54 protein-coding genes (1 of these 54 running past the window's edge) are annotated in these 57,671 nt (G+C 70.7%); 30 read left to right on the forward strand and 24 right to left on the reverse strand.

Translation table 11 applies throughout. The features are described 5' to 3' along the window. A partial coding sequence (locus tag DC432_RS07750; protein ID WP_207770780.1) for a UvrB/UvrC motif-containing protein occupies window positions 1–279 on the forward strand: 279 nt, incomplete at its 5' end. Window positions 280–389: 110 nt separating this feature from the next. On the opposite strand, the gene DC432_RS07755 is transcribed toward DC432_RS07750, so the two are convergent. Next, a complete protein-coding gene (locus DC432_RS07755) occupies window positions 390–632 on the reverse strand; it encodes a hypothetical protein (RefSeq protein ID WP_108317713.1) in 243 nt (80 codons plus the stop codon). Window positions 633–662: 30 nt separating this feature from the next. Between DC432_RS07755 and DC432_RS07760 the strand changes: the two genes are divergently transcribed. The 11 genes from DC432_RS07760 (at window position 663) to DC432_RS07810 (ending at window position 12,807) form a co-directional block, all read left to right on the forward strand. Beyond that, the gene (locus tag DC432_RS07760) at window positions 663–1,091 is read left to right on the forward strand and encodes a MarR family winged helix-turn-helix transcriptional regulator (protein WP_116537378.1); all 429 of its coding nucleotides are present in this window, start codon (window positions 663–665) and stop codon (window positions 1,089–1,091) included. 129 nt (window positions 1,092–1,220) lie between these two features. After that, window positions 1,221–4,187, forward strand: coding sequence for an excinuclease ABC subunit UvrA (uvrA, locus tag DC432_RS07765; RefSeq protein ID WP_207770781.1), 2,967 nt, complete (start codon window positions 1,221–1,223; stop codon window positions 4,185–4,187). A gap of 21 nt (window positions 4,188–4,208) precedes the next feature. Then, a complete protein-coding gene (gene uvrC, locus DC432_RS07770) occupies window positions 4,209–6,134 on the forward strand; it encodes an excinuclease ABC subunit UvrC (RefSeq protein WP_116537379.1) in 1,926 nt (641 codons plus the stop codon). A 29-nt stretch (window positions 6,135–6,163) separates the two neighbouring features. Further along, window positions 6,164–7,042 carry an RNase adapter RapZ gene (rapZ, locus tag DC432_RS07775; RefSeq protein WP_108317716.1) on the forward strand — a complete coding sequence of 293 codons (879 nt, stop codon included), beginning with the start codon at window positions 6,164–6,166 and terminating at the stop codon, window positions 7,040–7,042. Window positions 7,043–7,082: 40 nt separating this feature from the next. Next, window positions 7,083–8,060, forward strand: coding sequence for a DNA-binding protein WhiA (gene whiA, locus DC432_RS07780; RefSeq protein ID WP_108317717.1), 978 nt, complete (start codon window positions 7,083–7,085; stop codon window positions 8,058–8,060). Between the two features lie 290 nt (window positions 8,061–8,350). Next, window positions 8,351–8,977, forward strand: a complete 627-nt coding sequence (locus DC432_RS07785; protein ID WP_116537380.1) for a superoxide dismutase — start codon at window positions 8,351–8,353, stop codon at window positions 8,975–8,977. 103 nt (window positions 8,978–9,080) lie between these two features. After that, a complete protein-coding gene (gene gap, locus DC432_RS07790; RefSeq protein WP_108317719.1) occupies window positions 9,081–10,091 on the forward strand; it encodes a type I glyceraldehyde-3-phosphate dehydrogenase in 1,011 nt (336 codons plus the stop codon). A gap of 6 nt (window positions 10,092–10,097) precedes the next feature. Further along, complete coding sequence (locus DC432_RS07795; protein ID WP_116537381.1) at window positions 10,098–11,312, forward strand: phosphoglycerate kinase; 1,215 nt, start codon at window positions 10,098–10,100, stop codon at window positions 11,310–11,312. Next, on the forward strand, window positions 11,303–12,091 hold the full coding sequence (tpiA, locus tag DC432_RS07800) for a triose-phosphate isomerase (RefSeq protein WP_116537382.1): 789 nt from the start codon (window positions 11,303–11,305) through the stop codon (window positions 12,089–12,091). The genes DC432_RS07795 and tpiA overlap by 10 nt, the downstream gene beginning before the upstream one ends. Before the next feature lie 112 nt (window positions 12,092–12,203). Continuing rightward, entirely contained in the window at window positions 12,204–12,452 is a 249-nt protein-coding gene (gene secG, locus DC432_RS07805) for a preprotein translocase subunit SecG (protein WP_056232190.1), read from the forward strand. Between the two features lies 1 nt (window position 12,453). Beyond that, complete coding sequence (locus tag DC432_RS07810; RefSeq protein ID WP_108317722.1) at window positions 12,454–12,807, forward strand: RNA polymerase-binding protein RbpA; 354 nt, start codon at window positions 12,454–12,456, stop codon at window positions 12,805–12,807. Between the two features lie 213 nt (window positions 12,808–13,020). On the opposite strand, the gene pgl is transcribed toward DC432_RS07810, so the two are convergent. The 6 genes from pgl to tkt are packed head-to-tail and all read right to left on the reverse strand — an operon-like array spanning window position 13,021 to window position 21,168. Continuing rightward, complete coding sequence (pgl, locus tag DC432_RS07815; protein WP_116537383.1) at window positions 13,021–13,812, reverse strand: 6-phosphogluconolactonase; 792 nt, start codon at window positions 13,810–13,812, stop codon at window positions 13,021–13,023. Further along, window positions 13,809–14,756 carry a glucose-6-phosphate dehydrogenase assembly protein OpcA gene (locus tag DC432_RS07820; RefSeq protein ID WP_116537384.1) on the reverse strand — a complete coding sequence of 316 codons (948 nt, stop codon included), beginning with the start codon at window positions 14,754–14,756 and terminating at the stop codon, window positions 13,809–13,811. Before DC432_RS07820 ends, pgl begins: the two co-directional genes overlap by 4 nt. Further along, a complete protein-coding gene (gene zwf, locus DC432_RS07825; RefSeq protein WP_108317731.1) occupies window positions 14,753–16,303 on the reverse strand; it encodes a glucose-6-phosphate dehydrogenase in 1,551 nt (516 codons plus the stop codon). The genes DC432_RS07820 and zwf overlap by 4 nt, the downstream gene beginning before the upstream one ends. Before the next feature lie 2 nt (window positions 16,304–16,305). Further along, window positions 16,306–17,931, reverse strand: coding sequence for a glucose-6-phosphate isomerase (locus DC432_RS07830; RefSeq protein WP_116537385.1), 1,626 nt, complete (start codon window positions 17,929–17,931; stop codon window positions 16,306–16,308). Continuing rightward, window positions 17,928–19,049, reverse strand: a complete 1,122-nt coding sequence (gene tal / locus DC432_RS07835; RefSeq protein ID WP_116537386.1) for a transaldolase — start codon at window positions 19,047–19,049, stop codon at window positions 17,928–17,930. The genes DC432_RS07830 and tal overlap by 4 nt, the downstream gene beginning before the upstream one ends. 19 nt (window positions 19,050–19,068) lie before the next feature. Continuing rightward, on the reverse strand, window positions 19,069–21,168 hold the full coding sequence (tkt, locus tag DC432_RS07840) for a transketolase (RefSeq protein ID WP_116537416.1): 2,100 nt from the start codon (window positions 21,166–21,168) through the stop codon (window positions 19,069–19,071). Window positions 21,169–21,395: 227 nt separating this feature from the next. On the opposite strand from tkt, the gene DC432_RS07845 reads away from it, so the two are divergent. Then, on the forward strand, window positions 21,396–22,322 hold the full coding sequence (locus tag DC432_RS07845; RefSeq protein WP_108318081.1) for a heme o synthase: 927 nt from the start codon (window positions 21,396–21,398) through the stop codon (window positions 22,320–22,322). Between the two features lie 749 nt (window positions 22,323–23,071). On the opposite strand, the gene DC432_RS07850 is transcribed toward DC432_RS07845, so the two are convergent. Beyond that, a complete protein-coding gene (locus tag DC432_RS07850; protein WP_116537387.1) occupies window positions 23,072–23,572 on the reverse strand; it encodes a dinucleotide-utilizing enzyme in 501 nt (166 codons plus the stop codon). A 191-nt stretch (window positions 23,573–23,763) separates the two neighbouring features. Next, on the reverse strand, window positions 23,764–24,750 hold the full coding sequence (locus tag DC432_RS07855; RefSeq protein WP_116537388.1) for a COX15/CtaA family protein: 987 nt from the start codon (window positions 24,748–24,750) through the stop codon (window positions 23,764–23,766). 249 nt (window positions 24,751–24,999) lie between these two features. Between DC432_RS07855 and sufB the strand changes: the two genes are divergently transcribed. From sufB to DC432_RS07895, 8 genes are all read left to right on the forward strand, one after another. Continuing rightward, complete coding sequence (gene sufB, locus DC432_RS07860; protein ID WP_108319073.1) at window positions 25,000–26,418, forward strand: Fe-S cluster assembly protein SufB; 1,419 nt, start codon at window positions 25,000–25,002, stop codon at window positions 26,416–26,418. Continuing rightward, the gene (sufD, locus tag DC432_RS07865) at window positions 26,419–27,609 is read left to right on the forward strand and encodes a Fe-S cluster assembly protein SufD (protein ID WP_116537389.1); all 1,191 of its coding nucleotides are present in this window, start codon (window positions 26,419–26,421) and stop codon (window positions 27,607–27,609) included. Further along, complete coding sequence (locus DC432_RS07870) at window positions 27,606–27,935, forward strand: non-heme iron oxygenase ferredoxin subunit (protein WP_108319069.1); 330 nt, start codon at window positions 27,606–27,608, stop codon at window positions 27,933–27,935. Before sufD ends, DC432_RS07870 begins: the two co-directional genes overlap by 4 nt. A 44-nt stretch (window positions 27,936–27,979) precedes the next feature. Further along, window positions 27,980–28,750 carry a Fe-S cluster assembly ATPase SufC gene (gene sufC / locus DC432_RS07875; protein WP_058625386.1) on the forward strand — a complete coding sequence of 257 codons (771 nt, stop codon included), beginning with the start codon at window positions 27,980–27,982 and terminating at the stop codon, window positions 28,748–28,750. Between the two features lie 9 nt (window positions 28,751–28,759). Next, the gene (locus DC432_RS07880; RefSeq protein WP_013586729.1) at window positions 28,760–29,089 is read left to right on the forward strand and encodes a metal-sulfur cluster assembly factor; all 330 of its coding nucleotides are present in this window, start codon (window positions 28,760–28,762) and stop codon (window positions 29,087–29,089) included. Between the two features lie 139 nt (window positions 29,090–29,228). Continuing rightward, entirely contained in the window at window positions 29,229–30,827 is a 1,599-nt protein-coding gene (locus DC432_RS07885) for a serine hydrolase (RefSeq protein ID WP_116537390.1), read from the forward strand. A gap of 64 nt (window positions 30,828–30,891) precedes the next feature. After that, on the forward strand, window positions 30,892–32,061 hold the full coding sequence (locus DC432_RS07890; protein WP_116537391.1) for a MalY/PatB family protein: 1,170 nt from the start codon (window positions 30,892–30,894) through the stop codon (window positions 32,059–32,061). Window positions 32,062–32,127: 66 nt separating this feature from the next. Next, window positions 32,128–33,057 (forward strand): siderophore-interacting protein, encoded by a 930-nt coding sequence (locus tag DC432_RS07895; protein WP_116537392.1) that lies wholly within the window; start codon window positions 32,128–32,130, stop codon window positions 33,055–33,057. Window positions 33,058–33,278: 221 nt separating this feature from the next. On the opposite strand, the gene DC432_RS07900 is transcribed toward DC432_RS07895, so the two are convergent. From DC432_RS07900 to DC432_RS07915, 4 genes are read right to left on the reverse strand one after another with little or no spacing between them, the layout of a single operon-like run. Further along, window positions 33,279–34,103 carry an ABC transporter ATP-binding protein gene (locus DC432_RS07900; RefSeq protein ID WP_116537393.1) on the reverse strand — a complete coding sequence of 275 codons (825 nt, stop codon included), beginning with the start codon at window positions 34,101–34,103 and terminating at the stop codon, window positions 33,279–33,281. A 52-nt stretch (window positions 34,104–34,155) separates the two neighbouring features. After that, entirely contained in the window at window positions 34,156–35,232 is a 1,077-nt protein-coding gene (locus DC432_RS07905; RefSeq protein WP_165801219.1) for a FecCD family ABC transporter permease, read from the reverse strand. Next, on the reverse strand, window positions 35,229–36,275 hold the full coding sequence (locus DC432_RS07910; protein WP_116537394.1) for a FecCD family ABC transporter permease: 1,047 nt from the start codon (window positions 36,273–36,275) through the stop codon (window positions 35,229–35,231). Before DC432_RS07910 ends, DC432_RS07905 begins: the two co-directional genes overlap by 4 nt. A 25-nt stretch (window positions 36,276–36,300) precedes the next feature. Further along, entirely contained in the window at window positions 36,301–37,332 is a 1,032-nt protein-coding gene (locus DC432_RS07915; protein ID WP_116537395.1) for an iron-siderophore ABC transporter substrate-binding protein, read from the reverse strand. A 291-nt stretch (window positions 37,333–37,623) separates the two neighbouring features. On the opposite strand from DC432_RS07915, the gene DC432_RS07920 reads away from it, so the two are divergent. Further along, window positions 37,624–39,222 carry an ABC-F family ATP-binding cassette domain-containing protein gene (locus tag DC432_RS07920; RefSeq protein ID WP_116537396.1) on the forward strand — a complete coding sequence of 533 codons (1,599 nt, stop codon included), beginning with the start codon at window positions 37,624–37,626 and terminating at the stop codon, window positions 39,220–39,222. Between the two features lie 237 nt (window positions 39,223–39,459). After that, the gene (locus tag DC432_RS07925; RefSeq protein ID WP_133177903.1) at window positions 39,460–40,299 is read left to right on the forward strand and encodes a hypothetical protein; all 840 of its coding nucleotides are present in this window, start codon (window positions 39,460–39,462) and stop codon (window positions 40,297–40,299) included. 8 nt (window positions 40,300–40,307) lie between these two features. Here DC432_RS07925 and DC432_RS07930 read toward each other — a convergent pair whose 3' ends face one another. The 4 genes from DC432_RS07930 to DC432_RS07945 all read right to left on the reverse strand — a co-directional run bounded on the left by DC432_RS07930 (window position 40,308) and on the right by DC432_RS07945 (window position 42,993). After that, window positions 40,308–41,192 carry an SURF1 family cytochrome oxidase biogenesis protein gene (locus tag DC432_RS07930; protein WP_116537418.1) on the reverse strand — a complete coding sequence of 295 codons (885 nt, stop codon included), beginning with the start codon at window positions 41,190–41,192 and terminating at the stop codon, window positions 40,308–40,310. Between the two features lie 229 nt (window positions 41,193–41,421). After that, complete coding sequence (locus DC432_RS07935; RefSeq protein ID WP_116537398.1) at window positions 41,422–41,631, reverse strand: hypothetical protein; 210 nt, start codon at window positions 41,629–41,631, stop codon at window positions 41,422–41,424. Continuing rightward, entirely contained in the window at window positions 41,628–41,996 is a 369-nt protein-coding gene (locus tag DC432_RS07940) for a DUF3099 domain-containing protein (protein ID WP_116537399.1), read from the reverse strand. The genes DC432_RS07935 and DC432_RS07940 overlap by 4 nt, the downstream gene beginning before the upstream one ends. A 268-nt stretch (window positions 41,997–42,264) precedes the next feature. Further along, the gene (locus DC432_RS07945; RefSeq protein WP_243393069.1) at window positions 42,265–42,993 is read right to left on the reverse strand and encodes a DUF4190 domain-containing protein; all 729 of its coding nucleotides are present in this window, start codon (window positions 42,991–42,993) and stop codon (window positions 42,265–42,267) included. A gap of 145 nt (window positions 42,994–43,138) precedes the next feature. On the opposite strand from DC432_RS07945, the gene fabG reads away from it, so the two are divergent. Then, complete coding sequence (gene fabG / locus DC432_RS07950; protein ID WP_116537401.1) at window positions 43,139–43,849, forward strand: 3-oxoacyl-ACP reductase FabG; 711 nt, start codon at window positions 43,139–43,141, stop codon at window positions 43,847–43,849. Between the two features lie 220 nt (window positions 43,850–44,069). On the opposite strand, the gene DC432_RS07955 is transcribed toward fabG, so the two are convergent. Both DC432_RS07955 and serB read right to left on the reverse strand, forming a co-directional pair. Further along, window positions 44,070–44,759, reverse strand: coding sequence for an alpha/beta fold hydrolase (locus DC432_RS07955; RefSeq protein ID WP_116537419.1), 690 nt, complete (start codon window positions 44,757–44,759; stop codon window positions 44,070–44,072). Window positions 44,760–44,946: 187 nt separating this feature from the next. Further along, entirely contained in the window at window positions 44,947–45,582 is a 636-nt protein-coding gene (gene serB / locus DC432_RS07960; protein ID WP_116537402.1) for a phosphoserine phosphatase SerB, read from the reverse strand. A 297-nt stretch (window positions 45,583–45,879) separates the two neighbouring features. Here serB and DC432_RS07965 point away from each other — a divergent pair, with 297 nt between their 5' ends. After that, on the forward strand, window positions 45,880–46,353 hold the full coding sequence (locus DC432_RS07965) for an S-ribosylhomocysteine lyase (protein WP_108317431.1): 474 nt from the start codon (window positions 45,880–45,882) through the stop codon (window positions 46,351–46,353). A 92-nt stretch (window positions 46,354–46,445) separates the two neighbouring features. Here the strand turns inward: DC432_RS07965 and glgC are convergent, their stop codons facing one another. Further along, window positions 46,446–47,690, reverse strand: coding sequence for a glucose-1-phosphate adenylyltransferase (gene glgC, locus DC432_RS07970; protein WP_108317430.1), 1,245 nt, complete (start codon window positions 47,688–47,690; stop codon window positions 46,446–46,448). Between the two features lie 76 nt (window positions 47,691–47,766). Between glgC and glgA the strand changes: the two genes are divergently transcribed. From glgA to DC432_RS07985, 3 genes are all read left to right on the forward strand, one after another. Beyond that, a complete protein-coding gene (gene glgA / locus DC432_RS07975) occupies window positions 47,767–48,957 on the forward strand; it encodes a glycogen synthase (protein WP_116537403.1) in 1,191 nt (396 codons plus the stop codon). 201 nt (window positions 48,958–49,158) lie between these two features. Next, window positions 49,159–49,941: an ABC transporter ATP-binding protein gene (locus tag DC432_RS07980; RefSeq protein WP_108317428.1), complete on the forward strand. Its 783-nt coding sequence runs from the start codon at window positions 49,159–49,161 to the stop codon at window positions 49,939–49,941. A 212-nt stretch (window positions 49,942–50,153) separates the two neighbouring features. Beyond that, window positions 50,154–50,405 (forward strand): type B 50S ribosomal protein L31, encoded by a 252-nt coding sequence (locus DC432_RS07985; RefSeq protein WP_055837630.1) that lies wholly within the window; start codon window positions 50,154–50,156, stop codon window positions 50,403–50,405. A gap of 93 nt (window positions 50,406–50,498) precedes the next feature. Here the strand turns inward: DC432_RS07985 and DC432_RS07990 are convergent, their stop codons facing one another. After that, complete coding sequence (locus tag DC432_RS07990; RefSeq protein ID WP_116537404.1) at window positions 50,499–51,305, reverse strand: carbon-nitrogen hydrolase family protein; 807 nt, start codon at window positions 51,303–51,305, stop codon at window positions 50,499–50,501. Between the two features lie 182 nt (window positions 51,306–51,487). On the opposite strand from DC432_RS07990, the gene DC432_RS07995 reads away from it, so the two are divergent. Further along, window positions 51,488–51,952 carry a GNAT family N-acetyltransferase gene (locus DC432_RS07995; protein ID WP_116537405.1) on the forward strand — a complete coding sequence of 155 codons (465 nt, stop codon included), beginning with the start codon at window positions 51,488–51,490 and terminating at the stop codon, window positions 51,950–51,952. A 398-nt stretch (window positions 51,953–52,350) separates the two neighbouring features. Here the strand turns inward: DC432_RS07995 and DC432_RS16770 are convergent, their stop codons facing one another. Both DC432_RS16770 and DC432_RS08010 read right to left on the reverse strand, forming a co-directional pair. After that, on the reverse strand, window positions 52,351–54,726 hold the full coding sequence (locus DC432_RS16770) for a DUF222 domain-containing protein (protein WP_243393070.1): 2,376 nt from the start codon (window positions 54,724–54,726) through the stop codon (window positions 52,351–52,353). A gap of 560 nt (window positions 54,727–55,286) precedes the next feature. After that, window positions 55,287–56,021, reverse strand: coding sequence for an exonuclease domain-containing protein (locus tag DC432_RS08010; protein WP_116537406.1), 735 nt, complete (start codon window positions 56,019–56,021; stop codon window positions 55,287–55,289). A 332-nt stretch (window positions 56,022–56,353) separates the two neighbouring features. Between DC432_RS08010 and DC432_RS08015 the strand changes: the two genes are divergently transcribed. Continuing rightward, window positions 56,354–57,232 (forward strand): alpha/beta fold hydrolase, encoded by an 879-nt coding sequence (locus tag DC432_RS08015; protein WP_116537407.1) that lies wholly within the window; start codon window positions 56,354–56,356, stop codon window positions 57,230–57,232. A gap of 22 nt (window positions 57,233–57,254) precedes the next feature. On the opposite strand, the gene DC432_RS08020 is transcribed toward DC432_RS08015, so the two are convergent. Further along, on the reverse strand, window positions 57,255–57,671 hold the 3' portion of the coding sequence (locus DC432_RS08020; protein ID WP_116537408.1) for a CGNR zinc finger domain-containing protein. Its footprint extends 144 nt past the window's final position; the window shows 417 of its 561 coding nt (coding positions 145–561); its start codon lies off the right edge, out of view; the stop codon is at window positions 57,255–57,257.

The raw sequence follows: 57,671 nt of genomic DNA on the forward strand, positions 1-57,671 counted from the left end.
GATATCACCGAGGTCCTGGCGCGAGAGGCGACCGACACGAAGAAGCTCCTGGCACGCAACGACAAGGCGGGCAAGGGCAAGTCGCCGACACCGCAGCTGCGCCGCACGGGCATCGCGGCCGAGGGTGCCGATCAGCTCGAGTCGACGATCGCCGACCTGACGCAGCAGATGCTGGCCGCGGCCGGCGAGTTGAAGTTCGAGCTCGCGGGGCGACTTCGCGACGAGGTCCAGGACCTCAAGAAGGAGCTGCGCGCGATGGAACGCGCCGGGCACGCCTGAGCCGGGCATCGGGGCGGCCGCGCCCGCCTCGGATGCGGCGCCGACCTCGTCGCCGGCGTCAAGTGCCGGCGTCAGGTGCCGGCGTCAGGTGCCGGCGTCAGGTGCCGGCGTCAGGGGCAGTGCAGGAGCGGTTTCGGGCCCGAGCGGTCGACGCCGTGAGCCGACATCGGGTGGCCGCACAGGGGGCACGGTCGCTCGGTGCGCACCGGCTCGGGCGTCGTCTCGTAGGGGCCCACCGACGCGGGGCCGGCGACGCGGATCAGACGGGTGTTCAGGTACTGGTACCACCCACCGGCCTCGCGGACGCGCTCGCGCAGAGGCGGGCGGTCGGCATCCTTTCGTGTCATGATCATTAGTGTACTAACTAATTGCGGAGGGATGCCGTGGACGACCCGTTGAAGCTGGAGAACCAGGTGTGCTTCGCCCTGGTCACGGCCGCACGCAATGTGGTGTCGATCTACCGGCCGGTGCTCGAACCGCTCGGATTGACCCACCCGCAGTACCTGGTGATGCTGGCGCTGTGGGAGAGCGCGCCGCGCTCACTCGGGGCGCTGGCGGCCGAACTCGCCATGGAGCCCGCCACGCTGTCGCCGCTCGTCAAGCGACTGGAGGCGCAGGGGCGGGTCGTGCGCGCGCGCCGCGCCCAGGATGAGCGCGTCCTCGACATCGACCTGACCGACGAGGGCCGCGCCCTGCGCGTGGAGGCACTGCGGGTGCCGGGCGCGATCATGGAGCGCGTCGGCGTCGACGAGGCGGACCTGGCCGCGCTACGGGACGGCCTGGCGCCGTTCGCCGGAACCCCGCGGGACTGAGCGCGGCTCCGGCCCCCGATCGCTCCGCAGCGTCGCGGTTGGACCCGTCGGTCGCCGCGCACCCTCGCACACACGTGCGCTCCCGGCGAACCCGGGGCCGATGTCGGAGGGTCGACCTAGACTTAACACGTGCCCATCGTTCCCATCGCCCAGCCCTCGTCGACCGCGAATTCCGCCAACAGCGGCAAGCTGAGCGTCCGGGGCGCCCGAGTCCACAACCTCAAGGACGTCGACCTCGACATCCCCCGCGATTCCCTCGTGGTGTTCACCGGTCTGTCCGGTTCGGGCAAGTCCAGCCTCGCCTTCGACACGATCTTCGCCGAGGGGCAGCGCCGATACGTCGAGTCGCTCAGCGCCTACGCGCGGCAGTTCCTCGGCCAGGTCGACCGCCCCGACGTCGACTTCATCGAGGGCCTCAGTCCGGCCGTGTCGATCGACCAGAAGTCGACCAACCGCAACCCGCGCTCCACGGTCGGAACGATCACCGAGATCCACGACTACATGCGTCTGCTCTGGGCGCGCATCGGCGTGCCGCACTGCCCCGACTGCGGAGCACGCATCCAGCGTCAGACGATCCAGCAGATCGCCGACCAGCTCATGGAGCTGCCCGAGCGCACGCGCTACCAGATCGTCGCCCCCGTCGTGACGCAGAAGAAGGGCGAGTTCGTCGACCTCTTCAAAGAGCTCAGCGCCAAGGGCTACGCCCGCGCGGTCGTCGACGGAGAACTGATTCAGCTGTCCGAGCCGCCGACCCTCAAGAAGAGCTACAAGCACGACATCGCCGTGGTGGTCGACCGGCTCGTGGCATCCGGAGACATCCTCAGCCGCGTGACGGACTCGGTCGAGACGGCGATGGGGCTGGCCGGCGGCATCATGCAGGTCAACTACGTCGACGAAGAGGGCGACGACGCCTGGCAGTCGTTCTCCGAGAAGCTCGCGTGCCCCAACGGTCACCCGCTGCAGCTCACCGAGATCGAGCCCCGCACGTTCTCGTTCAACGCCCCCTTCGGCGCGTGCCCCGTCTGCTCGGGGCTCGGCACCCGCATGTCGGTCGATGTCGACCTCATGCTGGGCGACGAGGAGCTGTCGATCCGCGACGGTGCGATCCTGCCGTGGACGACCCAGGGCAAGGGACTGTTCCAGTACTACGAGCGCCTGCTCGAGGGCCTGGCCCGCGACCTCGACTTCTCGCTCGACACCCCCTGGAAGAAGCTGTCGAAAGACGTCCAGCAGGCGGTGCTGCGCGGCGAGAACTACAAGGTCACCGTCAAGTGGAAGAACCGCTACGGCCGTGAGATGCGGTACTCGTCGGGCTTCGAGGGCGTCGTGCCCTACATCGAGCGCCAGTACCTGCAGGCCGAGTCCGACGCCCAGCGCCAGCGCTGGTCGGAGTACCTGCGCGAGGTCCCCTGCGCCGTGTGCGACGGCGACCGTCTCAAGCCCGAGGTGCTCTCTGTCCTCGTCGACGACACCTCGATCGCGGCGGCCTCGCGCATGAGTCTCGCCGACGCCCGCGAGTTCTTCTCGCAGCTCACCCTCACCGACCGCGAGGCCACGATCGCCGCCGCCGTCCTGCGCGAGATCCGCGCGCGCCTGGACTTCCTGCTGCAGGTCGGTCTCAACTACCTGAGTCTCGGACGCGCCGCGGGCACGCTCTCGGGTGGTGAGGCGCAGCGCATCCGCCTGGCGACCCAGATCGGTTCCGGGCTCACGGGCGTGCTGTACGTGCTCGACGAGCCCTCGATCGGTCTGCACCAGCGCGACAACCGTCGCCTCATCCAGACCCTTGAGACGCTGCGCGACCTCGGCAACACGCTGATCGTCGTCGAGCACGACGAAGAGACCATCCACGCGGCCGACTGGGTCGTCGACATCGGACCCCGCGCGGGCGTCGACGGTGGCAACGTCGTGCACTCGGGGCCCCTGGCCCAGCTGCTCGACGACGAGGCCTCGCTCACGGGCGCGTACCTCTCGGGACGGCGCGCGATCGAGGCCCCCAAGAAGCGCCGCAAGATCGACAAGAAGCGACAGGTCACGGTCGTCGGCGCGCGCGAGAACAACCTGCAGAACGTCACCGTCGACTTCCCGCTCGGCGTGCTCACCTCGGTGACCGGCGTCAGCGGCTCGGGCAAGTCGACCCTGGTGAACGGCATCCTGTACGAAGTCCTCGCCTCGAAGCTCAACGGCGCGCGCCGCGTGCCGGGAAAGCACACGCGGGTCACCGGCCTCGACAACCTCGACAAGGTCGTGCACGTCGACCAGGCGCCGATCGGGCGTACGCCGCGCTCCAACCCGGCGACCTACACGGGTGTGTTCGACCGCATCCGCAGCCTCTTCGCCGAGACGCCCGAGGCGAAGGTGCGCGGCTATCAGGCCGGCCGCTTCAGCTTCAACGTCAAGGGCGGCCGCTGCGAGGCGTGCTCGGGCGACGGCACGCTGAAGATCGAGATGAACTTCCTCCCCGACGTGTACGTGGACTGCGAGGTCTGCCACGGCAAGCGCTACAACCGCGACACGCTGTCGGTGCACTACAAGGGCAAGAACATCGCCGAGGTGCTCGAGATGCCGATCTCGGAGGCCGCGGACTTCTTCGAACCCATCCAGGCGATCCACCGCTACCTGCGCACGCTCGTCGACGTGGGCCTGGGTTACGTGCGTCTGGGGCAGTCGGCCACGACGCTTTCGGGCGGAGAAGCGCAGCGCGTGAAGCTCGCCACCGAACTGCAGCGCCGCAGCAACGGCCGCTCGATCTACGTCCTCGACGAGCCGACCACGGGTCTGCACTTCGAAGACGTGTCGCTGCTGCTCAAGGTGCTCAACGGCCTGGTCGACAAGGGCAACACGGTCATCGTCATCGAGCACAACCTCGACGTCATCAAGAGCTCGGACTGGGTCATCGACCTGGGCCCCGAGGGCGGCGCGGGCGGCGGCACGATCGTGGCCACCGGCACCCCGGAACAGGTCGCCAAGGTGACCGAGAGCCACACGGGCGCCTTCCTCGCCGAGCTCCTCGAGACCGGTCGCACCGGTGCGCAGCGCAATACCGCCTCGGACGCCGGCAGCGCCGAGCGGGAGCTCGTGGGCGCGGCGGGCTGAGCCGTGGCATCCCGAGAACGGATGTCCCAGCTGCCCTACCGCCCCAAGGCCGGCGAGATCCCCACCAACCCGGGGGTCTACCGGTTCCGGGACGCCGAGGGACGGGTGCTGTACGTCGGCAAGGCGAAAAATCTGCGCGCGCGCCTGTCGAACTACTTCGCCCCGCTGCACTCGCTGCACGAGCGCACGCGTCGCATGGTGACGACGGCCTCCAGCGTGGAGTGGACCGTCGTCCCCAGCGACGTCGACTCCCTGCAGCTGGAGTACATGTGGATCAAGGAGTTCGATCCGCCCTTCAACGTGCGCTACCGCGACGACAAGTCGTACCCGTTCATGGCGATCACCCTGGCTGACGAGGCGCCGCGCGTCATCGTGACCCGCAACCCCAAGATCCGGGGCGCGAAGTACTTCGGTCCGTACCCCAAGGTGTGGGCCGTGCACGACACGATCGACCTGATGATCAAGGTCTTCCCGATCCGCACGTGCAGCGACTCGTCGTACAAGAAGGCGATGGCCTCGGGGCGACCGTGCTTCCCCGGACAGATCGGCCGGTGCGGGGGACCGTGCTCGATGAAGGTCTCGATCGAGGAGCACCGCGCCGTCGTCAACGACTTCGTCGCGTTCATGTCGGGCGGCGACCAGCGCTTCACGCGAGAACTGACCGCGCGCATGAAAGAGGCCTCGGCGGCGATGGACTACGAGTCCGCCGCGCACTACCGCGACCGGCTGCAGGCGATCGATGCGGTGCTCGGCAAGAGCGCGCTCGTGCTGGCCTCGGACACGGATGCCGACCTCTTCGGCATCGCCGAGGACGAACTCGCCGCGACCGTCCAGCACTTCGTCGTGCGCGGCGGTCGCGTGCGCGGCGTGCGGGCGACGACGATCGAGAAAGAGATCGACATCTCGGGAGCGGAGCTCGTCGATCAGGTGCTGCAGCGAACCTACGGAGAAGCGGATGCCACCGACATCCCCCGGCAGGTTCTGGTGCCCGAGCTGCCCGACGACGCCGAACAGCTCGAGGACTGGCTGCGCGAGCGGCGGGGCCGCCCGGTGACCCTGCAGGTGGCCCAGCGGGGACGCAAGGCCGACCTGCTCAAGACGGCGACCCTGAACGCGCAGCAGGCGCTGATGCTCCACAAGACGCGGCGCACGAGCGACTACGTCGCCCGATCGCAGGCGCTCACCGACCTGCAGGAGGCTCTCGGCATGACCGAGGCGCCCCTGCGCATCGAGTGCTACGACGTCTCGCACCTGTCGGGCACCAACGTCGTGGCATCCATGGTCGTGTTCGAGGACGGGCTGCCGCGCAAGGATCAGTACCGCTCGTTCGGCGTGGCCGAGACCACCGACGACACCGACTCGATGTACCAGGTGCTCACCCGGCGCCTGGCGTACCTCGACCGTCCGGACGAGATCGAGCCTGAGACGGTGAACGGCGCGATCGTCGCCGACCCCGACTCCGACGAGGCCACCGCCGACGGCGACGTCGTCACGGCGCGCAAGCGGCCGCGCTTCGCGTACCGTCCGCAGCTGCTCGTCGTCGACGGCGGTCAGCCGCAGGTCGCCGCGGCCGCGCGAGCGCTCGCGGATGCGGGGCACGAAGAGATCGCGCTGTGCGGTATCGCCAAGCGCCTCGAAGAGGTGTGGCTGCCGGGCGAGGAGTACCCCGTCATCCTGCCGCGCACCTCGGAGGCCCTGTACCTGCTGCAGCGCCTGCGCGACGAGGCCCACCGCTTCGCCATCGTGCACCAGCGCAAGCGCCGGAAGCGCGACATCACCAGCGTCCTGGCAGAGGTGCCCGGCCTGGGGGACGCGCGCATCAAGGCGCTGCTGCGGCACTTCGGGTCGGTGTCCGCCCTGAAGAACGCGACAGCGGACGAGATCACGGTGCTCCCCGGCATCGGACCGACCCTCGCCGAGGCCATCCACACCCACCTGGCTCGGTAGGCTGGGGCGGACGACGGGAGCTGATCACCATGGAACCGGCACGAGACGAGCCAGGTGAGGTGCTGATCGTCACGGGCATGTCGGGGGCCGGGCGATCCACGGTCGCCAACGCCCTCGAAGACCTCGACTGGTACGTCGTCGACAACCTGCCCCCGCAGATGCTGCGGCCTCTGCTCGAGCTCACCGAGCTCGCCGGGGGAGCGGTGCCCCGGGTCGCGGTGGTGGTCGACGTGCGCGGACGAACGCTCTTCGCCGATCTGCCCGAGGCGATGCGCTCGTTGCAGGCGGGCCGCCAGGTGCGCACGGTGTTCCTCGACGCCTCGGACGCGGTGCTCGTCCGCCGTTTCGAGGCGGTGCGCCGCCCGCACCCGCTGCAGGGCGAGGGGACCATCCTGGACGGCATCCGACGGGAACGCGACCGCCTCGCACCGATGCGCGAGGCGGCGGACGTCGTCATCGACACCTCGACGCTCAACGTCCATCAGCTGTCGCTGCGCACGGTCGCCCTCTTCGGCGAAGAGGGGGCGGCGCGGCACACGGTGACGCTGATGAGCTTCGGCTTCAAATACGGGCTGCCGCCCGACGTCGACCTCGTCGCCGACATGCGATTCCTGCCCAACCCGTTCTGGAGCGAGGACCTGCGCGCGTTGACCGGCGAGGACCCCCGAGTCCGGGAATACGTGCTGGAACAGCAGGGCGCGGCTGAGTTCCTCGACGCGTATTCGGCCGCGCTCCGGCCCGTCCTCGAGGGCTACCAGCGCGAGAACAAGCGGCATTCCGTGGTGGCCGTGGGGTGCACGGGGGGTAAGCACAGGTCGGTCGTGATGACGCGCGAGCTCGCTGCACGTCTGGCCGATGTTCCGGGTGTGGCCGTACGCGTGGCTCACCGCGACCTCGGTCGCGAGTAGGCTGTAACGTCGTCCCCGCCGCCCCCACCCGAGGAGAACCGTGCCCCTGACCGCCGATGTGAAGGCCGAGCTCATCACCGTTCGGGACCCGCGCCCCACCGCGCGCGTGGCCGAACTCACGGCCCTCCTGCGCTTCTCCGGCGGTCTGCACTCCATCGCCAATCGCGTCGCCGTCGAGGCCGAGCTGGACTCCGACATCCTCGCCCGTCGCGTCGCGCGCGACCTCATGGAGCTGTACGGCGTGCGCCCCGAGCTGCACCACGTGCAGGGCTCCGGGGGACGCACCGGCGGGCACTTCGCGGTCCGCGTCATCGAGGCGGGCGAGACCCTGGCACGACAGACCGGCCTGCTCGACCAGCGCCGTCGCCCCGTGCGCGGCCTGCCCAACAAGCTCACGACCGGTTCGCGCCCCGACCTCAGCGCCATCTGGCGCGGTGCGTTCCTCGCCAGCGGCACGCTCAGCGACCCCGGTCGTTCGGCGGCTCTCGAGATCTCGTGCCCCTCGTCCGAAGCCGCGATGGCCCTCGTGGGCGCCGGTCACCGCATCGGCATCCCCGCCAAGGCCCGCGAGGTGCGCGGCGTCCCCCGCGTCGTCGTGCGCGACGGCGAGGCGATCCGCGGCGCGCTCTACGAGATGGGTGCGCGTCGCACCGCCGGCGAGTGGGACCAGATGCGCCAGCGCCGCGAGGTGCGCGCGGGCGTGAACCGCCTGGTCAACTTCGACGACGCCAACCTGCGGCGCTCGGCGCAGGCCGCGGTCGCCGCCTGCGCGCGCGTCGAGCGTGCGCTCGAGATCCTCGGCGACGAGGTGCCCGACCACCTGCAGCAGGCCGGCGAGCTGCGCCTCTCGCACCGCGACGCGAGCCTCGACGAGCTCGGCCACCACGCCGACCCGCCCCTCACCAAGGACGCCGTGGCCGGACGCATCCGCCGCCTGCTCGCCATGGCCGACAAGAAGGCCGAGGCCGACGGCATCCCGGGCACCGAGGCGGCGGTCCCCGTGGGCGCCGACGACTGAGTCCCGGATCGCGGATGCCGCGTCCCGGCGTCCCGCCCCGGGGGCGTGCGACCGCCCGGGCCGCGTGCGACCGCCCGGGCCGCGTGCGACGATCCCGGACCGCGTGCGACCACCCTGGACCGGGCAGCGCGCGACGCGCCCGGGTCGCTACCTTCCGTCATCCGGGGAAGCAACCCCGTGGGTGCCGCGTTGGTCCTCAATAGGATGAAGACGTCACCCTCGCTGCTCGATCCTCGGCATGTCATTCCGGCGCAGAGGTCCGGGCAGCGCCCGATTCGGAAGTAGAGAACATGGCGAAGTACACGCTGCCCGAACTGCCCTACGACTACTCCGCGCTGGAGCCGCACATCAGCGCGACCATCATGGAGCTGCACCACAGCAAGCACCACCAGACGTACGTCAACGGGGCGAACACGACCCTCGACCTGCTCGCCGAAGCCCGCGAGAAGGGCGATTTCGCCAACATCAACCGCCTGCAGAAGGACCTCGCGTTCAACCTCGGCGGTCACACCAACCACTCGATCTTCTGGACGAACCTCTCGCCCAACGGCGGCGACAAGCCCACCGGCGACCTCGAGTCCGCCATCGACGACCAGTTCGGCTCGTTCGACGCCTTCCGCGCGCAGTTCACGGCCGCCGCCCTCGGCGTGCAGGGCTCGGGCTGGGCCGGGCTGTTCTGGGACTCGATCGGCGAGAACCTCGTCATCCAGCAGTTCTTCGACCAGCAGGGCCAGATCGTCGCGGGCACCGTTCCGCTGCTGCTGCTCGACGTCTGGGAGCACGCCTACTACCTCGACTACAAGAACGTCCGCGCCGACTACGTCAAGGCGTTCTGGAACATCGCCAACTGGGCCGACGCCCAGGACCGCTTCGCGGCCGCCCGCGAGAAGACCGCGGGTCTGCTGGTACTGTCGTAAACGGTGCGGCGTCCCGGTGGGACACCCCGCCGGGACGCCGTTGTCCGCCAGCGAATACCGCAATCACGCGCTTCTCGCGCACAACTGATTCAGGAGATATTCCGTGACCGTCAAGATCGGAATCAACGGCTTCGGCCGTATCGGACGCAACTACCTCCGCGCGGCTCTCGCGCAGGGTGCCGACCTCGAAATCGTGGCGGTGAACGACCTCACCGACAACAAGACCCTCGCGCACCTGCTGAAGTACGACTCCGTGGGCGGCGTGCTGTCCGAGGACGTCTCGTACACCGAAGACTCCATCACCGTCGGCGACAAGACCATCAAGGTCTTCGAAGAGCGCGACCCCGCCAACCTCCCCTGGGGCGAGCTGGGTGTCGACATCGTCATCGAGTCGACCGGCCGCTTCACCAAGGCCGAAGACGCCAAGAAGCACGTCGCGGGCGGCGCCAAGAAGGTCCTCATCTCCGCTCCCGCCACCGGCGACGACGCCACCATCGTCATGGGCGTGAACGAAGAGACCTACAACCCCGAGACCGACGTCATCATCTCGAACGCGTCGTGCACCACGAACTGCCTCGCCCCGCTGGCGAAGGTCTTCGAAGACGCCTTCGGCATCGAGCGCGGCTTCATGATGACCGCCCACGCCTACACCGCCGACCAGAATCTGCAGGACGGCCCCCACGGCGACCTGCGTCGTGCCCGTGGCGCGGCGATCAACATCGTCCCCGCCTCGACCGGTGCCGCCAAGGCCATCGGCCTGGTGCTGCCCGAGCTCAACGGCAAGCTGAGCGGCTCCTCGTACCGCGTGCCGGTCCCCACCGGCTCGATCGTCGACCTCACGATCGTCACCCCCACCGAGGGCCTGACCGTCGACCAGGTCAACGAGGTCTACAAGAAGGCCGCCGCCGAGGGTCGCCTCAACGGCATCCTGCAGTACACCGAGGACCCGATCGTCTCGAGCGACATCCAGGGCAACCCGCACTCGTCGATCTTCGACGCCGAGCTGACCAACGTCAGCGGCAACCTGGTCAAGGTGTCGTCCTGGTACGACAACGAGTGGGGCTACTCGAACCGTCTCGTCGACCTGACCGAGTACGTCGCCGAGCGTCTCTGACACTCCATGGCTCTGCGCACCCTCGATTCGCTGGGGTCGCTCGCCGGCACGCGCGTCATCGTCCGTTGTGATCTGAACGTCCCCCTCAAGGACGGCGTCATCACGGACGATGGCCGCGTGCGCGCGTCGCTGCCGACCCTCAACGCACTGATCAACGCCGGCGCGCGTGTGGTCGTGTGCTCGCACCTGGGCCGCCCCGACGGGGCGCCCGACCCGAAGTACTCCCTCGAGCCGGTCGCGCAGCGCCTGTCCGAGCTGCTCGGCCAGCCGGTCGCGTTCGCGCGCGACACGGTGGGCGAGTCGGCTCGGGATGCCGTGTCGTCACTCGAGAACGGCGAGATCGCCGTGATCGAGAACCTGCGTTTCAACGCGGGTGAGACCTCGAAGGACGAGTCCGAGCGCCAGGCCTTCGCGCGGGAGCTCGCCGAACTCGGCGACGCCCTCGTCTCGGACGGCTTCGGCGTCGTGCACCGCAAGCAGGCGAGCGTCTACGACCTCGCCCAGCTCGTGCCGTCGGCCGCCGGTCTGCTCATCCAGAAGGAGCTCGAGGTCCTCGACCGTCTGACCGAGAACCCCGAGCGCCCGTACACGGTCGTCCTCGGCGGCTCCAAGGTCAGCGACAAGCTGGGCGTCATCGAGCACCTCCTCCCGCGCGTGGACAAGCTCCTCGTCGGCGGCGGCATGATGTTCACCTTCCTCGTCGCCGAGGGCCACCGGGTCGGCTCGAGCCTGCTCGAGAAGGACCAGATCGACACCGTGAAGAGCTACCTCGCCACGGCGAAGGAGCGCGGCGTCGAGATCGTCCTGCCGGTGGATGCCGTCGTCGCGGCCTCGTTCTCGGCCGACGCCGAGCACGTCGTGGCCGACGCGGACGCGCTCGAGGCCACCGACTTCGGCGCCTCGGGACTCGGCCTGGACATCGGTCCGCGGACGGCCGAGATCTTCGCCGACGCGATCCGCGGCTCGCGCACCGTCTTCTGGAACGGGCCCATGGGCGTGTTCGAGATGGACGCGTTCGCCGCCGGCACCAAGACCGTCGCCCAGGCGCTCACCGAGGTCGACGGCCTCAGCGTCGTGGGCGGTGGCGACTCCGCCGCGGCCGTGCGTCAGCTCGGTTTCGCGGACGACGCGTTCGGCCACATCTCCACCGGTGGAGGCGCGAGCCTGGAGTTCCTCGAAGGCAAGAAGCTCCCCGGACTGGAGGTCCTCGGATGGGTGTGACCAGAACCCCTCTCATCGCCGGCAACTGGAAGATGAACCTCGACCACCTGCAGGCGGTCGCGTTCGTCCAGAAGCTGCACTGGACGTTGAAAGAGGCCAAGCACGAGAACGGCAGTGTCGAGGTGGCGGTCTTCCCGCCGTACACCGACCTGCGTACGGTGCAGACGCTCCTCGACGCCGACAAGATCGACTTCGCCCTGGGCGGTCAGGATCTGTCGGCGCACGACTCGGGCGCCTACACCGGTGAGATCTCGGGCCAGTTCCTGGCGAAGCTCGACGCGCGCTACGTGATCATCGGTCACTCGGAGCGTCGGCAGTTCCACCACGAGACCGACGAGGTCATCGCGGCCAAGACGCAGGCGGCCCTGCGCCACGGCCTGGTTCCCGTCATCTGCGTCGGCGAGACCTCGGAGGACCTCGAGAAGTTCGGTGCCAGCGCCGTTCCCGTGGGTCAGCTCGACGTCGCCCTTGAGGGCGTGTCGGCGGACGCCGACATCGTCGTGGCCTACGAGCCGGTCTGGGCCATCGGCTCTGGACAGGCGGCGACGCCCGACCAGGCCCAGGAGGTCTGCGCGAAGCTCCGCGCGGTCGTCGCCGACAAGCTCGGTGCCGACGCAGCGGCGCGTACCCGCGTGCTCTACGGCGGTTCGGTGAAGTCGGGCAACATCGCCGGCTTCATGCGCGAGCCCGACGTCGACGGTGCGCTGGTGGGCGGTGCGAGCCTCGTCGTGGACGAGTTCGCGGCGATCATCCGCTTCCAGAAGCACGTCGGCGTCTGACGCCCCCACGGATGCCCGCGGCACGACGCCGCGGGCTTCCGTGCGTCCGAGACGCCTCCCCGTATACTTGATGCTTGTGCGGTCGACCCGATCGCTGTGAAAGGCTTCGACAGTGCAGATTCTCGAGTTCGTCCTGCAGGTGCTGCTGGGCATCACCAGCCTCCTGCTGACCCTGCTCATCCTGCTTCACAAGGGTCGCGGCGGCGGTCTGTCCGACATGTTCGGCGGCGGCATGAGCTCCGCCCTCGGCTCGTCGGGTCTGGCCGAGCGCAACCTCAACCGATTCACGATCGTGCTGGCTCTGGTGTGGTTCGTCACCATCGTCGGTCTCGGTCTGCTGACCAAATTCGCGGAGATCTGACATGGCCACTGGCGGCAATGCCATCCGTGGCTCGCGCGTCGGCGCGGGCCCCATGGGCGAGCAGGATCACGGCTTCCACGCGGACCGCGTGGCCGTGTCGTACTGGGACGCCCTCGGCAACGAGACGGTGCGCTACTTCGCCGCCGGCATCCCCGACGACGAGATCCCCGAGACGATCGACTCCCCGCACTCCGGTCTTCCGGCCGGTCGCGACAAGGCAAACCCGCCGGCCCTCGCCAAGGCCGAGCCCTACAAGACGCACCTCGCCTACGTGAAGGAGCGCCGTACCGACGACGAGGCCGCTTCGCTCCTCGACGACGCCCTGCAGCAGCTGCGCGAGCGTCGCGGACAGTGACCCTCTTCCGCCGTCCCCGCGGGCGATGAAGACGAGAAGGGCCGGATGCCATGGCATCCGGCCCTTTCGTGTTCCCGGTCGCGGTGGACGGGATAGGGCGGTGGCCCCTCGGGTCGTCGGAAGGACACCGCTCGCCCCGCCGGGCTGTGCTGGGCGGAGAGACGGAAGGACCGGATGCCGATGGCATCCGGTCCTTCGTTCGCTCCGCCGCGCTCAGTACTCGCGGTCGATGAGCTGGGGCGGCACCTGGTCGGCGGCGACCTCGTCGACGAAGAACGCCGTCCGCCGACGTCCCTTCGCGCCCGCCGCGGGGACGCTCTGATAGCTCGCCCCCGCGAGGGCGAGGCCGAGGGCGGCCGCCTTGTCGGCGCCGGCGATCACCATCCACACGCGCTTGGAGGAGTTGATCACCGGACGCGTCAGCGAGACGCGCTCGCTCGGCGGCTTCGGCGACTCGCGCACGGCCACGACCGCGCGATCGGTCACCGAGATCTCGGGGCGGTCCGGGAAGAGCGAGGCGATGTGCGCGTCGGGTCCGACGCCCAGGAAGCAGATGTCGAACGACGGCCAGGGGCCCGCATCGCCCCGGTCCGACGGGGCGAACTGCGCGAGCTCGTCGGCGTAGGCGGTGGCGGCGGCATCCAGGTCGATCCCGTCCTCGCTCGAGGCGACCGTGTGGATGTTCTCGGCGGGGATGTCGAGGTGGTCCAGGAAGGCTTCGCGCGCCTGCTTCTCGTTACGGTCGTCGCTGTCGCGCGGCACGAAGCGCTCATCGCCGAACCAGAAGTGCACCAGCGACCAGTCGATGTCGGACACCCGCTCGTCACGCGCTGCCGTCCGCAGCACCGCGCCGCCCATCGTTCCGCCCGTGAGGCAGACGTGCATGCGCTTGCCCTCGGCCACGCGCTTGACGACGCGGTTCATGAAGCGCGTCGCCACGTACGAGGCGAGGGCGTCGGCATCCGGCTTGATGATGACCTGCTTGACGGCGCCGTTCTCGGTCACGAGGCGCCCTTCTCGCTCGCCGCGAGCAACAGGTCGTGGCCCTCGGTGATGACGCGCCCGTAGAGCAGATCGGGGTCGAGCCGCCGCAGTTCCTCGGCGAGGCACTCGCGCAGCGTCCGACGCGGGAAGGCGAGATCGTGCGTGGGCTGGCCCGGCTGCGTCAGCACGGCCACCCCGGCCTCGGGACGCTCCAGCAGCGTGTCGCCGCTCGGACGGGTCAGTCGCACCGATTTGATGCCGCTGGCCCACTCGTCGGTCGGCAGGTAGGCGTAGTCGACGGGGGCGTCGAGCTTCATGCCCAGCCAGGCGGCCAGCAGCGCCGTCGAGGGGGAGTCGGACGCGCCGCGCACCTCGATCGCCGTGACGGGCTCGAACGGAGGCTGATCCAGCACCGCGGCGAGCTGCTCGCGCCAGCGGGTCACGCGGGTCCACGCGAAGTCGGTGTCACCGGGGGAGTAGTGCTCGCCCAGCTGCGCCACCCACGCGGCGGGATCCGGCTGCGACGACGCGTCGGTGATGCGACGCTGCGCGATGCGGCCGATCTCGGAACGCGAGGGGTCGGCGGGGGCCTCGGCGGGCCACCAGGCGACGACGGGCGCGTCGGGCAGCAGCAGGCCGGTGACCAGGCTCTCGGCGTTCGATCCTGCGGCGCCGTGGGCGCGAAGGACGACGACCTCGCTCGCCCCCGCGTCGCCGCCCACGCGGATCTGCGCGTCGAGCCGGGGCTCCTCGTCGCTGTCGCCCAGGAGCACGGCGATCACACGCATCGGGTGCTCGCGCGAAGCGTCGTTGGCGGCCTCGATGACCTCTTCTTCGGCACCGTGGTGGGTGACGATGATGAGCGTCAGCACACGGCCGAGGGCGACGGCGCCGCCCTCTTCGCGGACGCTGACGAGCTTCTTCGAGATCGCGCTGACGGTGGTGTCGGGCAGATCGATGATCACGGGCGCCTCCAGGTGCGGCCGTCGCGGGCGAGGAGCTCATCGGCGGATGCCGGCCCCCACGACCCGGGCGAATACTGTTCGAGCGGACCGCCCTGCGCGGCCCAGTACTCCTCGATCGGGTCGAGGATCTTCCAGCTGAGCTCGACCTCTTCGTGCCGGGGGAACAGCGGCGGATCGCCCAGCAGCACGTCGAGGATCAGACGCTCGTAGGCCTCGGGGCTGGCCTCGGTGAACGCGTGCCCGTAGCCGAAGTCCATCGTGACGTCGCGCACCTGCGTGCCGTCGCCGGGCACCTTGGAGCCGAAGCGGATGGTCACGCCCTCGTCGGGCTGCACGCGGATGACGAGCGCGTTCTGACCCAGCTCCTGGGTCTGGCTGCGCGAGAACAGCTGCTGCGGGGCGCGCTTGAACACCACGGCGACCTCGGTCACGCGACGGCCGAGGCGCTTGCCGCTGCGGACGTAGAACGGCACGCCCGACCAGCGTCGCGTGTTGATCTCGAGCTTGATCGCCGCGAACGTCTCGGTGACCGACTCGGGGTTCATGCCGTCCTCTTCGAGGAAGCCGAGCACCTTCTCGCCGCCCTGCCACCCGCCGGCGTACTGTCCGCGCGCCGTCGCCTCGGCGAGGTTCTCGGGCACCCGCACGGCGGCGAGCACCTTCTCCTTCTCGGCGCGCAGGTCGGCGGCGTTGAAGCTGATGGGCTCTTCCATCGCGGTGAGGGCGAGCAGCTGCAACAGGTGGTTCTGGATGACGTCGCGCGCCGCGCCGATGCCGTCGTAGTACCCCGCGCGACCGCCGACGCCGATGTCCTCGGCCATGGTGATCTGCACGTGATCGACGTAGTTGCGGTTCCAGATCGGCTCGTAGAGCTCGTTGGCGAAGCGCAGCGCGAGGATGTTCTGCACCGTCTCCTTGCCGAGGTAGTGGTCGATGCGGAAGATCGAGTCCGCCGGGAACGCGCTCTCGACCGACTCGTTCAGCTCGCGAGCCGAGGCGAGGTCGTGCCCGAAGGGCTTCTCGATGACCACGCGCCGCCACCCGTTGACGCCGTCGGCCTGGTCGCCGACCAGACCCGACTCCTTGAGTTGGGCCGTGACCACAGGGAACGCCTTGGGCGGGATCGAGAGGTAGTAGGCGTGATTGCCCATGGTGCCGCGCTCGGTGTCGAGCTTGTCGACGGTGTCGCGCAGGCGGCGGAACGCCTCGGGGTCGTCGAACTCGCCCTGCACGAAGCGGATGCCCTCGAGCAGTTCCTTCCACGTCTCTTCGCGGAACTCGGTGCGGGCGTACTTCTTCACCGATTCGTAGACGACCTCGGCGAAGTCCTGGTCCTCCCAGTCGCGACGGGCGAAGCCGACCAGGGCGAAACCGGGGGGCAGCAGACCGCGGTTGGCGAGGTCGTAGACCGCCGGCATGAGCTTCTTGCGCGAGAGGTCGCCGGTGACGCCGAAGATGACGAGGGCGCTGGGCCCCGCGATCCGGCTCAGACGGCGATCCTCGGGGTCGCGCAGGGGATTGTGACCCGGTGTGATCTCTACGACCATGCTTACTGTGCCGCCTCGAAGAGTGAGAGCACCTCGACCTGCGGGTCGGTCAGCGTCAGCGTGACGACGGGGCGGCCGTGGCCCTCCGCCAGCACGCTCGCGTCTCCCGCGGCCTGTGCCTGGATGAGTTGTCCGAACGTGAACGGTCGCCCCGGGATTTCGAGGTCGACGTCGGTGCGTTCGAGGATCTGAAGGAACACGCCGGTTGCGGGTCCCCCCTTGTGGTACTGCCCGGTCGAGTGCAGGAAGCGCGGTCCCCACCCGAAGGTGGTGGGTCGACCGGAGTCGGCGGCCACCAATTCGCGCAGACCGGAGAGCTGGGCGAGCTCGTCACGGTCCACGTACGCCTGGATGCCGACGTACCCGTCCGCGGGCACGCGCGCCCAGAGGGCGTCGAGCACGCTCGCGAGGGTGCCCCCCGCGGCCAGGGCGGGATCGGACACGCGCACCTCGACACCGTCGAGGACGAGGGCGGGAGCCGTCGGCGCGGGCTGCGCGTCGAGCAGACCGCGCGCCGCCTGCTTGGCGGACTCCACGTCGGGCTGGTCGAAGGGATTGATGCCGAGCAGGCGTCCCGCGATCGCGGTGGCGTACTCCCACACGACGAACTGCGCGCCCAGCGATCCGCTCACCAGCACCTCGTCGGTGTGGCGCTCGAACAGGTGGAACGCGTTCGCATCGTCGACGAAGCGCACGACCCGCAGGTCGGCGGGCTTCGACTCGAGCTCGGGCGAGACGGGCAGCAGGACGACGGGCAGGATGCCGGTGCCCTGCTTGCCGGTGGACTCGGCGACGAGCTGCTCGATCCAGTCGGGCAGGCCGATCAGGTGTGTGCCGTCCGCGACCAGGCCCAGCTTGTCGCGTCGGTTGGCGCCGCCTCCGGCGATGGCCGCCGCCAGCACGAGCGCGGGGTTCTCGGGGGCGTCGATCGCGACCTCGAGGAGAGTGGCATCCGCTTCGTCGAGCAGGTCGTCGATGTCGACACCGGCGAGTCCCGCGGGCACGAGCCCGAACGCGGTGAGCGCCGAGTAGCGGCCGCCCACCTCGGGATCGGCGAGGAACACGCGGTACCCGGCGGCGTCGGCCTCGAGCGCGAGGGGCGAGCCGGGATCGGTGACCACGACGATCCGCGACGCGGGGTCGATGCCCAGGTCGCGGAACGCGGCCTCGAACGCCCGACGGGCCGAATCGGTCTCGATCGTCGACCCGGACTTGCTCGAGACGACCAGCACGGTCTGCTCGAGTCCACCGGACTCGGCGTCGCCGTCGATCGCGGCGAGCACCTGCGCGGGGGAGGTGGAATCGAGGATCACGAGGGGGACGCCCGCGGACTGCGCGATGACCTCGGGCGCGAGCGAGGAGCCGCCCATGCCCGCGAGGACGACGCGGGTCACGCCCTGCGCGACGAGCTCGTCGCGCAGGGCCGTGATCTCGGGCACGAGCGGGCGCGAGACGGAGACCGCCCGCACCCACCCGAGCCGACGGGACGCCTCGTCCTCGGCGGCGGAGCCCCACAGGCTCGCGTCGCCCGCGGTGATCCCCGACGCGATGAGCGAGCCGGTCAGCGCCGGCAGCTCCGCGTCGACGATCGATAAGGCGTGGCCCGTGGCCTTGACGGCGAAGCTCACTTCGCGGCCTGGGCGCTTCCGGCCTGCAGAGCGGTCTTCACGGTGTCCTGCAGCTCGTGCCACGAGGCGATGAACTTCTCGACGCCCTCGTCCTCGAGCGTCTGCGTGGCGTCCGCCACGTCCACGCCCGCGGCGGCGAGACGGTCGAAGACCTCGTGCGCCTCGGCGTACGCGCCGGTGACGGTGTCGCCCACGATCTCGCCGTGGTCGAAGGTCGCCTCGAGCGTCTTCTCGGGCATCGTGTTCACGGTGCCGGGGGCGACGAGCTCGGTGACGTAGAGCGTGTCGGGGAGCGCCGGGTCCTTGACACCCGTCGAGGCCCAGAGCGGACGCTGCACCGTGGCACCGGCATCCAGGAGCTTCTTCGCGCGGTCCTCCGAGAACTTCTTCTCGTAGAGCTCGTACGCCAGACGCGCGTTGGCGATACCCGCCTTGCCCTTGAGGGCGGCGGCCTCGTCAGTGCCGATGGCGGCGAGACGCTTGTCGATCTCGGTGTCGACGCGCGACACGAAGAACGAGGCGACCGACTGCAGGGTCGAGATGTCGTGACCGGCGGCGTGCGCCTTCTCGACGCCGGCGAGGTAGGCGTCGATGACCTCTTCATAGCGCTCGAGGCTGAAGATCAGCGTCACGTTGACCGAGATGCCGGCGCCGATGACCTCGGTGATCGCGGGCAGGCCCGCCTTGGTCGCCGGGATCTTGATCAGGACGTTCTTGCGGTCCACGCGGGCCGAGAGGTCCTTCGCCTGCGCGACGGTGCCCTCGGTGTCGTGCGCGAGGTCGGGCGAGACCTCGATCGACACACGCCCGTCGACGCCGTTCGTGGCCTCGAAGACGGGCAGGAAGATGTCGCACGCGTCACGCACGTCGTCGGTGGTGATCGAGAAGATCGCCTCGTCGACGTCGGCACCGGCCGCGGCGAGCTCCCGGACCTGGCCCTCGTAGGCCTCGCCCTTGGACAGGGCGCCGGCGAAGATCGTCGGGTTGGTGGTGACGCCCGAGACGTTGCGGGACTCGATCAGCTCGGCGAGGTTGCCGGACTGGATGCGCTGACGCGACAGGTCGTCGAGCCAGATGCTGACGCCCTGAGCGGCGAGGTCTGCGGTAGGAGTGCTCATGCTTGTCGTTCTCCTTCGATTACTTCTTCGCCGCGGCGAGCGAGTCGCGCGCGGCCTCGACGACGGCCTCTGCCGTGATGCCGAACTTCTGGAAAAGGGTCTTGTAGTCGGCCGAGGCGCCGAAGTGCTCGATCGCGACCGAGCGTCCGGCGTCGCCGACGATGCCGTGCCAGCTGAGCGCCGAACCGGCCTCGACCGACACGCGCGCCTTCACCGACGAGGGCAGGACGGACTCGCGGTACGCCTCGTCCTGCTCGGCGAACCACTCCAGCGAGGGGGCCGACACGACACGGGCGTGCACGCCCTCGGCCGCGAGCGTCTCGCGCGCCTCGACGGCGAGCTGCACCTCGGAGCCGGTGGCGATCAGGATCACGTCGGGCTCGCCGTTCTTGGCCTCGGCCAGGACGTACGCGCCCTTCGTCGCACCCTCGGCCGAGGCGAACTCGTCACCGGATGCCGCGCCCTCGCCGCGGGCGAAGACGGGGATGTTCTGACGCGTCAGGGCGATACCGGCGGGGCCGGCCGTGCGGCGCAGCAGCTCGAGCCACACCACGGACGTCTCGTTCGCATCGGCGGGACGCACGAGGGCGAAGTTGGGGATCGCGCGCAGCGTCGCCAGCTGCTCGATGGGCTGGTGCGTCGGGCCGTCCTCGCCGAGGGCGACCGAGTCGTGCGTCCAGACGAAGATCGTCGGGATGTTCATGAGTGCGGCCAGGCGCACCGGGGGACGCATGTAGTCGCTGAAGATCAGGAACGTCCCGCCGAACGGACGGGTCGGTCCGTGCAGCACGATGCCGTTGAGGATCGCACCCATCGCGTGCTCGCGGATGCCGAAGTGCAGCACGCGGCCGTACGGGTCGCCCGACCACTCGTGCGTCGACCACGAGGCGGGGATGAAGCTCTTGGCATCCTTGATCGTGGTCAGGTTGGACTCGGCGAGGTCGGCCGAACCGCCCCAGAGCTCGGGGAGCTCGGCGGCCAGGGCGTTGATGACCGTGCCCGAGGCGGCGCGGGTCGAGACGTCCTTACCGGCCTCGAAGGCAGGGAGGACATCGGCGATGTCGGCGGGGAGCTCGCGGGCCTGCAGACGGTCCCAGAGCTGCTTGCGCTCGGGGTGGGCGGCGGCCCACGCGTCGAACTTCTGCTGCCAGTCGGCCTTGGCGGCCTCGCCGCGCTCGACCAGCTTGCGCGTGTGGGCGATGACCTCGTCGGCGACGGCGAAGTGCTCCTCGGGGTCGAAGCCGAGGACCTCTTTGGTGGCCTTGAGCTCGTCGGCACCCAGGGCCGAGCCGTGGATCTTGCCGGAGTTCTGCTTGCCGGGCGAGGGCCAGCCGATGATCGTCTTGAGGATGATGAGCGAGGGCTTGGCCGTCTCGCCCTGGGCGGCCTCGATCGCGGCGTTGAGCGCGGCCACGTCCTCGACGTACTCGCCGGTCTTCTTCCAGTCGACCGTCTGCACGTGCCAGCCGTAGGACTCGTAGCGCTTCTGCACGTCCTCGGTGAAGGCGACGTTGGTGTCGTCCTCGATCGAGATCTGGTTGGAGTCGTAGATCGCGATGAGGTTGCCGAGCTCCTGGTGGCCGGCCAGCGAGGAGGCCTCGCTGGTGACACCCTCTTGCAGGTCGCCGTCGCCCGCGATGACGTAGACGTAGTGATCGAAGGGGCTCTCGCCGGCGGGGGTCTCGGCGTCGAACAGGCCGCGCTCGTAGCGGGCGGCGTAGGCGAAGCCGACAGCGGAGGCGAGACCCTGGCCGAGCGGGCCGGTGGTGATCTCGACGCCCGCGGTGTGTCCGTACTCGGGGTGGCCGGGGGTCAGCGAGTCCCACGTGCGCAGGGCCTCGAGGTCCTTCTTCTCGAGGCCGAAGCCGCCGAGGTACAGCTGCACGTACTGCGTGAGCGAGGAGTGACCGACGGAGAGGATGAAGCGGTCGCGGCCGGGCCAGTGCGTGTCGGCCGGGTCGTGGCGCAGCACCCGCTGGTACAGCAGGTACGCGGCGGGGGCCAGCGACATGGCGGTTCCGGGGTGGCCGTTGCCCACCTTCTCGACGGCGTCAGCCGCCAGGATGCGTGCGGTGTCCACCGCGCGCCGATCGATCTCGTCCCATTCGAAGTCCGACAACACGGTGCCTTTCTCGATCCTGCGCCCGGTTCACGATCCGACGTCCGCGCTCGCCACCGTAGGAGTGGGAGGGGGGTGGGGTGTCGGCGCGGGGCGCGCGTTCTTCGCCAGCATAGCGAGATAGGCCGACCCCGTTGCCGTTCGTGACGGGGGGTCGACAGGCGGCCGGGCGTGTGGTGGGGATGGCATAGAATCGGAGGGATATATACGCGCTACCCCGGGGGACGATGGACATCTCGACGACGTCGCACGTCATTGCGACGACCGATCGCCGCTCCGTCGGACGCACCCTTCGGGCCTACGTCGCTCTGACGAAGCCCCGCGTCCTCGAGCTGCTGCTGGTGACCACCGTTCCGGTCATGATCCTCGCGCAGGGCGGCCTTCCGAACCTCTGGCTGATCTTCGCCACGGTGATCGGCGGTTCGCTGAGCGCCGGCTCGGCGGCCGCGTTCAACATGTACCTCGACCGCGACATCGACGCGCACATGCAGCGCACCGAGAACCGTCCGCTCGTCACGGGCGAGGTGTCACCGCGCGGCGCGCTGACGTTCGCGTGGACGCTCGCCGTGGTGTCGACCGTGTGGTTGTGGGCGTTCACCAATCCCCTCGCCGCAGCGCTGTCGGCGGCGGCGATCTTCTTCTACGTCGTCATCTACACGATGATCCTCAAGCGCCGCACCGAGCAGAACATCGTCTGGGGAGGCATCGCGGGCTGCTTCCCGGTGCTGATCGGCTGGTCGGCGGTGACGGGTTCGCTGTCGTGGGCACCGTTCATCCTGTTCGCGCTGGTCTTCCTGTGGACCCCGCCGCACTACTGGCCCTTGTCGATGAAGTACGCCGCGCAGTACGACGGCGTGGACGTGCCCATGCTCGGCGCGACCCGCAGCGGTTCGCAGGTGGGGCTGCAGGTCATCCTCTACGCCTGGGCGACGGTCGCGTGCTCGCTCCTGCTCATCCCCGTGGCGCCGATGGGCCTGGTCTACACCGTGTCCGCCCTCGTGTTCGGCGGGTGGTTCATCTACGAGTCGCACCGCCTGTACTCGCGTGCCGTGCGCGGCGGCGAGCCGCGGCCGATGCGGGTCTTCCACGCGTCGATCACGTACCTGACGCTGCTCTTCGTCGCGATCGCCGTCGATCCGCTGCTGCCGTTCTGAGCACTCCCGACGACGCCCATCTCGTGGAGGTGGGCGTCGTCGTGTTCCCGCCCACGGTTCCGGGATGCCGCCGCGGCGCCGCACCCGCGCGGGTCTTCGCTGGCGCCGAATGGCGCGGGTGAGGGTGTTGGGCGACGTTTCGGCGCCGATGAAGCGCGGCGCGGGCGTTGCGGGTTTTCGGTGGTGCCGAATGGCGCGGATGAGGGCGCGGGCGACGTTTTGGTGCCGATGAAGCGCGGCGCGGGCGTTGCGGGGTCTTCGCTGGCGCCGAATGGCGCGGGTGAGGGCGCTTTGCGACGTTTCGGCGCCGATGAAGCGCGGTGCGCGCGGTGCGGGGTTTTCGGTGGCGCCGAATGGCGCGGGTGAGGGCGCTGGGCGACGTTTTGGCGCCGATGAAGCGCGGTGCGGGCGTTGCGGGGTTTTCGCTGGCGCCGAATGGCGCGGGTGAGGGCGCTGGGCGACGTTTTGGCGCCGATGAAGCGCGGAGTGGGCGTTGCGGGGTTTTCGCTGGCGCCGAATGGCGCGGGTGAGGGCGTTTTGCGACGTTTCGGCGCCGATGAAGCGCGGTGCGCGCGGTGCGGGGTTTTTCGGTGGCGCCGAATGGCGCGGGTGAGGGTGTTGGGCGACGTTTCGGCGCCGATGATGCGGCCCAGGGAGCGCGGCGACACGCGCGCGGCGGCGGGAACGGCAGCCGGGTACGCGAAAGCGCCCGCCCCCGATGCGGGAGCGGGCGCCTTCGCGACGCGGGGTCAGCGACGCGTGGCGTCGTCCCCGGTGTCGAGACGGGGCTCGTCGTGGCGCGTGGCAGCGGCCTGCGGGGGAGCGGGGGCCGTCGAGGGCACCTCGACATCGGCATCCTCCACGGCGAGCGGGGTCGCGGTCGTGGCGGGGGTGGTCGACGCCGCGGTGTAGGGGGCGGCGCCGAAGGCCTCGGGGGCGGTCTCGTCGTCGCTGTTCCAGTCGATGGTCTCGACCGCGACATCGGGACGGCGCACGAGCGCGGTCGCGGCGGCGAGGGCGAGCGCGAGGGCGATGCCGATCGCACCGGCACCCAGGACGGCGGCACCGACGACGACCCACGACTGGCCGACGTAGACCTGCACAACGGTGGCGTTCGGGTCGTTGAGCACCTGCTCCATCGCGTCGATGCCGTTCAGGACGATCGCGAGTCCTCCGGCGATGGCGGCCACGGAGGCGACGACGAGAACCCAGAACGGGATGCTGGTCACCAGGCGGGGACGGGTCTGCATGGAATCACTCCTTCATCTTCCGGCGGGGAGCCGGACGGGGTCCCGTCGTGGGGGACGGCGGGACGGTTCCGGGCGCAGGGGCACCCGGAACGACCAGACTGACCTACCCGCGTCCATGCCGCCTAGGGGTCGCCGATGAATGCCCTATGAGCGTATAAGGGCGTCCGAGTCGACCGCGCGGCGGGGTGATGTCAGCCGCGCGCGGCGATCCGCTCGCGCTCCGGCGCCGACGGTTCGACGGCGGTCGGCTGCTTCAGTCGCAGTACGACGACGGTCATCGTCGCGGCGGCGAGGGCGGCGAGCACCATGTGCGTTCCGACGGCCAGCTCGGGCAGTCCGTTGCGCGCCTGGTAGAGGCCGACGGCGATCTGCACCAGCTCGACCGCGAGCAGCGCGGTCGCCCAGCGGCGGACAGGCAGGCCGCGGCGCCAGGCGATCACGACGACCGCGAGCGTCAGGGCGAACAGGGCGTACCCCGGCCAGGCGTGCACGTGCTCGAGCACCTGGGCGTCGAAGCCGTTGCGCACCGACGCCTCGTCACCGGAGTGCGGGCCGGCGCCCGTGGTGAGCACTCCGAACACGATCGTCAGGGCGAGCACCGCGGTGGTCGCGTGCACCAGACCCGCGAACCAGCGCGGTACGGCGAGTCGGCGGGGACCGGCGGGCTGATACATCCGCACCAGGAAGGCCGCGCAGACCGCCACCAGCGACACCGACGCGACGTAGTGGAAGCCGACGATGAAGGGGTTCAGGCCCGTCAGCACGGTGACGCCGCCCACGAGCGCCTGGGCCACGATTCCACCGAGCACGACGAGCGCCAGGACGAACAGCACGCGACGCTCGTGGCGCATCCGCCACACCATCACGACGACGGCGAGGGCCAGGATGCCGACCAGGCCCGTCAGCGTGCGGTTGCCGAACTCGATGATCCCGTGGATGCCCATCTCGGGGGTGTTCACGAGGGAGTCGGGCGTGCACCGCGGCCAGGTGGGGCAGCCGAGGCCCGAACCGGTCAGGCGCACCGCCCCGCCGGTGCCGATGATGAGCACCTCGGCCACGAACGACAGCCACGCGAAGACCCGCACCCGGCGGTCGACCCGGGTGGGCAACCAGGCGCCGAGCCGGCGCAGCACCGCGGGGACGCGGGACGAGGTGGGGGAGGACGGGGCGGAGGGCATGCGTACGGCTTCCTGGCGTCGGGACGTTCCCGGCGTTCGGGAGAGCGGGCCTGCCATGCCGGGAGCGGGTGTTGCCTGTAGAATCGAAGGGTCCGTGTGCAGCGCTCACGCGAACCGCACGAGACACAGTCTAGGCGCGCAGCCAGCGCCTTCGAGCGGGCCCACCAGCGACGAACCTGGGACTTCGACCGGAGTCCGGAATGTCGGGGCGGATGACACCGTTGTGGCCCGAGAAGGAGAGTGATCACCATGTCCGATGTCCTCATCGACCGACCAGAGCTCGAAAGCCTGGGGCAATACGAGTTCGGCTGGCACGACACCGACGCGGCGGGCGCCATCGCGCAGCGCGGCATCAACGAAGAGGTCGTCCGCGGCATCTCGGCTCTGAAGTCCGAGCCCGAGTGGATGCTCAAGACGCGCCTCAAGGGCTACCAGCTCTTCGGCAAGAAGCCGATGCCCACGTGGGGCGCCGACCTGTCGGAGATCGACTTCGACAACATCAAGTACTTCGTGCGCTCGACCGAGAAGCAGGCCCAGACCTGGGAAGACCTTCCGGAAGAGATCCGCAACACCTACGAGAAGCTCGGCATCCCCGAGGCCGAGCGTCAGCGCCTCGTCGCCGGCGTCGCCGCGCAGTACGAGTCCGAGGTGGTCTACCACCAGATCCGTGAGGACCTCGAGCAGCAGGGTGTCATCTTCATGGACACCGACACGGCGCTGCGCGAGCACCCCGAGTTCTTCGAGGAGTACTTCGGCACGGTCATCCCGGCCGGCGACAACAAGTTCGCCGCGCTGAACACCGCGGTGTGGTCGGGCGGGTCGTTCGTCTACGTCCCCAAGGGCGTGCACGTCGAGATCCCGCTGCAGGCGTACTTCCGCATCAACACCGAGAACATGGGGCAGTTCGAGCGCACCCTGATCATCGCCGACGAAGACAGCTACGTGCACTACATCGAGGGCTGCACGGCGCCGATCTACAAGAGCGACTCGCTGCACTCGGCCGTCGTCGAGATCATCGTGAAGAAGAACGCCCGCGTGCGCTACACGACGATCCAGAACTGGTCGAACAACGTGTACAACCTCGTCACCAAGCGCGCGGTCGCCCACGAGGGCGCCACCATGGAGTGGGTCGACGGCAACATCGGCTCCAAGGTGACGATGAAGTACCCCTCGATCTACCTGATGGGCGAGCACGCCAAGGGCGAGACCCTGTCGGTGGCCTTCGCCGGTCCCGGTCAGCACCAGGACGCCGGCGCCAAGATGATCCACATGGCGCCGCACACGCAGTCCTCGATCGTCTCGAAGTCGATCGCCCGCGGCGGCGGCCGCGCCGGCTACCGCGGAGAAGTGCGGGTGGATGCCAATGCGCACCACTCCGCGAACACGGTGCGCTGCGACGCCCTGCTGGTCGACACCATCTCGCGCAGCGACACCTACCCCGCGATCGACATCCGCGTCGACGACGTGCAGCTGGGCCACGAGGCCACGGTCTCGAAGGTCAGCGAGGAGCAGCTGTTCTACCTGCAGTCCCGCGGCCTGCCCGAGGACGAGGCCATGGCCATGATCGTGCGCGGCTTCATCGAGCCGATCGCCCGCGAGCTGCCCATGGAGTACGCGCTCGAACTCAACAAGCTCATCGAGATGGGCATGGAAGGATCCGTAGGCTAAATGACGACTGCGACGCAGACCCCCGCAGCCGCCGAAGGTCATATCGACCCGGCCGCCCTCGTGGCATCCCTCGTTCCGGTGCAGACGCGCTCGGAGCGGGCGACCTCCTTCGACCCGGCCGATTTCGGCACCCCCACGGGTCGCGAGGTCAACTGGAAGCTCAGCCCCATCGACCGGCTCGCGCCGCTGTTCGTCGACCAGGCCGGCCCGACCGGCATCATGACGGTCGACGTCGAGGCCCCCGCGGCCGTCGAGCAGCTGCGTCTGGCCGCCGGTGACGCCCCGCGCGGCGAGCACTTCCGCCCCGAGGACCTGCCGGCGGCCCTCGCCTGGACGCACGAGACCGAGGCTCCGCTGCTGCGGATCCCCGCGAACGTCGAGCTGGACGAGCCGATCGTCGTGCGCCTGACGGGCACGGGCGGGCTGGCCCACGCCCACGTCGTGATCGAGGCGCAGCAGCACTCGCGCGGCACCGTGGTGCTGCGTCACGAGGGTTCGGCCCAGCACGCGCAGAACGTCGAGATCATCGTGCGCGACGGCGCCGATCTCACGGTCGTGTCGGTGCAGAAGTGGGATGACGACGCGATCCACGCCTCGTCGCACCAGGCCCGCGTCGACCGCGACGCCAAGCTCACGCACGTCGTGGTGAGCTTCGGCGGCGGCGTCGTGCGGGTGAACCCCTCGGTCGAGCTGTCGGGCGCGGGTGCCGAGGGGCGCCTGTACGGTCTGTCGTTCTCGGACGCGGGTCAGCACCTCGAGTCGCAGGTCTACCTGCACCACAAGGGTCCGCACACCGTCGGCGACGTGCTCTACAAGGGCGCGCTACAGGGCGAGAGCGCGCGCAGCGTCTGGATCGGCGACGTCCTCATCGGACCGGATGCCACCGGCACCGACTCGTACGAGGCCAACCGCAACCTGGTGCTCACCGACGGCGCCCGCGCCGATTCGATCCCGAACCTCGAGATCGAGACGGGCGACATCCAGGGCGCCGGCCACGCCAGCGCCACGGGTCGCTTCGACGACGAGCAGCTGTTCTACCTGCAGGCCCGCGGCATCGCCGAGGACGAGGCGCGCCGTCTGGTCGTGCTCGGCTTCCTCAGCGAGATCGTGCAGCGCATCGGCATCCCGGAGCTCGAGAGCGAGCTCATCGAGGCCATCGAGCGCGAGCTGGCCGAGGGGGCGGCCGCGTGAGCGCCACGCGCGTGTGCGCTCTCGACGAACTGGTGCAGGACGAGGCCCGACGCGTCGAGATCGACGGCGTCGCGATCGCGGTCGTGCTCGACGGCAACGGCGAGGTCCACGCGATCGGCGACGTCTGCACGCACGGCGACATCTCGCTGTCGGACGGCTTCGTCGAGGGCGAGACGCTGGAGTGCTGGGCCCACGGCTCGGCCTTCTCGCTGACGACCGGTCGACCGCTGAACCTCCCGGCCTACGAGCCGGTGCCCGTGTACGAGGTCGTGATCGACTCCGGCGACGTGCTCATCGATCCCACCGTCACCAAGGCGACGGCCTGAGCCGCGCCCCCACGACCCGAAGACTTCTTTAAGTAAGGAACCCCATGTCTGTCCTCGAGATCCGCGACCTCCACGTGACGGTCGAGACGGAGAACGGTACGACCCCGATCCTCAACGGCGTGACGCTCACGATGCGCACCGGTGAGACCCACGCCATCATGGGCCCCAACGGCTCCGGCAAGTCGACCCTGGCGTACACGATCGCCGGCCACCCCAAGTACACCGTCACGAGCGGCTCCATCACGCTCGACGGTGAGGACGTGCTCGAGATGAGCGTCGACGAGCGCGCCCGCGCCGGCCTCTTCCTCGCGATGCAGTACCCGGTCGAGATCCCCGGTGTCACGGTCACCAACTTCCTGCGCACGGCCAAGACGGCCATCGACGGCGAGGCCCCCGCGATCCGCTCGTGGACCAAGGACGTCAAGGGCGCCATGGAGAACCTGCGCATGGACGCCAAGTTCGCGTCGCGCAACGTCAACGAGGGCTTCTCGGGCGGCGAGAAGAAGCGTCACGAGATCCTGCAGCTCGAGCTGCTCAAGCCGAAGATCGCCGTGCTCGACGAGACCGACTCGGGCCTCGACGTCGACGCGCTCAAGATCGTGTCCGAGGGTGTCAACCGCGCCAAGGAGCAGACCGACCTCGGTGTGCTGCTCATCACGCACTACACCCGCATCCTGCGCTACATCCGCCCTGACTTCGTCCACGTCGTCGTCAAGGGACGGATCGTCGAAGAGGGCGGGCCCGAGCTCGCCGACCGACTCGAAGAAGAGGGTTACGACCGCTTCCTCGAGGCCGGTACGCCGATCGACGCGTAGGATCGTTACATGACCGCAACCCTCGCTCCCGAGAAGTACGACGAGGTCACCGAGGCCCTGAAAGACGTCATGGACCCCGAACTGGGGATCAACGTCGTCGACCTCGGCCTCATCTACGACCTCGCCTGGGACGACGAGAACGACGCGCTCGTCATCCACATGACCCTCACCTCGGCCGGCTGCCCGCTGACCGACGTGCTCGAAGAGCAGACCGCTCAAGCCCTCGACAACGTCGTGGACCGCTTCCGCATCAACTGGGTGTGGATGCCGCCGTGGGGTCCTGAGCGGATCACCGACGACGGCCGCGACATGATGCGCGCGCTCGGCTTCGCGATCTGAGACCAGACGTCTCGAACGCCCATCCCCTCGGGGGTGGGCGTTCGTCGTCTGCGGGTACCGGATCCCGGCGCGTTGCGAATCCGCAACACTCGGCCGCCCTCCGTTGCCGTCGTCCGATCCGCGCTGGCACACTGCGCGCATGAGTACGCGCGCCACCCGGATCGCCGCGGGCCTGATCCCTCTGCTGCTCGTCGCGCCGTTGGCATCCGGGTGCACTCCCGACGCCCTCCCGGCGGCCGACGCGAGCCCCGCCCCCGTCGCCACCGACCCCCGCGTGGACGCGCTCGCATCGGTGACGGATGCCACGATCGACGCCGCGGTCGCCGACATCGACGCCTCGGTGCGGGCCGCGATGGACGCCACCGGTACGCCCGGGGTGGCCGTCGCCGTCGTGCACGGCGGAGAGACCGTCTTCGCGCGCGGGTACGGGGTGCGAAACCTCGACACCGGCGAGCCGGTCGACGAGAACACGGTGTTCGCGATGGCATCCGTGTCGAAGTCGATCGGGGCGACCGTGGTGGCGCGCGCGATCGACGAGGGACTGATCACGTGGGATACCCCGGTGCAGAAGAACCTGCCCTCGTTCGCGCTGTCGGACCCCTGGGTGAGCGAGAACCTCACGATCGCCGATCTGTACGCGCACCGCTCGGGCCTGTACGAGCACGCCGGCGACGATCTCGAGGAGATCGGCTACGACCGCGCGGCCGTCCTGCAGAGACTGCGGGCAGTGCCGCTCGGGGGGTTCCGCAGCACGTACGCCTACGGCAACTTCGACATCACGGCCGCGGCCGAGTCGGTCGCCGCGGCGGCGGGCGAGGACTGGGCGGACCTGTCGGAGCGTCTGATCTACGGTCCCCTCGGCATGGACGACACCTCGTCGCGGTTCGCCGACCTCGCGGGGCGCGAGAACCGTGCGATGGGGCACCAGCGCGTGGACGGGACGTGGGTCGTGACGCCCGAGCAGCGCCGGCCCGACGCGCAGTCGCCGGCGGGCGGGGTCAGTTCGAGCGTCACCGACATGGCGCGGTGGATGACGATGGTCCTCGCCGCCGGGGCCGGCGACGATGCGCTGGTCAGCCGCGCAGCGCTGCTGCCCGCGGTCACCCCGCAGATCATGACCGGACGCGATCCCGCGCAGTCGACGATGGACCAGCGGGCGGGCTTCTACGGGTACGGCTTCAACGTCACCACGACGGCCGGAGGGCTCGTCGACGTCAATCACTCCGGTGCCTTCCGCCTGGGAACCGGCACGACGGTGAAGATGCTCCCCGCGGCCGACCTCGGCATCGTCGTGCTGTCGGACGGAGAGGCGAACGGCGTCGCCGAGGGCATCGCGGGGCGTTTCGCCGACATCGCCCAGTACGGCGCACCGCGTCAGGACTGGCTCGCGCTGTACATGAACGTCTTCGCGCAGATGGCGCAGCCGATGGGCGAGCTCGCCGGAGAAGAACGACGCGCGGATGCCGCGCCCCCGGCCGCCCTCGAGGACTACGCCGGGGTGTACCGCAACGACTACTTCGGTGACGCGACCGTGCGGGTGCAGGACGGCGCCCTGCAGCTCGCGCTGGGCCCGACCGGCCGGTGGACGCTCTCGCCCTGGGACGGCGATGTCTTCACGTTCGCCCCGACCGGCGAGAACGCCACCGAGGGCACCGTGTCGCAGGCGACGTTCTCGGCCGACGGCACCCTGGTGCTGGAGTACTTCGACGAGCACGGCATGGGGACCTTCCGCCGATGAGGCGCGTGACGGGATGTGTCACCGTCCCCGGGGACCGCGCGGCGCCGGCCGGTAGCCTCGGAGGGTGAGCGTCACCCCTCTGCAGGCCCTGCCCCTGGACCTTCTGCGTCAGCGCTCGAGCACGAAGTGGCGCTCGTACGCCGAGGACGTCATCCCGATGTTCGTGGCCGAGACCGACTTCCCGCTCGCCCCCGCCATCACGGCCGCCCTGCACCGCGCCGTCGAGATCGGCGACACGGGGTACACGCCGCCGCGACCCGGGATCGACCTCGACTTCGCCGCCTACGCGGAACGCCGCTGGGGCTGGACGGTCGACCCCTCGCGCATCCGGTGGACGGGCGACGTCATGATGGGCGTGGTCGAGGTGCTGCGCGCCGTGACGAGGCCGGGGGACCGGGTCGTGGTGACCCCGCCCGTCTACCCGCCGTTCTACGACACCGTCGAAGAGGCGGGAGCGGTCGTCGAGCGCGTGCCGCTCGTCGACGACGGAGAGCGCTGGAGCCTCGACCTCGCGGGGATCGAGAGCGCCCTGGCCGCGGGGGCGCGCGCGGTGCTGCTGTGCAACCCGCACAACCCCACCGGCACGGTCCACTCCCGCGAGAGTCTCGCGGCTCTCGCGCGCCTCGCCGCGCACTACGGCGCGAGCGTCGTGAGCGACGAGATCCACGCGCCCCTCGTCCACGCCCCGGCGGTGTTCACGCCGTTCCTGGATGCCGCTCCCGAGGCGGCCGCCGTCGGCTACGCCGTCACGAGCGCGAGCAAGGCGTACAACCTGGCCGGCTTGAAGTGCGCCGTCATCGTGACGGGCGCCGAAGGGACGGCGACCGTCGTGAGGGGTCTGCCGTGGGAGGTCGAGTGGCGGGCCGGCCTGTTCGGCGTCATCGCCAACCGCGCGGCTTTCGCGGCCGAGAGCGACGAGTGGCTGGAGGGGCTGCTGGCGGCTCTCGACGAGAACCGCCGGCTGCTCGCGGACCTGCTGGCGGAGCACCTGCCGCGGGCCCGCTATCGACTCCCGGATGCCGGCTTCCTGGCGTGGGTGGACGTGTCGGCGTACGGCTGGGGCGACAACCCGGCTCCGCTGATCCGCCGCGAGGCGAAGGTGGCGTTGCACCACGGTCCGCTGTTCGGCACCGAGGGGATCGGCCACGTGCGCATCAACGTCGGGTGCGCCCCCGAGGTGCTGCGCGAGGCGATCGAGCGGATCGGCCGGCTCGCGGGGGAGCGCCGCGAGTAGCTCGACGGTGGGCGATGTCGGCCGCGGATTCTGGCATCCGAGGATAGGTAAGGATATCCTTAGCGAGTGAAGACAGCCACGCGTCCCGCCTACCGCCCGTACGTCGCCGTGGTGAAAGAGGCGCGGCGCCTGTCGCCGCACTTCGCCCGCGTGACCTTCACCTGCCCGGACTTCGAGGTGTTCGGCACCGATCGACGCGATCAGCGCGTCAAGCTCGTGCTGCCCGGCGCCGACGGCCGGCTGTGCGACATCGGCCAGCACGATCCCGACGCGATCGACAACGGCGAGTGGTACACGCGGTGGCGCGACCTGCCGGATGCCGAGCGCATGCCGTTCCGCACCTACACCGTGCGCCGCATCGACCCCGAGGCGCTCGAGCTCGACATCGACTTCGTCCTGCACCACGACGCGGGTCCCGCGGGGAGCTGGGCCGAGAACGCGGCGGCGGGGGACGGCATCCTGATCGTGGGTCCCGACGCCCGCAGCCCCGAGTCCGCTCAGGGCATCGACTTCCACCCCGGTACCGCCCAGCGTCTGCTGCTGGCGGGCGACGAGACCGCGGCCCCGGCCATCGGCGCGATCCTCGAGGGGGTCGGCGCCGGATTCGTCGTCGACGCCTTCGTCGAGGTGCCGACGATCGACGACGCCCTGCCGTTGGCACCCGGCGCCCTTCCGATCACGTGGGTGCCCCGCGGCACCCGGCCCCACGGCGAGGCGTTGATCGAGGCCGTCGAGGCGTGGACCGCGGCATCCGGAGCCGTCCTCTCGCGCGCCGCGGCGCCGCGTCCCCAGGAGCTCGAGGACATCGACCTCGACGTCGACCTGCTGTGGGACAGCCCCGACGACAGCGAGGGCGAGTTCTACGCGTGGATCGCGGGGGAGTCGCAGATGGTCAAGACGCTCCGGCGCCTGCTGGTGCAGGGTTGCGGCGTCGACCGCAAGCGCGTCGCCTTCATGGGGTACTGGCGAGAGGGTCAGGTCGAGCGCACGGCGTGACGGCGGGGCCGGGATCCTGGTGAACGCCCCGCGCGGCCGAGCCGTGCGGGGCGTTCGCGGTCGTCGGGCACCGGCCGGCTTTTCGGGTCGTGGAGCGCCTGATCGGGCATGATGAGCGGTCGTCCCGTCCACGACCGTGGGCAGGGCGCTCAGGCGGGCGCGATCAGCTCGCGCTGATCGTCCCGTCCACGACCGTGGGCAGGGCGCTCGGTCGGGCGCGATCAGCTCGCGCTGATCGCCTCGTCCACGACCGTGTGGTGGCGCCCGATCGGCACGATCATCGGGCGGCCGGTGAGCGGGTCGGGCACGACGCGGCTGCGCAGGCCGAAGACCTCCTGCACCGTGTCCTCGGTGAGCACCTCGACGGGCGTGCCCGCGGCGACGATGCGTCCCGCGGCCATCGCCACCAGGTGATCGGCGTAGCGCGCCGCGAGGTTCAGGTCGTGGAGCACCATGGCCACCGTCGTGCCGCGTTCACGATTGAGGTCGGTGAGCAGGTCGAGCACGTCGATCTGGTGGCTGATGTCGAGGAACGTCGTCGGCTCGTCCAGCAGCAGGACGTCGGTCTCTTGCGCGAGGGCCATCGCGATCCAGACGCGTTGGCGCTGGCCGCCGCTGAGCTGGTCGACGTGACGGTCGGCGAGGTGGGAGGTGTCGGTGGCGTCCAGTGCTCGCGCGACGGCGTCGTCGTCGGTCCGCGTCCACCGCGAGAGGGCGCCCTGGTGGGGGTGCCGGCCCCGGCTGACGAGATCGGACACGGCGATCCCGTCGGGAGCGACCGGCGACTGGGGCAGCAGGCCGAGCACGCGGGCGACCTGCTTGGTCGGCATCCGGTGGATGGCCTTGCCGTCGAGCAGCACCCGGCCCGCGCTCGGGGACAGCAGACGCGCCATGGCCTTGAGCAGGGTCGATTTGCCGCACGCGTTGGCGCCGACGATCGCCGTGACCCGACCGGGGGGCAGCGAGAGGTCGAGCGTGTCGACGATCGTGCGGTCTCCGTAGGCGAGGGTGACGCCCTCGGCGCTCAGCGTGCGCTCGGCGGTCATCGCGAGATCCCTTCGGTGCGTGCGGTCGGGCGGGGCGCGGTGTCGCGGGGGGTCATAGCGACGTTCCTTCGGATCGGCTGCTGCGGACGAGCAGGAAGATGAGGTAGGGCGCACCGAGCACGCCGGTGATCACGCCGACGGGCAGGCGCGTGCCGAACGCGTACTGCGCGGCGAAGTCGGCGACGAGGACGAGCAGCGCCCCCATCAGCCCCGCGGGCAGCACGGGCGAGCCGACGGGACCCAGCAGCCGGACGGCGATCGGTCCGGCCAGGAACGACACGAAGGCGATGGGCCCCGCCGCGGCGGTGCCGAAGGCCAGCAGACCGACGGCCGCCACGATCAGCAGCAGGCGGCTGCGCTCGACGGGAAGGCCGATGGCGGCGGCGGTGTCGTCGCCCATGCGCAGGATCTCGAGGCGGCCCGACAGCACGAGCAGCACCGGCCCCAGGACGAGGACCGCGAACAGGACGGGCAGGGCACGATCCCACGTGGCGTCGTTGAGGTTGCCGGTGATCCAGCGCATCGCGGCGGGCAGGTCGTACTGCGCGGCGCGCGCGACGACGTACGACACGACCGCCTGGCACATCGCGGCGACGCCGATGCCGACGAGGATGAGGCGCGCGCCCGAGCTGCCGTCGCGGTACGACAGCAGGTAGATCGCCAGCGCGGCGACCAGGGCCGCGCCCATCGCCAGGAACGACACCGCGGTCTCGCCCCAGCCGAGGACGACGATGCCGATCACCGCGGCCGCGCTCGCGCCCGTGTTGATGCCGATCACGTCGGGGCTCGCGAGGGCGTTGCGCAGCATCGTCTGGAACACGACGCCGCCCATGCCGAAGCACAGGCCGGTGAGCAGGGCGGTCATCGCGCGGGGCAGGCGCAGCTCGCCCACGGTGAACGACGCGCCGGCGACGCGCTGACCGGTGAGGACGCCCCACACCTCGGCGGGGGAGTAAAAGGTCTGTCCGAGCATGAGGCTCAGGGCGAACGACACCAGCACCAGCGTGGCGAGGACCGCCGTGACCAGGGTCCACCGACGACGGCGTCGGCGCCGACCGGAGACGACGGATGCCAGGGTGTCGGGTGAGGAGGACGGGAGGAGGCCGGGACGGGACGGAGCGGTGGTCACAGGGCACGCATCCTCTGCCGGCGCACGAGCGCGATGAAGAAGGGGGCGCCGATGAGGGCGGTGACGATGCCGACCTCGATCTCTTCGGGGCGGGCGACCACGCGCCCGACGACGTCGGCGAGCGTGAGCAGGGCCGCCCCGCCCAGGGCCGAGACGGGGAGGAGCCACCGGTGGTCGACCCCGACGATCAGGCGGAGCATGTGGGGGATGACGAGCCCGACGAAGCCGATGGGCCCGGCGACGGCGGTCGCGGCGCCGCAGAGGACGACGGCGCCGGCCGTGGCGATCAGGCGCGCCGTGCGCACACGGGCGCCGAGGCCCGCCGCGAGCTCGTCGCCGAGCGCGAGGGTGTTGAGCGCGGGGGCGCTGGCGAGGCACACGATCAGGCCGACGATCAGGAAGGGCAGCACCTGTCCGACGGTCTCGGGGGTGGCGCCACCCACCCCGCCGATCTGCCAGAAGCGGAAGACGTTCATCACATCGGTGCGCGGCAGCAGGATCGCGCTCGTCAACGAGCTGAAGGCGACCGCGGTGACGGCGCCGGCGAGGGCGAGCCGCAGGGGGGTGGCGCCGCCGGAGCCCAGGGAGCCGATCGCGTAGACGAGCACGGCCGCGCCCGCGGCGCCGAGCATGCCGACCCAGATGTACATCGAGGGCGAGCTCAGGCCGAAGAAGGCGATGCCGCTGACGATGGCCAGGCCGGCTCCGCCGTTGATGCCGAGGATCTGCGGGTCGGCGAGCGGGTTGCGGGTCGCGCCCTGCAGGACCGCACCCGAGACGGCGAGGGCCGCGCCCACCAGGATCGCCAACAGGGTGCGCGGGATACGTTTGGCGACGGCCGCGGCCGAGGCGGTGTCGTTCGAACCGGTCAGCCCCGCCCAGACGTCGGACGCCGTCACGTCGCGGGCGCCGAAGGTCACCGAGAGGACCGCGGCGACGACGAGGACGACGACCAGGGCGGTGAGGCCGACGACGCGCCGCCGTCCCCAGCGACGCACGCGGGCGTCGCCGGGGACGGTGGATGCCGCAGCGAGAGCGGTCATCGCGCCGACGCGTCGAGGGCGGTCATCAGGACGCGGCCTTCTCGGCGGCCGCTCCCACCAGGGCGATGTACTCGTCGCCCCAGGTCGTACCGATCGACAGCGGGCTGGGGTTGCCGGCCGCGGCCATCGTGGTGTTGTCGGGCAGGAACGCCACCGCGCCGTTCGCGATCGCGGGGATGCGCGACCACAGCGGATCGGCCTGCAGCTGCGCGAGGGTGTCGTCGGTGCCGTAGCCGGTGAGGACCTGGACGTCCGAGAAGTTCTCGATGTTCTCGGTGCTCTCGGTGAACCAGAAGGTGTCGCCCGAGGCGCTCGAGGTCTCGACCGCGGACGAGGGCGTCAGGCCGAGCTCGTCGAGGTAGGTCGCGCGGGGGTCCTTGGTGGAGTAGTACCCGACGGTGCTGAGGTCGGTCGGGTCGATGTAGGTGAACAGCGACTTCTTGCCGGCGAGGGCGGTGTACTGCGCGGCGGTGTCGGTGACGTGCTTCTCGAGGTCGGAGACCAGGGCCTCGGCCTGGTCCTCGAGGCCCAGGGCCTTGGCATCCGTCAGCGTCATCTGCTGCCACGTGGTGCCCCAGGCGATGTCGGGATAGGCCACGACGGGGGCGATCTTGCTGAGGGTGTCGTACTGCTCCTGCGTCATGCCCGAGTAGGCGCCCAGGATGACGTCGGGCTGGGCGTCGGCGATGGCCTCGTAGTCGAAGCCGTTGGTCTCGTCCATGAGGACGGGCGTCTCGGCGCCGAGCTCGTCGAGCTTGTCCTTGACCCAGGGCAGCATGCCGTCGCCGTCCTCGTCGCCCCAGGTGACCTTGGGCATGGCGACCGGGACGACGCCGAGGGCGAGGGCGGCCTCCTGGTTGCCCCAGCTGACGGTGACGACGCGCTTCGGCGCGGCGGGGATCGTGGTCTCGCCCAGGGCGTGCTCGATCGTGACGGGGAAACCGGCGTCGCCGGACGCGGCCTCCTGGTCGCCGGGGGCGGCCGAGGTGCCGGCGCAGCCGGTCAGGACGAGGGCGGAACCGACGGCGAGAGCCGTCAGGGCGCGGTATCGGGACACGAAGAGCCTCCTGCGTGTTAGGTAAGGATAGGCTTAGTTTACGTGAGGCTCCGGGTGAGAACGCAAACCCGGACGCCCCCGGCCCGCCGGTTCGTCTCGACGCCGAGACACTCGAGGCGCGGGATGTTCGTGGTGCCCGCGAGCGGCATCCCGGGTGCCGGAGCGGCTCGCGCCGGCGGCGGGCGGGACGCCCGCGACGGGCTGTCGGCGGGCTCGCAGGGGCGCGGCTTATACTGGGTGGCTGGCCAGTCTTCGGCCGCTCCTCCTTCCCCGACTGAACGGACGTTCGCTGTGCTCGCCGTGCACGACCTCGAGATCCGCGTGGGTGCCCGCGTGCTCATGTCCGACGTGGACTTCCGCGTGTCCGACGGCGACAAGATCGGCCTCGTCGGGCGCAACGGCGCCGGCAAGACGACGCTGACCAAGGTGCTCGCCGGCGACCTGCTGCCCTCGAACGGCGGCGTCGACCGCTCGGGAGAACTGGGCTACCTGCCGCAGGACCCCCGCTCGGGCGACCCCGAGATGCTGGCGCGCACGCGCATCCTCGACGCCCGCGGCCTGGGTTCGCTCGCCCTCGGCATGCACGAGGCCTCGATGGCGATGGGCGACGACGACGCCGCGATCGCCGCCAAGGCGATGAAGAAGTACGCCCGTCTCACCGAGCAGTTCGAGGCCGCCGGCGGCTACGCGGCCGAGGCCGAAGCGGCATCCATCGCCCACAACCTCTCGCTGCCGGACCGCATCCTGGATCAGCCCCTCAAGACGCTCTCGGGTGGTCAGCGGCGCCGTATCGAACTCGCGCGCATCCTGTTCTCGGACGCGCAGACGATGATCCTCGACGAGCCGACCAACCACCTCGACGCCGACAGCGTGGTGTGGCTGCGCGAGTTCCTCAAGGGGTACAAGGGCGGCCTGATCGTCATCTCGCACGACGTCGAGCTCGTGGGCGAGACGGTCAACCGCGTCTTCTACCTGGATGCCAACCGCCAGGTCATCGACGTCTACAACATGAACTGGAAGAACTACCTGCGCCAGCGGGTGGCCGACGAGGAGCGCCGCAAGAAGGAGCGCGCCAACGTCGAGAAGAAGGCCACGGCATTGCAGCTGCAGGCTGCGCGCTTCGGTGCCAAGGCGTCGAAGGCCGCCGCCGCGCACCAGATGGTCGCGCGCGCCGAGAAGATGCTCTCGGGCCTGGACGACGTGCGTCAGGACGAGCGCGTGGCGAAGCTGCGCTTCCCCAAGCCCGCACCGTGCGGCAAGACGCCGCTGATGGCGTCCGGTCTGTCGAAGTCGTACGGCTCGCTCGAGATCTTCACCGACGTCGACTTGGCGATCGACCGCGGTTCGCGCGTCGTCATCCTGGGTCTGAACGGCGCTGGAAAGACGACGCTGCTGCGGATCCTCGCGGGGGTCGACAAGCCCGACACCGGTCAGCTCGAGCCCGGCCACGGCCTGAAGATCGGCTACTACGCGCAGGAGCACGAGAACCTCGACGTGGGTCGCTCCGTGCTCGACAATATGATGTCGGCCGCTCCGCACATCACCGCGACCGAGGCGCGGAAGGTGCTCGGATCGTTCCTGTTCGTCGGCGACGACGTGCTCAAGCCCGCGGGCGTGCTGTCGGGTGGCGAGAAGACGCGTCTGTCGCTCGCGACGCTCGTGGTGTCGTCGGCGAACATGCTGCTGCTGGACGAGCCCACGAACAACCTCGACCCGGCGTCGCGCGAAGAGATCCTCGGCGCCCTCGCGCACTACGAGGGCGCTGTCGTGCTGGTCTCGCACGACGAGGGCGCCGTCGAGGCGCTCAACCCCGAGCGCGTGCTCATCCTGCCCGACGGCGTCGAGGACATCTGGGGTCGCGACTACGCCGACCTCATCACCCTGGCCTGATCGGGGCGCGGGATCCGGAACGGCCCGTTCCGACGCGAGAAGGCGCACGCCGTCGTCCCGTTCGGGACGGGCCCGCCGTGCGTTCCGTCGCCCGTTCTGGACGGGCTTGCCGTGCGCGCCGTCGTCCGTTCGGGACGAGCTCGCCGTGCGCGCCGTCGTCCGTTCGGGACGAGCGCGCCGTCGTCCTCTCGGCGTCGAACCCCGTGCTCGCCGCGTGATCCGTGGGAGCATCGTCGGATGACGGATCTCCGAGGTCGTCCCGGGTTGACCGTGCCGGAGCGCGCGGAACTGGCGACCCTGCAGTCCCGCGTCTACGGTGCGGCCGCGCACCCCGTCGACGACGCGACCCTGCGACGGCTGCGGACGCTGGAGGATCGAGCATCCGGGCGCGTCGTGCCGTCGTCCGACGAGGGGGATGCCGGCATCCTCGCATCCGATGTCGAGGCGCGACCTCGGTGGGAACCGGCTGCCGGCATCGACGGGTCCGACGCCCGGGCGAGAGCTCGACCGAAACGGGACGCCCGCACCATCGCGGCGGAACCGCGGACGGGGGCGCAGCCGGATGCCGCGGCGACCCCGCCCGCCCCCGGGTCCCGTCGGCGACGTCTTCGCCCCGGCATGGTGGGTGCGGCCGCGGTGATCGCCGCCGCGGCGTTCGTCGCCGGTCTCGCGGTGGGCCGGTCCGCGGACATCGGCGGCGGTGGCGAGCTGCTGCCGGAGGAGGGATACGCGCAGACCGAGGAGGATCTGTCGTCGTCCCTCCTGTCGGACGGGCGCACGTGGATCGGTCTCGAGGCGGCATCCGTCCGCTTCATCGCGACCGTCGACGACGCCTCGGTGTATCTCGGGCGCCGCGAAGAGGGGGAGCTCTGCCTGGCCGTGGTCTACGACGCGGAACGCGGCCGCGGCGTCGCGAGCGTCGACTGCGGCGAACGGGATGCCACGGCGCAGATCGACGGCGACCGGTGGGTGTCGATCGGACGGGCCGACCCGGCCAAGATGAACAACTGGAGTCCCTCGCGGCTGGAGGAGTCGTCGCTGTCGCCGAGCGTCACGCTGCACGTGCTCGCACGGTGACGGTGTGATCAGCGCGCGTCGAGAAGGGCGTCCTCGTCGTCGGCGTCGCGATCGCGGGGGCGCTTGCGCGCGCGGTGCAGGGCGACCGGGTCGACGCGGCGGCGGCCGGCGTCGGCCGTCTGCACGAGGGCCGCGGGTGGGACGACGTCGAGGTCGTCCTCGTCTTCGGCGTCCTCGCGGCGGAGCTTGCACTCGTTGACGATCACGTACCCGATGAAACCGAACCCCATCACGGCGAACAGGATCCACTGGACCGCGTACGACAGGTACGGTCCGGGGTCGTCGCTCGGTGGGTCGACGGTGAACGGGGCGGACGCCGGCGCGGGCGTCTCGGACATGATCAGCCCGTAGGCACCCGGCTCGATGGGACCCGTCTGCTCGGCGACCAGGCCCAGGTTGATGGTGGGCACCTGCCCGGCCTCCGCGCTGCGACCCGACGAGGGGGCCGCCTCGCCCGGGCGCAGCCGCACCTCGACGACGACGTCGCCGGCCGGGGGAGCGGGGATGTCGTCGGGAGCGGCCTGCTGATTGCCCGGCGGGAGCCAACCGCGATCGACGAGGAAGACCCGGCCGTCGTCGAGCCGGAACGGCACGAGCTGCTCGTAGGCGGCGGACCCTCCGTGCGCGCGGTTGCGGACGAGCAGTTGCTCGTCGGCCAGGTAGCTGCCTTCCATGCGCACGGGTCGCCACTCGTCCTGGGGGGCGAGTTCGGCACCCGGGGCGAGCAGGTCGCCCAGCGCCACGGGGGCGGCGTCGTAGTTGTCGGCGACGAGCTGCAGCTGCTCGCTGCGTTCCGCGTTGCGCGAGAACTGCCAGTGCGAGAGGAACCCGCACGCGACGGCGAAGAGGATCGCGACGCCGATGTAGATCGCCCAGCGGCCGGCCGCGGGCATCTCGCGACGCGGGGCGGGGTGGGCAGCGTCGCGGAAGCGCGCGTCGCGCACGTTCACGTCGTCTTCCCGGGCCACGCTCTCAAGGGTACGTCGCCGGCGGCGCGGGTCCCACCCGTGGGGTGCCCGGGAGGTGCGTCGGCCTGTGCGTGCAGGACCGGTGCCTGACCCGTCGCGCGTGCGTCCGGTGCCGCGACCGTCGCGCGTGCGCTGGTCGACCCGCCGGTCGCGCTCACGCGTGACCGTCCGTCAGAGCTCCGACCTCGACGGGGAAGTCGCGTGCGCGCAGGAACTCCCGCAGGTACCCGACGTGCTCGTCGCACGCGACCCACACCTTGCGGCGATCGGCGGTGTGGATGCGGGGATTGCGCCAGGTGATCGTCCACGCGGCGGTGTCACGGCATCCGGCCCGCGAGCACTCGGCGGAGGCGTCGTCCGTCACGGACGCGGATCGCGCGGGGCGTCCAGCCGCGGGGTCTCGGCGATGCGGATGACCAGCGGCTCGTCGGATGTCGCGACCGTCGGCGCGGCGGGCCGGGGCGCTTCGATCGCGCGCTCGGGGTTGATCGCCGTGGTCTGGGCGGCGTCCTGTCCGACGTTGGCGACGATCACCGCCAGGTACGGCAGGAAGATGGCGCCGGCGGCGAAGACGAAGGTGTACCAGCCGTAGGGCTGCACGACCGCCATGGCGATGAAGCACGCGATGCGGATCCCCATCATGACCATGTACTTGGCGAAGCGGTTGTCGGCGTCCTCCCGGGGTGCCTTCGGGAGCGACGTCGCAGACTGGGCGCGGTTTGTCTTCACAGTGGTCTCAGGGTACGCCCGCAGCGAGAGCGCAGGGTCGGGTGGCGGAACGACTTCTCGACGTCGTGACAACGAGTGCCGGGGGCCGCGTCGGCGCGGGGCGGGACGGGCTGCGCGTGGCGTTCCCGGGCGTGGGCCCCGGGGGGTGTTCGGGTCCCCGACTCGATGGGGGCCGCTCGCGCTGATCCGCCCGAGAGGAACCCGACTCGAGGAGGCGGGTCGTGCGGATCCGCGCGAGGGGAACCCGACGCGATGGGGGCGGGTCGCGTCAGACGCCGTAGCCGGAGCTGGTCTCGCCGATCGCCGCCTGGATGAGGATGATGAAGAAGACGAGCAGCAGCACGCCCAGGGCGAGTGTGACGTAGCCGACGATGAGGCCGGCGACCGCGAGGCCGCGACCCTTCTCGGCGCGCGCCTTGATCTGCGAGAGCGACATGTGCCCGGTGACGATGCCGACGATCTGACCGATAACGGGCAGGACGAACACGCCGACGATCGACGCGATCAGCGACACGATCGCGAGGGTGTTCGTGCGCGCCGGCATCGCGTAGCCGTACCCGCCGGACGTGTAGGCGCCGGACGCGTAGGCGGTGTCGCTCTGGCCGGAGGTGCTGGGCGTGGCCGCGCCGTACGACGAGGTCCCGGGGGCGAAGGAGCCGTACGCGGGGGCTCCGTAGGTCGAGTTCGCGGATCCGTACGCGGCGGCGGCGGAACCGGAGGATGACGGGTCGTACGACGGTGCTCCGGAGGACGGGGCGGGGTACGAGGGCGCGTCGTGCGAGGGTGCGCCAGACGACGGTGCTCCGTACGAGGGAGCCCCGTACGACGGCGCCCCATACGAGGGAGTCCCGGACGAGGAGGATGCCGTTTCCCCCGGCGCGGGGGCGGGCGGCGCCACCGGGTAGCCGTTCGGCGACGCCGTCGTCTCGGGCCCCGTCGCGGACGCACCGGAGTCGGGCGTGGGCTGGTTCGGGTCGGTCGTACGGTCGTCGCTCACGGTATCCCTTTCGTCGCGGACCTCCTCAGCGTTCCAGCGGCCGTCGGCCCCTGTCAAACCCCCGCCGCACGCGGGTTCGCGGTCTCGTCGCCGCGCCGTCGGTAGGCTGGGGCGGTTCCGTCCCCGCCCGCACAGGAGTCTCACCATGTCCCAGGACCGCGTCGTCGTCGTCACCGGAGGAAACCGGGGGATCGGTCGCGCCATCGCCGAGCGCTTCGTGGCCGAGGGGTGGAAGGTCGCCGTCACCGCCCGCTCCGGCGAGGGGCCCGAGGGCACGCTCACGGTCCGCGCCGACGTCACCGACGCCGCGACCGTCGACGCCGCCTTCTCGCAGGTGGAGGCCGAGCTCGGGCCGATCGCCGTGGTCGTCGCCAATGCCGGCGTCACGAAGGACACCCTGCTGCTGCGCATGAGCGAGGACGACTTCGACAGCGTCGTCAACACCAACCTCGGCGGGGCGTTCCGGGTGGTCAAGCGTGCATCGAAGGGCATGCTGAAGGCGCGCTGGGGTCGCGTCATCCTCATCTCGAGCGTCGTCGGGCTGTACGGCTCGGCCGGCCAGATCAACTACGCGGCGTCGAAAAGCGCTCTCGTCGGCTTCGCGCGGTCGCTCACGCGCGAGCTGGGTGGCCGCGGGATCACCGCCAACGTCGTCGCCCCGGGCTTCATCGAGACCGACATGACGGCGGAACTGCCCGCCGACACCCAGGCCGAGTACAAGAAGAACATCCCGGCCGGACGTTTCGCCTCGGCCGACGAGGTCGCGGGTGTCGTGACGTGGTTGGCCGGAGACGACGCCGCCTACATCTCGGGTGCGGTCATCCCGGTCGACGGCGGCCTGGGTATGGGGCACTGACGCCCGCGTAGAGCGCTCGGCCGGGCTCGCCGGCTCGCCCCGTCAACCCGGCTCGCCGGCCCAGTTCGCCGGTTTGCCCCGCCGACCTGCCTGACCCGCCCGCCTGGTGCACGTGGCTTACCGGCCCGTGCCGCTGGGCTGCCGCACCCGCCCGCCTCGCCGGCGTGCCTCGCCGACGCGCCTGACCCGCCCGCCTCGCGGCGTGCCCCGCCGACGCGCCTCACTCACTCTCCCCGGCCACCGCCGCGACCAGCCGCTCGGCGAAGCGTTCGGGCTGTGAGAACTGCGGCCAGTGGCCCGAGTCCAGGTGCACGACCCGCACGTCGTGCAGGCGCTCGTACTCGCGCGCGAAGGACGGCCACTCGGCGAGCAGCCGTGGGAACGTGTCGGCGTCGAGGCGCCCCGACAGGACCGTCACCGGAATGCCGTACCGCTGCTCGTCGGAGAGGGTCAACGGCGAGGTCGGTACGCGCCCCGGCACGTCGACCGTGTGCGCGGCGGTGCGCCGGCGGGTGTCGTCGTCGATGTCGGATACGTCATCGTCGTCGAAGAAGTCCCACCCCGGAAAGTGGACCACGCCGTCCTCGACGGGGAACTCCGAGATCATCGCCCCGGGCGGGGGGACGGCGGTGTCGACCAGCACCACGCGAGCGACCCGACTGGGGCGCCGATCGGCGGCACCCCACACCACGTTGCCCCCGCCCGAGTGCCCGACGAGGACGACAGGTGCGCCGCGTCGGTCGATCTCTCCGACGACCGCGTCGACCCAGTCGTCGATGACGAGATCGCCGACGGCGGGCCCCGGGAGGGTAAGGGGGTGGGGGCGGTGCCCCGCGGCGGTGAGGGCGGGCAGGACCGCGTCCCACGACGACGCGTCGAGCCAGAGACCGGGTACGAGGATGACGTCCATGACGCGAGCGTAGAGCGACCCTCCGACATCGACCAGGTGCGCACGATCATCGGGTGGATGAACCGTCGGGTCGACCGCGAGCGCGGGGTGGCGTCGGGTCATCTCGACCGTCCCGGCCGGCCCGGACGATGCGCGCCGCAGCGGCGGTGTTTTGCCCGACGAGTACCGGCTGCGGGCGGGCGTCCGCTCAGCGCGGCAGCAGCGGGATGACCTGGGCCAGGTCGACGTCGCCCATCACCAGATCGGCACGTCGACGGACCGCCGGCTTGGCGTTAAACGCGAGCCCCAGCCCGGCCGCCGCCATCATCTCGAGGTCGTTGGCCCCGTCGCCGATGGCGAAGGTGAGCGAGAGGGGGACGTCGTTCTCGCGGGCCCATCGGCGCAGCGTGTCGGCCTTGGCCGCGGCATCCACGATGTCGCCGTCGACGGTGCCCGTGAGGACGCCGTCCGTGACGGAGAGGCGGTTCGCGCGCCACACGTCCACACCGAGCTCGGGGGCCACGACGTCGAGCACCTCGTGGAACCCGCCCGAGACGACGCCGACGACGCCGCCGCGCTCGTGCACGGCGGCGATGAGGTCGCGGACGCCGGGGGTGGGCTCGATCCTCGCGATCGCGCGGGCGAACGCGTCGACGGAGACGCCGGCGAGCGCGTCGACGCGCGAGCGCAGGCTGGTGGCGAAGTCGACCTCGCCGCGCATCGCGGCCTCGGTCGCCGCGGCGACCTCGGCGCCGCGACCGGCTTCGTCGGCGAGGAGTTCGATGACCTCGTTGCGGATCAGGGTCGAATCGGCGTCGAGGACGACGAGGAAGCGAGCGGGCACGGCCTCGACCCTAGCGGGTGCGGCTCCAACGGCCGGACGCCCGGTCCCGGGTGCACCGTCGGTGACGGGATCATCCGGTCGGGCGACACCCGTCCCACGGCGTCTCGCGCCTCACGGCGTCTCCCGTCTCGCGGCGTCTCCCGCCTCACGGCGTCTTCCGTCCCACGGCGTCACCCGCCTCTCGGCGACACCCCTCCGACGGCGTCCCGCGCCTTGCGGCGTCACGCGCGGACCCGGTGTCGGTGCCTCGCCGTAGGCTTTCGGAGTACCGCGCCCTCCCGAGAAAAGGATCCACCCATGGCCGACGTCGAAAGCTTCACCCTCGATCACACCGCCGTCCTCGCGCCGTACGTGCGCCTCATCGGCACCGAGTCGGGCCCGCGCGGCGACGTCATCTCGAACTTCGACCTGCGCCTGGTCCAGCCCAACGAGGGCGAGATCCCCACGGCCGGCCTGCACACCATCGAGCACCTGCTCGCGAGCCTCGTTCGCGACCGCATCGACGGCCTGATCGACATCTCGCCGTTCGGCTGCCGCACCGGCTTCCACGTCATCATGTGGGGCGAGCCCGAGGTCGCCGCCCTGGTCGACGCGATCACCGACTCGCTGCGGGCGATCGCCGAGGACGTCACCTGGGACGACGTTCCCGGCACCGACGCGTTCAGCTGCGGCAACTACCGCGATCACAGCCTGCACAGCGCCCGCGAGTGGTCGAAGGTCGTCCTCGAGAAGGGCATCTCGCGCGACGCGTTCGCGCGCGTGGGCGTCTGATCTCGCACCCGGATGCCGAAGGGGCGGCGACCATCACGGTCGCCGCCCCTTCGGGTCCGCGGGGGTCTCGGCATCCGGACCCCCGTCGTGTTCTAAGCGTGAACGTGCACGTCCTTGCCGACGACGGTGATGCCCGTCTCGGTCACGGTGAAGCCGCGTGCGATGTCGCGCTCGCGGTCGACGCCGATGGTCGCACCCGGCTCGAGGACGACGTTCTTGTCGAGGATGGCGCGATGGATGCGCGCGCCCGCCCCGACCTGGACGCTGTCGAACAGGACCGAGTCGGTGATGGTCGATCCACCCCCGGCGAGGGCCCAGGGGCCGACGACGCTGCGCTCGAGGTGCGTTCCCGACAGCACCGAACCGAGCGACACGATCGAGTCGATCGCGTTGCCGATGCGGCCGACGGAGTCGCGCACGAACTTCGCCGGAGGGGCGTTGAACGTCTGCGAGAAGATCGGCCAGTCGTCGTTGTACAGGTTGAAGATCGGCAGGGTCGAGATCAGGTCCATGTGCGCGTCGTAGAACGACTCGATCGTGCCGACGTCGCGCCAGTACGAGCGGTCGCGCGGCGTCGATCCGGGAACGTCGTTGCGCTGGAAGTCGTAGACCGCCGCCTCGCCGCGGTTGACGAAGTAGGGGACGATGTCGCCGCCCATGTCGTGCGCCGAGGTCGGCAGCTCGCCGTCGTGGGTCACGGCGTCGACCAGGGCGTCGGCGTCGAAGATGTAGTTGCCCATCGAGGCGAGCACCTCGTGCGGCGAGTCGGCGAGGCCCGCGGGGTTCTGCGGCTTCTCGAGGAACTCGCGGATCTTCGTCGGGTCGTCGGGGTCGGTGTCGATCACGCCGAACTGGTTCGCCAGCGCGATCGGCTGACGGATGCCGGCGATCGTCGCCCGCGCGTCCGAGGCGATGTGCGCATCGAGCATCTGCTTGAAGTCCATGCGGTACACGTGGTCCGCGCCGATGACGACGACGATGTCGGGCTTCTCGTCGCGGATGAGGTTCATCGACTGCAGGATCGCGTCCGCCGAGCCCGAGAACCACCGTTTGCCCAGGCGCTGCTGGGCGGGGACGGATGCCACGTACGAGCCGAGCATGGGCGACATGCGCCACGTCTGCGAGATGTGACGGTCGAGGCTGTGCGACTTGTACTGGGTGAGCACGACGAGCTGTCGCAGACCCGAATTGATGAGATTCGAGATCGCGAAGTCGATCAGGCGGTACTGGCCGCCGAAGGGGACGGCGGGTTTTGCGCGGTCCGCCGTCAGGGGCATGAGTCGCTTTCCCTCGCCGCCGGCGAGGATGATTCCGAAGACCTTCGGCGCTGCAGGCATGGCACAACACTAGGGGTCCCGAACGATTGCGGGAACAACTCCACGGCGCGCCTCGCGCTGTACTACGGTTCGTCTCATGCGCGTCGACATCGTGACCAAGGAGTACCCGCCGGAGATCTACGGGGGAGCCGGAGTCCACGCCACGGAACTGGTCGCCGCGCTCCGCGCCGCCGGTACCGACGTGCAGGTGCGCGCGTTCGGCGCCGAGCGCGATGCACCCGACACCACGTCCTACGGGGTCCCGGCCGAGCTCGCCGATGCGAACGGGGCGATTCAAACCCTCGGCACCGACCTCGAGATCGTCTCGGACGTCGCCGGCGCTGACGTGGTGCACTCGCACACCTGGTACGCGAATTTCGCCGGGCACCTCGCGTCGCTGCTGCACGGCATCCCGCACATCGTCACCGCCCACAGTCTGGAGCCGCTGCGTCCCTGGAAGGCCGAGCAGCTCGGCGGCGGGTACGCGGTCTCGAGCTTCATCGAGAAAACCGCTTACGAGGGTGCCGCCGCGGTCGTCGCGGTGAGCGAGGGCATGCGGCAGGACATCCTGCGCAGCTACCCGTCGCTCGACCCCGACGCCGTGCGCGTGATCTACAACGGCATCGACACCGCCTCGTGGCATCCGGTGGTCGACGACGACTTCCTCGCCTCGGTCGGGATCGACCCGGAGCGGCCGTCGGTCGTCTTCGTCGGGCGCATCACGCGGCAGAAGGGTCTGCCGTACCTGCTGCGCGCGGCCGAGCAGCTTCCGCCCGAGGTGCAGCTCGTGCTGTGCGCCGGCGCGCCCGACACCCCGCAGATCATGGCGGAGGTGCAGGAGCTCGTCCGCGGTCTGCAGGCCACGCGCGACGGCGTCGTCTGGATCGAGCGGCTCCTCCCGCGCGAGGAACTGTGCACGATCCTGACGGCGGCGACGACCTTCGTGTGCCCGTCGGTGTACGAGCCCCTCGGCATCGTCAACCTCGAGGCCATGGCGTGCGGCGCCGCGGTCGTCGGCACCGCGACAGGCGGCATCCCCGAGGTCGTCGTCGACGGGGTGACGGGCCGACTCGTGCCGATCGACCAGGTGCAGGACGGGACCGGAACGCCCGTGGACCCCGACCGCTTCGTCGACGACCTGGCCCGCGTGCTCACCGAAGTTGTGACGGATGCCGACCGCGCCCGCGCCTACGGCGAGGCCGGGCGTCAGCGCGCGGTGGACGACTTCAGCTGGGCCGCGATCGCCGAGCAGACGGCCGCGCTGTACGCCGAGGTCGCGGGGAAGTAGGCACTGCTCGTCCGGCTCGCCGTGGTCATGGTGACGTCGGCCCGGTCCAACGCGCTGCGGCGACGTGGGCACGGCTCGCCGCGGCGCGGTGGAGGGGGCGCGTCGCGCCCTGACCGCCGGGGACATCCGGGCCCGTCCGGCCCGCCGCGACGCGGGCCCCGGCTACCGAGCGAGCGCGCGCTCGGCCGTTAGGCTGGGGGCATGCCCCAGGTGCTCGAATTCTCCGACGTCGTCGTCCGCCGGAACGCCCGGGACATCGTGTCCCACGTGGACTGGACCGTGCGCGATGATCAGCGTTGGGTCGTCCTCGGCCCCAACGGCGCCGGCAAGACCACGGTGCTGCAGCTTGCCGACACGCTGCTGCACCCGACCTCGGGTGAGGTGACCATCCTCGGTGAGCGGCTCGGCCGCACCGACGTGTTCGAGCTGCGTCCGCGGATCGGGTTCGCGTCGTCGGCGATGGCGCGTCGTGTGCCGCCCGAGGAGACCGTGCTCGACGTCGTGCTGACCGCCGCGTTCTCGGTCGTGGGCCGGTGGCGCGAGGACTACGACGACATCGACGAGCGTCGCGCGCTGCGCGTGCTGGCCGAGTGGAAGCTCGACCACCTCGCCGACCGGACGTTCGGCACGCTCAGCGACGGCGAGCAGAAGCGCGTCCAGATCGCCCGCGCGGTGATGACCGACCCGGAACTGCTGCTGCTCGACGAGCCGACGGCGAGCCTCGACCTCGGGGCGCGAGAAGAACTGCTCGCGCTGCTGTCGGGCTACGCGCAGGCTCCCACGACGCCGGCGATGGTGATGGTGACGCATCACGTCGAAGAGATCCCCGTCGGGTTCACGCACGTTCTGCTGCTGCGCGACGGCGAGGTCGTGGCATCCGGCCCCCTCGATGAAGCCCTCACGGCCGAGAACCTCTCGGCGACGTTCGGACTGCAGATCACGCTGACCCGCGAAGCCGGACGGTACGCGGCGCGCGCGGTCTGACCCGGCGCGGCTCGGCGGTTCGGGCCGAGGTGGTCTGACCCGGCAGCGCTCGGCCGTTCGGGTCGGCGTGGTCTGACCGGACGGCAGGTCGGGGGCCGGCATCCTGTGCGGGACGGGCGACGGGCCTGGTAGACTCTCCCGTTGGTGCCTCCGGCGCCGCAGACTTTGACGTCCTGGCAGAATCCAGGGCACCACTTCTCAAAGGACCTTCCATGCAGACTGACATCCACCCCACGTACAAGGCCGTCGTGTTCCGCGACCTCGGTTCGGGCGACACCTTCCTCACCCGTTCGACCGTCTCGAGCGACAAGACGATCGAGCTCGACGGCGTGGAGTACCCCGTCATCGACGTGGAGATCTCGTCGGCCTCGCACCCGTTCTACACGGGCAAGCAGCGCATCATGGACTCGGCCGGTCGCGTCGAGAAGTTCAACCAGCGCTTCAAGAACTTCGGCGGTCGTTGATCTCAGCGATCACGCGTCGACAGCCCCTCGTCCCTCTGGGACGGGGGGCTTTCTCGTGGGCGCGAGGGGCGCGTCCCCTGCGCGGGCGTCGTCTCACATGAGCGTGAGGATCTCGCCGGCGTGCGCGTACGGTCCCAGGTCGGATCGCCGGTCGTTCCACATGGTCTGCTGCCGTCGCGCGGACGCGATCGCGAACGGATCGATGTCGACGACGGCGAGTCCCTCGCGTTCGTCGACGCGCGCGATGCGGGTGCCGAGCGGGTCGAAGACGGCGGAGCCGCCGATGAAATCGTGCGGAGCTCCGACGAGTCCGCTGAAGAAGACGTAGATGCCGTTGTCGAGGGCCCGCGCCGCGTAGTGGAGGTCGCGGCGCTGCTCTCCTCCGGGAAAGTAGGCGCCGCTGTTGACGTACACGTCCGCACCGGCCGCTGCCGCGGCGGCGGCGTGCTCAGGGAAATTCGCGTCGTAGCAGACGGACAGGGCGATGCGGACCCCCTTCAGCGTGAAGGTGAAGCCCCGCGTCCCCGGCGTGAAGAGGGCCCGCTCCGGAGCGTAGAGGTGCTGCTTGGCGTAGGCGGCGATCAGCGGGCGGTTCGGGATGACGAGGACATCCGTCAACGACCGGTGTACCCCGTGGTCGAGGGCGCAGTTCACGATGGCGGCCGTTCCGGTCCGGTCGACACTGCGCTGGATGGGGGCGAACGGCTCAGGGTCGTCGATGTGGGGGAGCGGACCCGCGAAGACGTCGGTGTCGTACCCCGTCAGGAACGTTTCGGGGAACACCACGAGGTCTGCCCGCTCGGCCTGTGCCCGGGTGACGAATTCGGCCGCACGGAGCGCGTTGGAGGCGACATCGCCGGGGCGGGCTTCGGCCTGGACGGTGGCGATGCGCAAGGTCACGGATGCCAGTGTGGCAGGGGTGTCGTGCGGGGGTGGCGCGACGCGCGTCGCTGGTGGCGTGCCGCGGTGCGGGGGTGGAGCGGGGTGGTGCGGCGTGCGCTGGGTGGTGTGGGCCGCGCAGGTCCGGCGGGGCCATCACTCGGTGGCAGGGTGGGAACCAGGCGAGTGAGGGGAGACCGCGGATGGATACGGCACCCGCACCTTTCGAGGCGGCGACGACGAGGGATCTGCCGGCGATCACGGCATTCCTGGCGGATGCGGACCTGACGGTCAGCGGCCTCGAAACGCCCTCCCTCCGGCTTTGGGTGCGCAGGGATTCGGCAGGCGCGATCCGGGGAACGACCGCCTTCGAGTCGAGCGGGAACCGCCGACACGCACTGATTCGCAGCGTGGCGGTGGATGCTCGAGACCGCGGTCGGGGATGGGGCCGCGCCCTGGCACTCTTCGCGCTCGACCGCGCAGCGGAGGACGGCGCGCGCACCGCCTGGCTGTTCAGCCGACGGTCGGGCCCGTTCTGGCAGTCGCTCGGGTTCGAGATCGCCGATCGTGACCTGCTCGCGGAAAGCCTCGCGGACACGTCTCAGGTTCGACTTTTCGTACGGACGGGTCAGTTCGAGCGGGAGGTCGCGTGGTCGCGCGCGCTGTGAGGCGCCGTTTGCCACGAAGGGGAGGGTTCGGGCTCGAGGCGCGGTCGTCGAGAGCCGGAATGTTCCCGGGGAAGTCGGAACGTGCTCAAGGACAGTAGGCACGTTTTCGGAGACGCCGAAATGGTTTCTCGAGACGGCCGGGCTCATGGTTCGTTGCGCCGTCGCCACGCCGACGAGGGCGATCACGGTGACCGGCGCGGCGCGGCATGATGTGGTGCCGTGCGGTGCGGTTCGTCTCCGTGGGTGGGCAATGCAGCTCGTCCTCACGTGGGGCGGTGTGCTTCGACTCCGTCCGCGGGCGCCGCAGCTCGTCGCCGTTCAAGGGTGATTGCGAGGTGTCTTCGTGAGTGAGCGGTGTGATCCGCCTTGGCGCACGTGAAATGGGATTCGTCCCCGCGTCAGAACGGGGGCGGGTCGGCACCGTAGGAGCCGCCGAGGGGCGACGTCCACGTGAGTCCTGCGTCGGGGGTGGAGGACGGCATCCACCCGGATTCGTGTTTCAACCGATGGTGATGGCGACATGTCGGATCGAGGTTGTCATCGTCGGTCGTGCCGCCCTCGGCCCAGGCATCGCGGTGGTCGATGTCGCAGTCCGCTGCTGCGCGGCCGCAGCCGGGGAAGACGCAGGTGGGGGAGGTCACGCCCAGCCACCGCCGCAGCGCGACAGGGACGCGGTACGTCTTGCGGTCCAGGGCGAGGGGAGTGCCGTCGATGGGGTGAGTGAGGAGGCGCACCCACGACGTCGCCTCGCCGGCGAGGCGCCGCGCGGTGTCGAGGTCGATGGGGCCGTAGCCGTCGAGGGTCGCCGATTCGGTGCTGTGACCGAGGAGCGCGAGGACGGGGATCGTCACGATGACGGTGGGGCGAGATGCTCGTGGGGACGGCCGATCCGCGGTGCCCGTGAGGGTGGCCGGGACGTCTTGGGCGGTGGCGGTGGCCGCATCGGGTCGGCGGTCAGAACCGGGGCGGCGGTCAGAACCGGGGCGGTGGTCGGATCCGGGGTGGTGGTCGGATCCGGGGTGGTGGTCGGATCCGGGGTGGTGGTCGGATCCGGGGTGGTGGTCGGATCCGGGGTGGTGGTCGGATCCGGGGTGGTGGTCGGATCCGGGGCGGTGGTCAGAACCGGGTCGGTGGTCGGATCCGGGGCGGTGGTCAGAACCGGGTCGGTGGTCGGATCCGGGTCGGCGGTCACCACCGGGTTCGCCGTCATCACCGGGTCGGTTGGCCGCGGGCTCGCTGGCGTGCGTCGTCCCGCCACCACCCGCGCGGGTGCCACTGCTCGGATCGAGCAAACCGTCGGCGTCCGCGTCGCCGTGCGCGGCGCAGGGGATCGGGCCCGACGCGGGAGAAATCACCGAGTCGCAGAGCGCGTCGGCGCGCAGCTGCGCCAGGGTGCGGTCTTCGTCCGGCGTGGCCCGGAGATGGCGGGCGATGCGGTCGATGCGGGCCATCATCCCCCGAGCGCGGTCCGCGGGTAGGAGGGCGTTGAGGGACGCCATGCCGTCCAACTCGGCCGTCACCCAGACCCCGCGGTCCTCGGCCGCCCGCCGATGACGTCGCTCGAGCGATTCGGCGTGCACGCGCTCGCGAATGGCCCGCGCCGCCACGGCGAACTTGGCGGGGACGAGGTCGGTCGCACGCTCTCGCACTGCGGAGTCGAACGCCCTCCACACGGCGGCGGCCGGATCGTCACGCCGGCCATCGACGTCGGAGGGGCCCACGGATGCATCACCGGCGGTCGCGGACCCGGGAGGTGCCGCGTCGACGGGAGCGGACCCGGAGTGCCCCACGTCAGCGGGAGCGGACCCGGAGTGCCCCGCGTCAGCGGGAGCGGACCCCGAGTGCCCCGCGTCGGCGGGAGCGGACCCCGACTGCCCCGCGTCGGCGAGTCCGCACGATGTGGCGTCGGCGTCGACGAGTTCGGACAGCCCGATGTCGGCAGTCGCCGACCCGGAGGGCGCCGAGGCGTCGCTGGTCGCGGTCGTCGACGTCTCGCCCGCGTCCGCGAGGTCGGGAGCCGGGCCGACCTCGTCGGGATCGACGATCTCTCCCACGCCGGGGAGCGAACCCGCCAGGCGGGCGGTCTCGATCGCGTGCCGCTCGGACACGCGCCCGTCGGCGAAGGCGCGCCACATCTGCGGGCAGCGGCCCTGCAGCGTCTCGGCTCGAGCCGCGCGCAGACGAACCGTCTGCTCGGACAGGCGCAGGCGCACGGCGATCTCGGCCACAGCGGCCCGCTCGGCGATGTCGACGCGGTCACGACGCACGGCGGCCGTGCGCCGGCCGCGAGGGTCGACCCAGTCGGGGTCTCTCGTCGGATCGGGACCGACCCACGGCGTCGGATCGGCTGCGGCGCGCGCGAGGATGGCCGCGATCAAGCGGTACTCCTCGGCCGTCGCCCGCTGCCGCTCCGCGGCGACGATCTCAAGGTGGCCGAGTTGTGCGTCGAGGTCGGAGACCGTCTGGTCGTGCGCGGATCGTCGCGCGTCGAGCCACTCGACATCGAACCACTTGGCATCGAGCCACCCGTCCTCGAGCCCCTCGTCCTCGATCCACACGTCGTCCATCCGCATGTCGGATGCCGGGGGGCCCGGCACGCGGGAGGGGACGACGACCTCGGCCTCGGCGCCGTCGTGCCACTCCACGGCGGCGCTGTGACGGAGGGCGGCCCACGCGGCATCCATCTCGAGTTCGTCGTCGCTGGGCCACGGCGCGCCATCGCACTCTCGGAACACCGGCGACGGCCGGGTCGCGGAGCGTGCGGGGGAGGTCATGCGGGAACGGTATCGCGGACCTCCGACATTGGACCCGCGGGTCGGTCAGGGGCCGGAACGAAGGGGTGGAGCGAGATCGGTCGGGGCCGGATCGGCCCGGTGACGGAGGGCGTTCGGGCGCCGGGTTCCACACCGGGGAGACGTCGACGTCCGAGCCGGATGAACGGGACAAAGCGGGATTGGGGGTGAATCAGCCTGGCGCTGAGGGGGCGTTCGCGGGCCGGATCGGCGGCTGGAGAATGTCCCTCTGAGCACCGCTGCCTCGAAGAGGGGCGAGGGCTGGATCGACCCGGCCGAGGGGGGCGTCCGGCCGCCGCACCCACACGCTGTCGCGAGGATCGAATCGCCGCGATGCAGAGGTGGCCGAGGCGAGCGCCGAAGCGACAGCTCGCAGACCCGAGGCGTACGGGGCTCTCCGTCGAGCCCCGCCGCCCCGACGCCGGTCAGCGGATCGGCCAGGCTCCGTCGACGGGAGGGGTCGAGGCGAGCGCCGAGGCGACGCATCGCAGACCCGAGGCGTGCGATGAATTCCCCGTCAAGCCCCACCGCCCTGGCGCCGGTCAGCGGATCGGCCAGGCTCCGTCGACGGGAGGGGCCGCGGCATCCAGCCTCCCGATCTTGACGAAGTATTCGGTCAAGCTCGCCGCCTGCGCCCGCGCCCACGCGATCTGACGCGTGTGCAGTTCGTCGAGGGTGGGCGGCATCCAGGGCCCGAACCGCTCGGCGAGCGCGAGAGCCAGGCGACCCGCCGCGACCGCGTCGGCGCAGGCCTCGTGCGCGGACTCGAGGGGAACGGCGTAGTGCTCGGCGACGACCGACAGCGTGCGCTTGCCGCGCCGGTACCGGTCGAACGTCTTGTCGACGACGAGCGGATCGATGACCGGCGACGGCGCGTGGATGGGCGTGACCCCGTGCCGGACGGCCTCGTTCTTGAGCATCGAGAAATCGAACGGGGCGTTGTAGGCGACGACTGGGATGCCGGCGCTGAACAACGCCGTCAATGCCTCGACCACCTCGGCGACGACGCGCGGCGCGGGCGCCCCCTCGGCGCGCGCACGCTCGGTGGTGATGCCGTGGATCGCCGCCGCCCCCGCCGGGATCGCGACCCCGGGATCGGCGAGCCAGTCGCGCGCGTCGACGACGTGACCGTCGACATCGAGCACCCCCACGTGCGCCGAGACGATGCGATCGTTCTCGACATCGATCCCGGTCGTCTCGAGATCGAACACGCCGACGAGGCGCGCCCACTCGGGCGTCTGGAAGAGGGGGAGCGGCTCGGCCTGCCACGTGGTCATGCGCCCACGGTAGAGCGCAGCTCCGACATCGCCGTCGAGGCGCGCAGGACAGAGGGGTGGGATGCCGCGGGGCGGCCGCGAGAGAGACGGTCGGGCGGCCGCGAGAGAGACGGTCGGGCGGGCGGCAGGGATCGTCCGGGCGGGAGGGAGGGATCGTCCGGGCGGGAGGGAGGGATCGTTCGGGCGGTCGGGAGGGGGCCGGTCCCGCGGGCGGGTGGAAACGAGAAGGCCCGCGGGCGGGCGGGCGCGGGAGGGGCCCGCGGGCGGGCGGGCCCCGGCGCGCGAACCGCCGTCCCGGCGGCGATGTCGGCGCCCCCTCGTAGACTCGACGGGTGCCGAACCCCTACGCTTCCCAGCTGGCCGCGATCCCCGTCGTCCGGCGCGAGGCGAGCGTGCTCGGCGGCACGACGGCCTACTGGGTGTACGGAGACGACGACGCCGACACCACCATCGTCGCCGTGCATGGCTTCCGCGGCGAGCACCACGGTCTCGAGCCGGTGGTGGCGCATCTTCGCGGTATCCAGGTCATCTCACCCGATCTGCCCGGTTTCGGCGAGACCGCTCCGCTCGCCGGGCGCGCGCACGATCTCGACACGTACGCCGCGTGGTTGCACGCTTTCGTCGAGCAGGTCGCTCCCGGGGCGGTCGTCCTCGGCCACTCGTTCGGCTCGATCGTCTCGGCCGCGGCCGTCGCCGGCGGACTCGCGACGCCCCGTCTGATCCTGGTCAATCCGATCGGCGCTCCCGCCCTCGAGGGGCCCCGCGGCATCCTGACCCGCCTGGCCGTGTTCTACTACCTCGCCGGGGCCCGACTGCCGCGTCCCCTCGGCGAGCACCTGCTGCGCAACGGCCTCATCGTGCGCGTCATGAGCAACGCGATGGCGAAGACCCGCGACCCCGCGCTGCGCCGCTTCGTGCACGAACAGCACGACGAGTACTTCTCGCGCTTCGCCGACCGCGACGTCCTGCACGAGGCGTTCGTGACGAGCGTGTCGCACGACGTGCGCGAGTTCGCCCCCCGCATCGCACAGCCGACCCTGCTCATCGCGGCGCAGAAAGACGACATCACCCCGATCGAGGCCGAGCGTCACCTGGCGACGTTATTCCCGGATGCCGAGCTGGTCGAGATCCCCGAGGTCGGACACCTCATCCACTACGAGACGCCGCAGGTCGCGGCATCCGCGATCCGGGAGTTCCTGGCGGGGGAGTGACGAAGACCGCGTCGTGCCCGCGTCAGGCTGGCGTCTCCGCCTTCCGGCGGCGGTAGGCGTTGACGTTCATCCGGTTCCCGCAGTTGCCCGAGTCGCAGTACCGCTTCGAGCCGTTCTTGGAGAAGTCGACGTAGACGCCGTCGCAGTCGTCGGCGTCGCACACGCGGATGCGCCCGTATTCGTCGGCGCGGATGACGTCGACGAACGCCATCGCCGTCTCGACGAGCATGCGCTGGGCGAGGTGGTCGGACGCCTCGGACGCGTGGATGTGCCAGTCGAACTCGTCGTGACGCACCAGCTGCGGCAGCGCCCGCCCGTCGCGCAGCATCGCGTTGACGAGGGGCACCGCGGCGTCGCGGTCGACGTTCCACAGCCGCTGGATGCGGGGGCGGATGCCGCGCACCGCGGCCAATTCGCGGTCGTCGCGCACTCGCGAGCC

The organism is Microbacterium testaceum, from assembly GCF_003075375.1.
GTDB lineage: Bacteria > Actinomycetota > Actinomycetes > Actinomycetales > Microbacteriaceae > Microbacterium > Microbacterium testaceum_E.

Excerpts from the sequence above, each read along its gene's own strand:
- DC432_RS07755 (WP_108317713.1), bottom strand. The coding sequence starts at position 632 with ATGATCATGACACGAAAGGATGCCGACCGCCCGCCTCTGCGCGAGCGC.
- uvrC (WP_116537379.1), top strand. The coding sequence starts at position 4,209 with ATGTCCCAGCTGCCCTACCGCCCCAAGGCCGGCGAGATCCCCACCAAC.
- rapZ (WP_108317716.1), top strand. The coding sequence starts at position 6,164 with ATGGAACCGGCACGAGACGAGCCAGGTGAGGTGCTGATCGTCACGGGC.
- DC432_RS07785 (WP_116537380.1), top strand. The coding sequence starts at position 8,351 with ATGGCGAAGTACACGCTGCCCGAACTGCCCTACGACTACTCCGCGCTG.
- DC432_RS07795 (WP_116537381.1), top strand. The coding sequence starts at position 10,098 with ATGGCTCTGCGCACCCTCGATTCGCTGGGGTCGCTCGCCGGCACGCGC.
- tpiA (WP_116537382.1), top strand. The coding sequence starts at position 11,303 with ATGGGTGTGACCAGAACCCCTCTCATCGCCGGCAACTGGAAGATGAAC.
- DC432_RS07810 (WP_108317722.1), top strand. The coding sequence starts at position 12,454 with ATGGCCACTGGCGGCAATGCCATCCGTGGCTCGCGCGTCGGCGCGGGC.
- zwf (WP_108317731.1), bottom strand. The coding sequence starts at position 16,303 with ATGGTCGTAGAGATCACACCGGGTCACAATCCCCTGCGCGACCCCGAG.
- tal (WP_116537386.1), bottom strand. The coding sequence starts at position 19,049 with ATGAGCACTCCTACCGCAGACCTCGCCGCTCAGGGCGTCAGCATCTGG.
- DC432_RS07845 (WP_108318081.1), top strand. The coding sequence starts at position 21,396 with ATGGACATCTCGACGACGTCGCACGTCATTGCGACGACCGATCGCCGC.
- DC432_RS07850 (WP_116537387.1), bottom strand. The coding sequence starts at position 23,572 with ATGCAGACCCGTCCCCGCCTGGTGACCAGCATCCCGTTCTGGGTTCTC.
- DC432_RS07855 (WP_116537388.1), bottom strand. The coding sequence starts at position 24,750 with ATGCCCTCCGCCCCGTCCTCCCCCACCTCGTCCCGCGTCCCCGCGGTG.
- sufB (WP_108319073.1), top strand. The coding sequence starts at position 25,000 with ATGTCCGATGTCCTCATCGACCGACCAGAGCTCGAAAGCCTGGGGCAA.
- sufD (WP_116537389.1), top strand. The coding sequence starts at position 26,419 with ATGACGACTGCGACGCAGACCCCCGCAGCCGCCGAAGGTCATATCGAC.
- sufC (WP_058625386.1), top strand. The coding sequence starts at position 27,980 with ATGTCTGTCCTCGAGATCCGCGACCTCCACGTGACGGTCGAGACGGAG.
- DC432_RS07880 (WP_013586729.1), top strand. The coding sequence starts at position 28,760 with ATGACCGCAACCCTCGCTCCCGAGAAGTACGACGAGGTCACCGAGGCC.
- DC432_RS07885 (WP_116537390.1), top strand. The coding sequence starts at position 29,229 with ATGAGTACGCGCGCCACCCGGATCGCCGCGGGCCTGATCCCTCTGCTG.
- DC432_RS07900 (WP_116537393.1), bottom strand. The coding sequence starts at position 34,103 with ATGACCGCCGAGCGCACGCTGAGCGCCGAGGGCGTCACCCTCGCCTAC.
- DC432_RS07910 (WP_116537394.1), bottom strand. The coding sequence starts at position 36,275 with ATGACCGCTCTCGCTGCGGCATCCACCGTCCCCGGCGACGCCCGCGTG.
- DC432_RS07925 (WP_133177903.1), top strand. The coding sequence starts at position 39,460 with ATGACGGATCTCCGAGGTCGTCCCGGGTTGACCGTGCCGGAGCGCGCG.
- DC432_RS07930 (WP_116537418.1), bottom strand. The coding sequence starts at position 41,192 with ATGCCCGCGGCCGGCCGCTGGGCGATCTACATCGGCGTCGCGATCCTC.
- fabG (WP_116537401.1), top strand. The coding sequence starts at position 43,139 with ATGTCCCAGGACCGCGTCGTCGTCGTCACCGGAGGAAACCGGGGGATC.
- DC432_RS07955 (WP_116537419.1), bottom strand. The coding sequence starts at position 44,759 with ATGGACGTCATCCTCGTACCCGGTCTCTGGCTCGACGCGTCGTCGTGG.
- DC432_RS07965 (WP_108317431.1), top strand. The coding sequence starts at position 45,880 with ATGGCCGACGTCGAAAGCTTCACCCTCGATCACACCGCCGTCCTCGCG.
- glgC (WP_108317430.1), bottom strand. The coding sequence starts at position 47,690 with ATGCCTGCAGCGCCGAAGGTCTTCGGAATCATCCTCGCCGGCGGCGAG.
- glgA (WP_116537403.1), top strand. The coding sequence starts at position 47,767 with ATGCGCGTCGACATCGTGACCAAGGAGTACCCGCCGGAGATCTACGGG.
- DC432_RS07980 (WP_108317428.1), top strand. The coding sequence starts at position 49,159 with ATGCCCCAGGTGCTCGAATTCTCCGACGTCGTCGTCCGCCGGAACGCC.
- DC432_RS07985 (WP_055837630.1), top strand. The coding sequence starts at position 50,154 with ATGCAGACTGACATCCACCCCACGTACAAGGCCGTCGTGTTCCGCGAC.
- DC432_RS07995 (WP_116537405.1), top strand. The coding sequence starts at position 51,488 with ATGGATACGGCACCCGCACCTTTCGAGGCGGCGACGACGAGGGATCTG.
- DC432_RS16770 (WP_243393070.1), bottom strand. The coding sequence starts at position 54,726 with ATGACCTCCCCCGCACGCTCCGCGACCCGGCCGTCGCCGGTGTTCCGA.
- DC432_RS08010 (WP_116537406.1), bottom strand. The coding sequence starts at position 56,021 with ATGACCACGTGGCAGGCCGAGCCGCTCCCCCTCTTCCAGACGCCCGAG.